This window comes from Pseudomonas sp. H1h, from assembly GCF_000633255.1.
Classification (GTDB): Bacteria; Pseudomonadota; Gammaproteobacteria; order Pseudomonadales; family Pseudomonadaceae; genus Aquipseudomonas.
In genome coordinates this window covers 1-56901 of record NZ_AYMJ01000028.1, presented here as the reverse complement: position 1 = coordinate 56901, position 56901 = coordinate 1, and the positions used below count along the sequence as shown (strand labels likewise).

At 60.3% G+C, this 56901-nt stretch carries 52 protein-coding genes (1 of these 52 only partly in view); 14 read left to right on the top strand and 38 right to left on the bottom strand.

What is annotated here, in order from left to right; genetic code table 11:
* Positions 1 to 41, top strand: partial view of a GNAT family N-acetyltransferase gene (locus U862_RS0122115; protein ID WP_025112412.1) — the 3' portion only. 457 nt of this gene lie to the left of the window's left edge; only the last 41 of its 498 coding nucleotides appear in the window; the start codon falls outside the window, past its left edge; the stop codon is at positions 39 to 41.
* A gap of 151 nt (positions 42 to 192) precedes the next feature.
* On the opposite strand, the gene metR is transcribed toward U862_RS0122115, so the two are convergent.
* The 3 genes from metR to U862_RS0122100 form a co-directional block, all read right to left on the bottom strand.
* Positions 193 to 1110 carry a transcriptional regulator MetR gene (metR, locus tag U862_RS0122110; RefSeq protein WP_025112411.1) on the bottom strand — a complete coding sequence of 306 codons (918 nt, stop codon included), beginning with the start codon at positions 1108 to 1110 and terminating at the stop codon, positions 193 to 195.
* A gap of 123 nt (positions 1111 to 1233) precedes the next feature.
* Positions 1234 to 6270, bottom strand: coding sequence for a dermonecrotic toxin domain-containing protein (locus tag U862_RS0122105; protein ID WP_371262585.1), 5037 nt, complete (start codon positions 6268 to 6270; stop codon positions 1234 to 1236).
* Between the two features lie 296 nt (positions 6271 to 6566).
* On the bottom strand, positions 6567 to 7487 hold the full coding sequence (locus U862_RS0122100) for a hypothetical protein (RefSeq protein WP_049828035.1): 921 nt from the start codon (positions 7485 to 7487) through the stop codon (positions 6567 to 6569).
* Positions 7488 to 7708: 221 nt separating this feature from the next.
* Between U862_RS0122100 and U862_RS0122095 the strand changes: the two genes are divergently transcribed.
* Both U862_RS0122095 and U862_RS0122090 read left to right on the top strand, forming a co-directional pair.
* Positions 7709 to 8728, top strand: a complete 1020-nt coding sequence (locus tag U862_RS0122095) for an alpha/beta fold hydrolase (protein WP_025112408.1) — start codon at positions 7709 to 7711, stop codon at positions 8726 to 8728.
* 1274 nt (positions 8729 to 10002) lie between these two features.
* Complete coding sequence (locus U862_RS0122090) at positions 10003 to 10668, top strand: DsbA family oxidoreductase (protein WP_025112407.1); 666 nt, start codon at positions 10003 to 10005, stop codon at positions 10666 to 10668.
* A gap of 10 nt (positions 10669 to 10678) precedes the next feature.
* Here U862_RS0122090 and U862_RS0122085 read toward each other — a convergent pair whose 3' ends face one another.
* Genes U862_RS0122085 through U862_RS0122060 form a run of 6 tightly spaced genes read right to left on the bottom strand, consistent with a single transcriptional unit; the run spans position 10679 to position 17979 of the window.
* Positions 10679 to 12070, bottom strand: a complete 1392-nt coding sequence (locus U862_RS0122085; protein WP_025112406.1) for a sigma-54 dependent transcriptional regulator — start codon at positions 12068 to 12070, stop codon at positions 10679 to 10681.
* On the bottom strand, positions 12060 to 13832 hold the full coding sequence (locus U862_RS0122080; RefSeq protein ID WP_025112405.1) for an ATP-binding protein: 1773 nt from the start codon (positions 13830 to 13832) through the stop codon (positions 12060 to 12062). Before U862_RS0122080 ends, U862_RS0122085 begins: the two co-directional genes overlap by 11 nt.
* Positions 13829 to 14956, bottom strand: a complete 1128-nt coding sequence (locus U862_RS0122075) for a GNAT family N-acetyltransferase (RefSeq protein WP_025112404.1) — start codon at positions 14954 to 14956, stop codon at positions 13829 to 13831. The genes U862_RS0122080 and U862_RS0122075 overlap by 4 nt, the downstream gene beginning before the upstream one ends.
* A 50-nt stretch (positions 14957 to 15006) precedes the next feature.
* Positions 15007 to 15885 (bottom strand): carboxylesterase, encoded by an 879-nt coding sequence (locus U862_RS0122070; RefSeq protein WP_025112403.1) that lies wholly within the window; start codon positions 15883 to 15885, stop codon positions 15007 to 15009.
* Positions 15882 to 17276, bottom strand: a complete 1395-nt coding sequence (locus tag U862_RS0122065) for an aspartate aminotransferase family protein (RefSeq protein ID WP_025112402.1) — start codon at positions 17274 to 17276, stop codon at positions 15882 to 15884. Before U862_RS0122065 ends, U862_RS0122070 begins: the two co-directional genes overlap by 4 nt.
* A complete protein-coding gene (locus U862_RS0122060; protein ID WP_025112401.1) occupies positions 17269 to 17979 on the bottom strand; it encodes an HAD-IB family phosphatase in 711 nt (236 codons plus the stop codon). The genes U862_RS0122065 and U862_RS0122060 overlap by 8 nt, the downstream gene beginning before the upstream one ends.
* Before the next feature lie 230 nt (positions 17980 to 18209).
* On the opposite strand from U862_RS0122060, the gene U862_RS0122055 reads away from it, so the two are divergent.
* Together U862_RS0122055 and U862_RS0122050 are read left to right on the top strand one after the other, a co-directional pair.
* On the top strand, positions 18210 to 18971 hold the full coding sequence (locus U862_RS0122055) for a MipA/OmpV family protein (protein ID WP_025112400.1): 762 nt from the start codon (positions 18210 to 18212) through the stop codon (positions 18969 to 18971).
* 72 nt (positions 18972 to 19043) lie between these two features.
* The gene (locus U862_RS0122050) at positions 19044 to 19910 is read left to right on the top strand and encodes a fatty acid desaturase (RefSeq protein ID WP_025112399.1); all 867 of its coding nucleotides are present in this window, start codon (positions 19044 to 19046) and stop codon (positions 19908 to 19910) included.
* 49 nt (positions 19911 to 19959) lie between these two features.
* Here the strand turns inward: U862_RS0122050 and U862_RS0122045 are convergent, their stop codons facing one another.
* The 14 genes from U862_RS0122045 to U862_RS0121980 all read right to left on the bottom strand — a co-directional run bounded on the left by U862_RS0122045 (position 19960) and on the right by U862_RS0121980 (position 34353).
* On the bottom strand, positions 19960 to 20382 hold the full coding sequence (locus U862_RS0122045; protein WP_049828034.1) for a transporter: 423 nt from the start codon (positions 20380 to 20382) through the stop codon (positions 19960 to 19962).
* The gene (locus U862_RS0122040) at positions 20375 to 20749 is read right to left on the bottom strand and encodes a transporter (RefSeq protein ID WP_025112397.1); all 375 of its coding nucleotides are present in this window, start codon (positions 20747 to 20749) and stop codon (positions 20375 to 20377) included. Before U862_RS0122040 ends, U862_RS0122045 begins: the two co-directional genes overlap by 8 nt.
* A complete protein-coding gene (locus tag U862_RS0122035) occupies positions 20746 to 21666 on the bottom strand; it encodes an arginase (protein ID WP_025112396.1) in 921 nt (306 codons plus the stop codon). The genes U862_RS0122040 and U862_RS0122035 overlap by 4 nt, the downstream gene beginning before the upstream one ends.
* A 109-nt stretch (positions 21667 to 21775) precedes the next feature.
* Positions 21776 to 22105, bottom strand: coding sequence for a GlpM family protein (locus tag U862_RS0122030; protein ID WP_177327362.1), 330 nt, complete (start codon positions 22103 to 22105; stop codon positions 21776 to 21778).
* 8 nt (positions 22106 to 22113) lie between these two features.
* Positions 22114 to 23442 (bottom strand): sigma-54 dependent transcriptional regulator, encoded by a 1329-nt coding sequence (locus tag U862_RS0122025; RefSeq protein WP_025112394.1) that lies wholly within the window; start codon positions 23440 to 23442, stop codon positions 22114 to 22116.
* Positions 23439 to 25340 carry a sensor histidine kinase gene (locus U862_RS0122020; RefSeq protein ID WP_025112393.1) on the bottom strand — a complete coding sequence of 634 codons (1902 nt, stop codon included), beginning with the start codon at positions 25338 to 25340 and terminating at the stop codon, positions 23439 to 23441. The genes U862_RS0122025 and U862_RS0122020 overlap by 4 nt, the downstream gene beginning before the upstream one ends.
* Before the next feature lie 163 nt (positions 25341 to 25503).
* On the bottom strand, positions 25504 to 26238 hold the full coding sequence (locus tag U862_RS0122015; protein WP_025112392.1) for an amino acid ABC transporter ATP-binding protein: 735 nt from the start codon (positions 26236 to 26238) through the stop codon (positions 25504 to 25506).
* The gene (locus tag U862_RS0122010) at positions 26235 to 26906 is read right to left on the bottom strand and encodes an amino acid ABC transporter permease (protein WP_003227756.1); all 672 of its coding nucleotides are present in this window, start codon (positions 26904 to 26906) and stop codon (positions 26235 to 26237) included. The genes U862_RS0122015 and U862_RS0122010 overlap by 4 nt, the downstream gene beginning before the upstream one ends.
* Positions 26906 to 27652 carry an amino acid ABC transporter permease gene (locus U862_RS0122005; protein WP_025112391.1) on the bottom strand — a complete coding sequence of 249 codons (747 nt, stop codon included), beginning with the start codon at positions 27650 to 27652 and terminating at the stop codon, positions 26906 to 26908. Before U862_RS0122005 ends, U862_RS0122010 begins: the two co-directional genes overlap by 1 nt.
* Positions 27653 to 27845: 193 nt before the next feature.
* Positions 27846 to 28772, bottom strand: a complete 927-nt coding sequence (locus tag U862_RS0122000) for a glutamate/aspartate ABC transporter substrate-binding protein (protein ID WP_025112390.1) — start codon at positions 28770 to 28772, stop codon at positions 27846 to 27848.
* Positions 28773 to 29211: 439 nt separating this feature from the next.
* Positions 29212 to 30747 (bottom strand): glycerol-3-phosphate dehydrogenase, encoded by a 1536-nt coding sequence (gene glpD, locus U862_RS0121995; RefSeq protein WP_025112389.1) that lies wholly within the window; start codon positions 30745 to 30747, stop codon positions 29212 to 29214.
* 322 nt (positions 30748 to 31069) lie between these two features.
* Positions 31070 to 31825 carry a DeoR/GlpR family transcriptional regulator gene (locus tag U862_RS0121990; protein ID WP_007916700.1) on the bottom strand — a complete coding sequence of 252 codons (756 nt, stop codon included), beginning with the start codon at positions 31823 to 31825 and terminating at the stop codon, positions 31070 to 31072.
* Positions 31826 to 31920: 95 nt separating this feature from the next.
* Positions 31921 to 33423: a glycerol kinase GlpK gene (glpK, locus tag U862_RS0121985; protein ID WP_025112388.1), complete on the bottom strand. Its 1503-nt coding sequence runs from the start codon at positions 33421 to 33423 to the stop codon at positions 31921 to 31923.
* 78 nt (positions 33424 to 33501) lie between these two features.
* Complete coding sequence (locus tag U862_RS0121980; RefSeq protein ID WP_025112387.1) at positions 33502 to 34353, bottom strand: MIP/aquaporin family protein; 852 nt, start codon at positions 34351 to 34353, stop codon at positions 33502 to 33504.
* Between the two features lie 362 nt (positions 34354 to 34715).
* On the opposite strand from U862_RS0121980, the gene ybaK reads away from it, so the two are divergent.
* Both ybaK and U862_RS0121970 read left to right on the top strand, forming a co-directional pair.
* A complete protein-coding gene (gene ybaK, locus U862_RS0121975; protein WP_025112386.1) occupies positions 34716 to 35186 on the top strand; it encodes a Cys-tRNA(Pro) deacylase in 471 nt (156 codons plus the stop codon).
* A gap of 95 nt (positions 35187 to 35281) precedes the next feature.
* A complete protein-coding gene (locus tag U862_RS0121970; RefSeq protein WP_025112385.1) occupies positions 35282 to 36064 on the top strand; it encodes a PhzF family phenazine biosynthesis protein in 783 nt (260 codons plus the stop codon).
* Between the two features lie 121 nt (positions 36065 to 36185).
* Here the strand turns inward: U862_RS0121970 and U862_RS0121965 are convergent, their stop codons facing one another.
* Positions 36186 to 37295 (bottom strand): ABC transporter ATP-binding protein, encoded by a 1110-nt coding sequence (locus U862_RS0121965; RefSeq protein WP_025112384.1) that lies wholly within the window; start codon positions 37293 to 37295, stop codon positions 36186 to 36188.
* Positions 37292 to 38212 carry an ornithine carbamoyltransferase gene (gene argF, locus U862_RS0121960; RefSeq protein WP_025112383.1) on the bottom strand — a complete coding sequence of 307 codons (921 nt, stop codon included), beginning with the start codon at positions 38210 to 38212 and terminating at the stop codon, positions 37292 to 37294. The genes U862_RS0121965 and argF overlap by 4 nt, the downstream gene beginning before the upstream one ends.
* A gap of 404 nt (positions 38213 to 38616) precedes the next feature.
* Between argF and U862_RS0121955 the strand changes: the two genes are divergently transcribed.
* The 3 genes from U862_RS0121955 to grxD all read left to right on the top strand — a co-directional run bounded on the left by U862_RS0121955 (position 38617) and on the right by grxD (position 41589).
* Complete coding sequence (locus U862_RS0121955) at positions 38617 to 38907, top strand: hypothetical protein (protein ID WP_025112382.1); 291 nt, start codon at positions 38617 to 38619, stop codon at positions 38905 to 38907.
* 137 nt (positions 38908 to 39044) lie between these two features.
* A complete protein-coding gene (locus U862_RS0121950) occupies positions 39045 to 41150 on the top strand; it encodes a molybdopterin oxidoreductase family protein (protein ID WP_025112381.1) in 2106 nt (701 codons plus the stop codon).
* A gap of 97 nt (positions 41151 to 41247) precedes the next feature.
* Entirely contained in the window at positions 41248 to 41589 is a 342-nt protein-coding gene (gene grxD, locus U862_RS0121945) for a Grx4 family monothiol glutaredoxin (RefSeq protein WP_025112380.1), read from the top strand.
* Between the two features lie 193 nt (positions 41590 to 41782).
* Here grxD and bfr read toward each other — a convergent pair whose 3' ends face one another.
* Together bfr and U862_RS0121935 are read right to left on the bottom strand one after the other, a co-directional pair.
* Entirely contained in the window at positions 41783 to 42259 is a 477-nt protein-coding gene (gene bfr, locus U862_RS0121940; protein WP_025112379.1) for a bacterioferritin, read from the bottom strand.
* Between the two features lie 201 nt (positions 42260 to 42460).
* Complete coding sequence (locus U862_RS0121935; RefSeq protein WP_003227725.1) at positions 42461 to 42679, bottom strand: bacterioferritin-associated ferredoxin; 219 nt, start codon at positions 42677 to 42679, stop codon at positions 42461 to 42463.
* Between the two features lie 313 nt (positions 42680 to 42992).
* On the opposite strand from U862_RS0121935, the gene U862_RS0121930 reads away from it, so the two are divergent.
* Entirely contained in the window at positions 42993 to 43595 is a 603-nt protein-coding gene (locus U862_RS0121930; RefSeq protein ID WP_003227723.1) for a peroxiredoxin, read from the top strand.
* Between the two features lie 74 nt (positions 43596 to 43669).
* Here U862_RS0121930 and rnt read toward each other — a convergent pair whose 3' ends face one another.
* Together rnt and pyrC are read right to left on the bottom strand one after the other, a co-directional pair.
* A complete protein-coding gene (gene rnt, locus U862_RS0121925; protein ID WP_025112378.1) occupies positions 43670 to 44347 on the bottom strand; it encodes a ribonuclease T in 678 nt (225 codons plus the stop codon).
* Complete coding sequence (pyrC, locus tag U862_RS0121920) at positions 44344 to 45390, bottom strand: dihydroorotase (protein ID WP_025112377.1); 1047 nt, start codon at positions 45388 to 45390, stop codon at positions 44344 to 44346. Before pyrC ends, rnt begins: the two co-directional genes overlap by 4 nt.
* Before the next feature lie 160 nt (positions 45391 to 45550).
* Between pyrC and U862_RS0121915 the strand changes: the two genes are divergently transcribed.
* Together U862_RS0121915 and U862_RS0121910 are read left to right on the top strand one after the other, a co-directional pair.
* Positions 45551 to 46459: an OmpA family protein gene (locus U862_RS0121915; protein ID WP_025112376.1), complete on the top strand. Its 909-nt coding sequence runs from the start codon at positions 45551 to 45553 to the stop codon at positions 46457 to 46459.
* Between the two features lie 129 nt (positions 46460 to 46588).
* A complete protein-coding gene (locus tag U862_RS0121910; protein WP_025112375.1) occupies positions 46589 to 47806 on the top strand; it encodes an argininosuccinate synthase in 1218 nt (405 codons plus the stop codon).
* Positions 47807 to 47961: 155 nt separating this feature from the next.
* On the opposite strand, the gene U862_RS0121905 is transcribed toward U862_RS0121910, so the two are convergent.
* Positions 47962 to 48546 (bottom strand): hypothetical protein, encoded by a 585-nt coding sequence (locus U862_RS0121905; protein WP_025112374.1) that lies wholly within the window; start codon positions 48544 to 48546, stop codon positions 47962 to 47964.
* Positions 48547 to 49046: 500 nt separating this feature from the next.
* Here U862_RS0121905 and U862_RS0121900 point away from each other — a divergent pair, with 500 nt between their 5' ends.
* Complete coding sequence (locus U862_RS0121900; protein WP_025112373.1) at positions 49047 to 49673, top strand: response regulator transcription factor; 627 nt, start codon at positions 49047 to 49049, stop codon at positions 49671 to 49673.
* 86 nt (positions 49674 to 49759) lie between these two features.
* On the opposite strand, the gene U862_RS0121895 is transcribed toward U862_RS0121900, so the two are convergent.
* The 8 genes from U862_RS0121895 to metG all read right to left on the bottom strand — a co-directional run bounded on the left by U862_RS0121895 (position 49760) and on the right by metG (position 56778).
* Positions 49760 to 49939: a PA3496 family putative envelope integrity protein gene (locus tag U862_RS0121895; protein WP_025112372.1), complete on the bottom strand. Its 180-nt coding sequence runs from the start codon at positions 49937 to 49939 to the stop codon at positions 49760 to 49762.
* A gap of 107 nt (positions 49940 to 50046) precedes the next feature.
* On the bottom strand, positions 50047 to 50685 hold the full coding sequence (gene nth, locus U862_RS0121890) for an endonuclease III (protein WP_003227707.1): 639 nt from the start codon (positions 50683 to 50685) through the stop codon (positions 50047 to 50049).
* A complete protein-coding gene (locus U862_RS0121885; protein WP_025112371.1) occupies positions 50682 to 51263 on the bottom strand; it encodes an Rnf-Nqr domain containing protein in 582 nt (193 codons plus the stop codon). The genes nth and U862_RS0121885 overlap by 4 nt, the downstream gene beginning before the upstream one ends.
* Positions 51260 to 51865 carry an RnfABCDGE type electron transport complex subunit G gene (locus tag U862_RS0121880; protein ID WP_025112370.1) on the bottom strand — a complete coding sequence of 202 codons (606 nt, stop codon included), beginning with the start codon at positions 51863 to 51865 and terminating at the stop codon, positions 51260 to 51262. The genes U862_RS0121885 and U862_RS0121880 overlap by 4 nt, the downstream gene beginning before the upstream one ends.
* On the bottom strand, positions 51862 to 52845 hold the full coding sequence (locus tag U862_RS0121875; protein WP_025112369.1) for an RnfABCDGE type electron transport complex subunit D: 984 nt from the start codon (positions 52843 to 52845) through the stop codon (positions 51862 to 51864). The genes U862_RS0121880 and U862_RS0121875 overlap by 4 nt, the downstream gene beginning before the upstream one ends.
* Positions 52832 to 54046 carry an electron transport complex subunit RsxB gene (gene rsxB, locus U862_RS0121870; RefSeq protein WP_025112368.1) on the bottom strand — a complete coding sequence of 405 codons (1215 nt, stop codon included), beginning with the start codon at positions 54044 to 54046 and terminating at the stop codon, positions 52832 to 52834. The genes U862_RS0121875 and rsxB overlap by 14 nt, the downstream gene beginning before the upstream one ends.
* Positions 54043 to 54612 carry an electron transport complex protein RnfA gene (locus tag U862_RS0121865; protein ID WP_025112367.1) on the bottom strand — a complete coding sequence of 190 codons (570 nt, stop codon included), beginning with the start codon at positions 54610 to 54612 and terminating at the stop codon, positions 54043 to 54045. Before U862_RS0121865 ends, rsxB begins: the two co-directional genes overlap by 4 nt.
* A gap of 114 nt (positions 54613 to 54726) precedes the next feature.
* On the bottom strand, positions 54727 to 56778 hold the full coding sequence (metG, locus tag U862_RS0121860) for a methionine--tRNA ligase (protein ID WP_025112366.1): 2052 nt from the start codon (positions 56776 to 56778) through the stop codon (positions 54727 to 54729).
* Positions 56779 to 56901: the final 123 nt, after the last annotated feature.

The following is a 56901-nucleotide window of genomic DNA, read 5'->3' as shown; positions in this document are numbered from 1 at the left end:
AAGACTACTTCGACAAGATTCACATGTGGCGCCAACTTTGATTTCACACTGACCCCCTGTGGGAGTGGGCTTGCTCGCGAATGCGGTGTGTCAGATAGCTCATTTTTGCCTGACTTGACGCTTTCGCGAGCAAGCCCGCTCCCACAGGTGAAGGTGGCGTTGCTGCAGGCTGCGATCTTTTGCTTTGCAGCGTCAGCGTACGGCGCTGACCCCATCCAGCGTCGAGAACGACGTGTCCTTGGCCGTCAGCAGGAAATCGCGCATGTACGGCGCATCCAGCATGTCGGCGCGGATCGCTGCGTACAGCGTGGCAAACAGACCCTTCTCGCCCAGTCGTTTGGCCTTCACATAGCCGCGCGAGCTGTATTCGTGCAGCGCCCAGTGCGGCATGCCGCAGACGCCACGGCCGCTGGCGACCAGTTGCATCATCATCACCGACAGTTCCGAGGTGCGAACCTGCGCCGGTTCGATGTCGGCCGGCTCCAGGAAGCGGGTGAAAATGTCCAGCCGGTCGCGTTCCACCGGATAGGTGATCAGGGTTTCAGTCAGCAGGTCCTCGGGGACGATATAGGGTTTGCTCGCCAGCGGGTGCTGGTTGGCGACTGCGAGCATCGCTTCGTAGGTGAACAGCGGCACGTAGGTGATGCCGGCAATTTCCAAGGGGTCGGACGTCACGACCAGGTCCAGGTCGCCACGGGCCAGGGCTGGCAGCGGGGCGAAGGCGAAACCCGAGGCCAGGTCGAGCTCGACTTCCGGCCAGGCGTCGCGGAACTGGTCGATGGTCGGCATCAGCCACTGAAAACAGCTGTGGCACTCGATCGCCATGTGCAGGCGTCCGGCGGTGCCTCCGGCCAGTCGGCTGATGTCGCGTTCAGCGGCGCGCAGCAGCGGCAGGGTCGCGTCCGCCAGTTGCAGCAGGCGCAGGCCGGCACTGGTGAAGCGCACCGGTTTGGTCTTGCGCACAAACAGCGGCATGCCCATGCGCTCCTCCAGTTCCTTGAACTGGTGGGACAACGCCGATTGGGTCAGGTGCAGGCGGTCGGCGGCGTCGACCAGGCTGTCGGCTTCGCGCAGGGCATGCAGGGTTTTCAGATGACGGATTTCAAGCACCGCATGGCTCCATGAAGAAAATTTGTGATCGAGGCGAAGGCGGTGAGTTTGTCTCATGTTGGCGGGACTGTCGACCGCTGAAGGTGTGGCGGGGCACCTCGCGTGCCCCACCGTTTTTCTGTCTTAGAGGTTGGCGAAATGCTGGATGCCCAGCGGTTTTCCGATATCACCACGCCAGATCGCCTCGACCTGAGCGCCGCTGGCGGCTTGGGCCTGCTGCCATTGCAGGCCTAGATTGCGCTGCGCTGGAAGTTTCAGATGAGCTTTGACGAAGTCATGGAACGGGACGGTGTCCGAGGTGTAGTGAAAGTGTGCGTACCACAGCGTGTTTGGCGGGGTGGCGGTGAGGTCGCGCACCTCATATTCCTGGAGAAAGTCCTTGCGTCCGTCAGTGCGTTTGCCAAGCGGCCGAAGCGAACCTTCCTTGCGGATATCCACCACTTGCTCTTGCAGCAGATAGTCCAGATAGCCTTCACCGGGCGTCTTGCTGCGCAGTGACTGCTCGATGCGCAAGGTGCGTCCCGCTCGCCGCATATCGCGCGCCTTGTCGCGCAATTGCTGCACCACCGGCTCGGCCGGCGACAGCCGCTCGATAGCTTGCGCGCGGGTGCTCAACTCCGTGGCTTCGCTGCCAAGCATGTGCTCCAGATCTACCGGCAGCATGTTCTGGCGGGCGTATCCCTGCACCTTGTTGCTGTAGGCCGTGACAGCGGTGAGCCGTTGCCTGGCTTCGACCAGCAACGGGCGAACATCGGTGGGTAGCGACGGTGTGGAAGGGGGCGATTGCACTTGCAGATGAAACTTGCCGCTGGAGCGCGGTAGCCAGGTTTCGCGAAAACCATCGAGGCCTTCCACGGTGAAGCGTCTCTGGCGAGTGCCGGCATCGATTGTCTCTGTGCCGATCAGCAACTGGTTGTCCTCGGTTTCGAACAGTTGCCTGCCGCCAGGCTCTTTCGGCTTGATGGGTGGACGTTGTCTGATCGCATGGCGTGCCTGTTCTTCGACCTTGGTCAAACCATCGAGAAACAGGCCGATTTGCTCCTGATCCAGATGCTGCGCATAGCCAAGCGTCCAGGCGTTGAGCTGGCGCCGGAAACCGGCATAGATCTCAAGGCAATCTTCGATCACCCGATTGCGCTGGGCCAGACTGGCGTGAACCTCGGACAGGTGATGCAGGGTCAACAGCGCACGCCCGACCTTGACCCGCGCGCCTTTCATCTGGGTATGGAAATACACCCAGGACAGATCAGCGACAGCGTCGTAACGGGTAATGATTTCCAGCAGGTGCGCGGTTCTGAGGTAATCGTGCGTGCTTTGGCCGAGGTCACGGTTGATGGCGGTCATGTCTTTTGCCATTTTGGCTTTCTGGGCGCGGATGGTGATGCGGTTATTCCACAGGTTGGCCTGCTCGGTGAGCACATGCAGGTGATCGAACTCGCTGAGGAATTCCTTGCGTATCAGCTTGCGCCGAGCCATCAGCTGGATATGGGTGGCGATGTCGTCAAACCGTGTGGCGTCGGATTCGGCGACCAGATCGTCGATCCGGTTCAGGTGGTCGAGCAAGCGGTCGCGGGCGACGCTGATGCGCTGAATGGCGCGGTCTACCACGATCCAGGCGCAGCGACTCCGGATGTCCTCGATTTGCAGACGTTTGCGGCCGTGGCTCAGGGGCAGAAGTTCGGTCAGGTTCTGGTACTGGGCGATGGCAATGTCGAGGTCATTGACGCACGCCGCGTCGACCGCTGCCTGCAAGGGCTTGCGCTCGGTGAAAGCGAGTTTCTGGTAGTGCTCCAGCAACTGATTGGTGGCGCGGGTCTGGGTATCGAGGCGCCGGATGTAGGCGTCGGCGGTATTGCTCAGGGTCAATTGTCTGCGCAGTTGCCGATCAGTCCACCAGCGCGGCAACCACTGGCGGATCGGGGCAGGCCAGAGCGGGTCCATGCCGTCGGCCAGATGCCCGAGTACGGCGCCACCGCCTGCACCGCCGCCCTCCATCACGGTGCCGAACACCGCGTAGTGAGTGTTCCACTGGCCGCTTTCGTCGAGGGCGATCGGCTGTTTGTAGCCGCGAATCCACGTGCCGTAGAGTCTCCAACCGCGTGGCGCATCGCTGAGCTGGACACGATAGATACGGCCCTGACGGACGATGAAGTCGCCATCGGCATGGCGGTAGACGTTGCGGTACACGCCGTGGGTGGCAGGGCGCAGGCCGGCCAGGGAAATTTCGTATTCATACTCGTAGCCCTTGAAGCGCTCGAGTGACTGTCGAGCCCATTGCCAGGAGGTCGGCAGTGCGGCTGTTTTACCCAGTGCTGCACGTTGCCGACTACGGGTTGCCAGACGTGCGGCTGCGGGGACCGAGACCGTCCCCGGAAGCACGTCCATTGCTGCATCGATCAGTGACAGCAGCACCGCCTCCACCTCGGCCAGACCCTGGCCGATCTCACCTCGCAAGAATGCCGCCACGGCCAGGTTGGCGCTGTTCCAGGCGTCATACAGGGCCGCTGCTGTGCCGATGAACGGCAGCATGCCGATGGCCATTTTCAGGTAATTGAACAGCGCGCCGGACTTCAAGGCGCAGCGCTCCAGATACAACGCATCGTTGGAACGCGAACTGTTGCGATGGGCTTCCAGCAACCGGCCCATGTGCACGTTCAGCAGATGGTCAGCCAGCGATGTCGTTGCGGGCCACGCCGCCCCGACGCCGATCAGGGCATCGAAGTTGCGCAGTTGCGCCTGGTCGATCCGGCTGACGTGACTGGCAAAGTCGCCGTTCAGGGCGCGTCCGGCCAGATAGTTGACCATTTTGCTGTCCACGCAACGCTTGAACAGATCCAGACGCGCCTGTTCCAGTGTTTCGTACTGGCGCAGGAAAATGGCGTCGCTGCTGTCCGGCAGATACAGCAGGGTCAGGCCGGCGGTCTGTTCGACAATGAACGTCACGCCGGTGAGCGTGCTCGGTCCCTGATGCAGGGTGTCTTCACCGCCGACCGTCAGGTGAGCCGGCAGCAGCGCGATGCGCTGGTCATCGACCGCATAAGCCTCAGGTGTTGCCGCGTCGATAGCGATCTTCAGCACGTCATGGCCGGCCGTGTCGATGTGCCCTTGCAGCCAGGCGAACTCGCCTTGCAACTTGAGCATCAGGCGCCACGGCTCGCTCAAGCATTCGCGGCGCCAGGCCTGCTGGAACGCAGGTTCTGCCGGCGTGCCGAAAAACGTCTGGCGAATCAGCATTTCGTAACGTCCGGCCAGATCCAGTTCCGTCACCAGTTTGCGCAAGTAGATCGGGTTGAGCCCGGCCTCGACGTTCCGCCGATCGGCGTCGTCCCCGGCGCTGACCTTGACCTGCATGAACGACAGGCGCCACCACATGTCCTGATCGATGTTGTCCTGGGCCAGTTGTTCGAGGCTGATGTCGCTGCGCCTGGCACTGGCCGTCAGGATATTGCGTTGCGGTGTGCCGGATGCTGCACCCTCGATCACGGTTTTTTGCCAGACCGTTGAGTCGGGCAGATCAAGGCTCACGGTCACACGTGTGCCCAGCGAGAAGTCTGTGCGCAATCGGGCATCGAGGCGTTTTTCGGCGAAGGCCTGGCGCGGTGGAAGTTCGCGTTCGAGCAAGGCATGGGCGCCGCGCATGGCGACGAGGTAGCGGCTGATCAGCGCTTTGATCCGTGTACGGTGCGCGTCGTCCACGTTGTTGAACCATGCGGGCAGGTTGCCGGCCAGCGCGGCGCTGTGGTCTTGCTCCTGGCGCTCGGCAAATGCCCGTTCACGGGCCTGCGCGAGCGGTAGCGTGAGGCGCGGCAAGTGTTGTTCGCGCAGCTTTTCGATTTCGCTGTTGCGCTCGCGGGCATGCGTGGGCAGCGGGTTGTCGTGCAGGATCTGCGCGGCTTGTTGTTCGCACTGATAGAGCTGTTGATCAAGCGACCAGGCGAGCGGGTCGCCATTGAGTGGCGTCAGGTGCAGGGCCAGTTCGCGATCGTTGGGCGAACGCTTGAACAGGTTCTGCTCCAGCGCCAGACGCGAATCGAAGTGCTGCAGTCCGCCGAACTGACCCGGCCAGTAGAGCAGCAGGCTTTCGGTCGAGCCTGGCTGCAGCGCCAAAGGCGCGGCGATGACCAGCACGCCATGCAGGTCTTCGATGTGGGTAAGGTCCTGGTCTGCCGCCGACAACGACACCCGTGCGACCACCCCGTCGGCCAACTGAGGGTTGCGCTCGGGCGCATCCAGCAACGCGATGACTCGCCGGTGCTCCTCGACGGTCAGGTGATTGAGTAGCCGTTGCAGTTCGACCTCGATGCGCAGCCCCGCGATTCGAGCCTGCAGCAGGGCGTGGTAATGCACATTTGTGACATGGCGCAGTTCGAGCATTTTCAGCGGGTCGCGGCTGTCGAGCAGTGCCGAGGCTGCATCATGACCGGCTTGGCGGGCTTCGCTCAGCGCGTCGAACTGCTGCGCCAGTTGCTGGCGTTGCGCGCTGTTTGGCTCGCTGTCACCCATCCAGCGGTCGAGCGCGTGCTGTTCAAGCGCCAGCGTTTGCCGACGCAGATCCAGGGGAATGTCGGCAACCAGCAAGCCGAATGGCGCGACCTCATTGACGGTTTGTCCGGCACTCTGCGGCAGAGTGGGCGCGACAGGGAAAAATGTGTCGAGCACGGTCCAGTTGGCGCCGGTGATTGCCGACGTGGACATCAATGGTTCAACTCCCCGGTTGAGCGGATCGTCGCCGAATTCGATGAAGTCCAGCGAGGTGGTGCGTAGCGGATTTGGGTGCTGGTCAATCAGCCAGCGTTCAAGATCGGTCTGCTGCTCGAAGCGGATCAGTGGTTGTGGGTGTGCGGGCAGATACAGCAGCTGCACCGTTTCCTCCAGCTGGATCATCAACGTGCCGTACAAGCGCAGACGGCTGTTATCGACACGATTGAGTACCGGTTGTGCGACCCGCAGGCCCTGCGCGATTTTGTTCGAGGGTGTGAGAAGTTGCGCCAGCCTGTGTCGTTGTGCGGTGTCGAGCTTGCCGTCGGCCCCCGCCAATTGAATCGCGGCCTCGAAATGCAGGTGATAGAGGCTCAGGGCATGCTCGCGACGCGACAACGCAGTGCCGGGTGCGCGGGCACCCCACCAAGCGCTTTCGGGCTGCTGGGGGTGATGGGCCATGAGTTCCAGCCATTGCTGGTGACAGTCGTCCAAGCGAGCCGTCGCCAATAGGTGAAGATTTTGATCGACGTTTGGCTGTAGCCGTTGATCAAGGCCGAAATCGACCGTTACAAGGGGCAGTGCGTGGGACATGCGACAACGCTCCAAAAGGCATGCAGGCCGGAAATCCCGGGCATACATGCCATTAGAAGCGAGCCGTCACAGCGCCTTGCGGTACATAGTTATCGCTTGATCGCGCATTCGTTTCGGTGGGTGTCCACCTCAAGTCATGGGCGATCAGCAATGACCTCGGGTGATCAAGGCAAGTGGGACTCAGCGACGTCCTGATCTTGTTGTCGGAATTCAAACCGCGCCTTCTGAGTAGAGGTCGGCATCGTCAGTTTTATGATCGGGACGATTTTGCCTTTTGATTCGTTGTAGAAGTCGCGTTGGTTATGTTTCGCCACGTCCAGCCCGTTATCTACATAGAAGAACGCTTCGATGGGCAGTTGTGCCGGGATCCCCGTCCGCCAGGTTTCGATGATGAGTTCGCTGAAATCATTGAACGCCGGCAGCCCGACGGGCTTCAGTGCGATCGCGCGAATGGCTTGATAAAACGAGTCGGCGGCGAGTTCATTCATTTGGTCGCGCACATCGAAGCTGCACTGATAGCGGAAATAATCGACGGTTGGGGTGAAGCTGTGGCGGACCCACTGTTCGGCCGTGGTGATGTTCTGGGACTGGCAGCGTCTACTGACGACGGGGTAAACATCGGATGCACCACAGCCCGGTTTATCCCGGCCCCATGTCGCGCCGTCGATGGGAAACACACACAGCACCATGGTTTGCAAAGTACCCACCGGGCGTTTCAATACCGGGTAAATGATGTAGCCGTTGTTCCGGTCCCAGGGCATTTTTTTGAAACTGGCGTCTGCGCGGAAAAAAGAGAACGACATTCCGCCCAGCTCGATGGCGCCGGGACTCGGGTCCCAGACATGGAAACCGTTCGGGGTATCGGTGGCGCGTAACATCAGGCCGGAGCAGAGAAAGGCTGGCTGGCTGGGGGCGCCGTTACACATTCTGATGGTTTCGTCATAGCGCTTTTGCAGTTCGGCAGCGACCTCGACCCCGAGGCCGCCCCCGCCCGCCGAGCGCGTCTGCACTGCCTGAGTGACCTCCATCCGAGGGGTGCTGCAAGCAGAGAGCAGCAGTGCGAGTGCAACTATCCAGATTCTCATCAACTTTCCTCCAGGACTGATTGTGGTGTCCTGGTCTCAGTGCAACGAAAAGCCGGCGTGCGCACTACTGACAGAAATGACAGTTGCGACGGACGGTTGCGGCTGACGGAAAATGACCGCTCGGCAATCTTCATTAAACTGTCACGCAACTGTGGCAGCGCGCTTGAACAAACTTCATCAGACTCGCGCTCTACTGGGGTTCTGCGTTTCGGTGTTTTTCCATGCGTTTATTTTTTCTGTTGGCCGCGCTGCTGTTCGGCCTGCCGTCGATGGCGGCTTCGCGTTGCGACGTCAATGTACCGACCGAACGGGTCGATCTGGCGCAGGTGAGCCTGGCGTACCAGAGCATCGGCCGTGCTTCGGATCCGGCACTGTTGCTGGTCATGGGGCTGGGCGGGCAGTTGATCCACTGGCCGGACGAAGTGGTGGTTGCGTTGTGTCAGCAGGGTTTCCGGGTGATCCGTTACGACAACCGTGACGTTGGCCTGTCGACCTGGCGCCAGGCGCCGGCCGAGGCCAACCTGACCTTTGAAGTGCTGCGCTACAAGCTCGGCCTGCCCGTGTCGGCGCCGTATTCGCTGACCGACATGGCCGATGACGCGCTGGGCCTGATGGACGCGCTGCACGTCGAGCAGTTCCACGTGCTGGGCGCGAGCATGGGCGGGATGATCGCCCAGCACCTTGCAGCAATGGCACCGCAACGGGTGGAGAGCCTGACGCTGATCATGACCAGTTCCGGCGCCGAAGGCTTGCCGGCACCGAGTGCGGCGCTGGTGCAACTGCTGGCGCGACGCGGTGCGCCGAATCGCGAGGTGGCGCTGGAGCAGCAGGCTGATCTATTGGCAGCACTCGGCAGTCCGGCGGTCATTGATGACCGACAGGCGTTGCTGCATCAGGCAGCGGCGGCCTATGACCGGGCGTTCAACCCTGAAGGTGTGAAGCGCCAGATCATGGCGATCCTCGCCGAGCCGAGTCGGGTGGCGTTGCTCAATCAGTTGCGGGTGCCGACCCTGGTGGTGCACGGCACGGCCGATCCGTTGCTGCCGGTGATGCACGGCGTGCATCTGGCGGCGCATATTCGCGGCAGTCAGTTGAAACTGATTCCGGGCCTGGCTCATCGTTTTCAGGAGGCGTTCAAGGCGCCATTGCTGGCGGCGGTGTTGCCGTATCTGCAGCAGCACCGTGAAGACACCTCGCACTGGGCGCAGATCGAACCGGTGGCAAGCGGTAACTTGCTGTAGGCGAGGTTTTGGCGGTGTTGGTTCGGGCCTCTTCGCGAGCAAGCCCGCTCCCACAAGGGCACCGCATTCCAATGTGGGAGCGGGCTTGCTCGCGAAGGGGGCATGACTGTCAGCGCAATACCAGGCATGTGAATCGCGCAGACGTTTCCGTTCGATTTCCCTTCCAGCCGTAACCTGCTGTAGGCGAGGTCTTGGCGGTGTTGATTCGGGCCTCTTCGCGAGCAAGCCCGCTCCCACAGGGGCACCGCATTCCAATGTGGGAGCGGGCTTGCTCGCGAAGGGGCCATCACTGTCAGCGCAATACCGGGCAGGTGCATCGCGCAGACGTTTCCGCCCGATTTCCGTCCGAGCGGTAGCCTGCAGTAGGCGAGGTTTTGGCGGTGTTGGTTCGGGCCTCTTCGCGAGCAAGCCCGCTCCCACAAGGGCACCGCATTCCAATGTGGGAGCGGGCTTGCTCGCGAAGGGGGCATGACTGTCAGCGCAATACCAGGCAGGTGTATCGCGCAGACGTTTCCGTTCGATTTCCCTTCCAGCCGTAACCTGCTGTAGGCGAGGTTTTGGCGGTGTTGATTCGGGCCTCTTCGCGAGCAAGCCCGCTCCCACAAGGGCACCGCATTTCAATGTGGGAGCGGGCTTGCTCGCGAAGGGGGCATGACTGTCAGCGCAATACCAGGCAGGTGTATCGCGCAGACGTTTGCGTTCGATTTCCCTTCCAGCCGTAACCTGCTGTAGGCGAGGTTTTGGCGGTGTTGGTTCGGGCCTCTTCGCGAGCAAGCCCGCTCCCACAAGGGCACCGCATTCCAATGTGGGAGCGAACTTGCTCGCGAAGGGGCCATCACTGTCAGCGCAATACCAGGCAGGTGTATCGCGCAGATCTTTCCGCCCGATTTCCCTTCCAGCCGTAACCTGCTGTAGGCGTGGTTTTGGCGGTGTTGGTTCGGGCCACTTCGCGAGCAAGCCCGCTCCCACAAGGGCACCGCATTCCAATGTGGGAGCGGGCTTGCTCGCGAAGGGGGCATGACTGTCAGCGCAATACCAGGCAGGTGTATCGCGCAGACGTTTCCGTTCGATTTCCCTTCCAGCCGTAACCTGCTGTAGGCGTGGTTTTGGCGGTGTTGATTCGGGCCTCTTCGCGAGCAAGCCCGCTCCCACAGGGGCACCGCATTCCAATGTGTGAGCGGGCTTGCTCGCGAAGGGGGCATGACTGTCAGTGCAATGCCGGGCAGGTGTATCGTGCAGACTTTTCCGCACGTTTTCTGTCTGCGAGGTGTGTGATGAGTTCCGCTCTGAAAATCGATTTTGTCAGCGACGTGTCCTGCCCCTGGTGCGTTGTCGGTTTGTACGGTCTGCTGCAGGCGCTGGAGATCCTGCGCGATGAAGTGCAGGCCGAGATTCATTTCCAGCCGTTCGAACTGAACCCGAAGATGGGCCCCGAGGGGCAGAACATCACCGAGCACATTCAGCAGAAATATGGCTCGACCGCCGAGCAGTCGCAGAAGAACCGCGAAGCCATCCGTGCCCGTGGCGCCGACGTCGGTTTCGCTTTTCGCACCGACGGCAACAGCCGCATCTACAACACCTTCGATGCACACCGCCTGCTGCACTGGGCCGGGCTTGAAGGTTTGCAGTTGCCGTTGAAGGAGGCGCTGTTCAAGGCCTATTTCGCCGATGGCGGCAATCCGTCTGATCACGCACAACTCACGCAGATTGCCGAAAGCATCGGTCTGGATCGGCAGCGCGCGGCGGCGATACTGGCCTCCGACGAGTTTGCCGATGAGGTGCGCGAAGAAGAGCAACTATGGCTGCAACGCGGCGTGAGTTCGGTGCCGACCGTGGTGTTCAACGGTCAGTACGCCGTAACGGGTGGGCAGCCGGTGGACACCTTTGTCGGGGCGATCCGGCAGATCATGAGTGAAGCCCGGGGCGGCACCGTCAGCTAAAGCCCCAGCCTCAACGCACGATCTTGTCGACGTGGATCCCGAGCTTCTTCAGGCGATACCAGAAGCTGCGCTCGGAGATCCCGATCAACTGCGCAGCGGCGGCCTGGACGCCGTTGCTCTGTTGCAGGGCCGCGAGAATATAGGCTTTCTCGACTTCGGCCAGCGCCGCGTCCAGATCCGCCGGCACACCGTTGATTTCGCTCAGCGGGCCACTGCTGTCGGAGGCTTGCGCGGCGAACAGGTACGCCGGCAGGTCCTGCTCTTCGATGATGTTGGCGGACGCAACGATGGTCGCCCGTTCCACGCAGTTCTGCAGTTCACGAATGTTGCCCGGCCATGAATAGCGGGTCATGGCCTGCAAGGCTTGCGCGCTGAAACCGCTGATGCGCTTGCCGGCGGCGGCGCCCAGCGTGAGGGCGAAATGCCGGGCCAGCGGCGCGATGTCCTCGACCCGTTCGCGCAGCGCCGGCAGGGGAATGGGAAAGACGTTGAGGCGGTAGTAGAGGTCCTCGCGAAACTCCTTGTTGGCCACCGCTTGCAGCAGGTCTTTATTGGTGGCGGCAATCACCCGCACATCGACTTTGCGTTCCTTGGTATCGCCCACCGGCTCGATCACCCGTTCCTGCAGGGCACGGAGGATTTTCGCCTGCAGCGCCAGCGGCATTTCGCCGATCTCATCAAGAAACAGCGTGCCTTTGTCGGCCTGCTGAAAACGCCCGATGCGATCAGCCACGGCGCCGGTGAACGCGCCTTTGCGGTGGCCGAACATCTCGCTTTCGAGCAGCCCCTCGGGAATCGCCGCGCAGTTCACTGCAACGAACGGTTTGTCGGCGCGATTGCCATGTTTGTGGATGGCCCGGGCGACCATTTCCTTGCCGGTGCCGCTTTCGCCGCTGAGCAGCACGGTCGCAGTGCTCTCACGCACCGAGTCCACCGCCTGCAGCACGCTGCGGAAACTCGGGCTGTCGCCGATCAGGCTGTCGATCTGCTGATGTTCGTCGAGTTCGGCGCGCATGCGCTGGTTGTCTTTGAGGATGTCGCGAAACTGCAGGGCCTTGCTGACGGTGATGTCCAGTTCGTCGATGTCGAACGGCTTGGCGATGTAATCGAACGCGCCGTTGCGCATCGATTCCACGGCATTTTTAACCGTGCTGTAGGCGGTCATGACAATCACCGGCATCTGTGGATAGCGGGTTTTCACTTCCGCCAGCAACTGCGGGCCCCCCATGCCGGGCATGCGCCAGTCGCTGATGAGCAGGTCGATGTCTTCGCTCTCCAGCACCTTGAGCGCATGCAGGCCATTGCCGGCGGTGAACACGCTGATGCCGTTCTGACCGAGGGCCGAGGCCAGCAGGTCACAGAGTTTCGGTTCGTCGTCCACCACCAGAATGTTATGCGTCATCGTCGGTCTCGTCGAAATCCTCGCCATTGGCCGGAATGTACAGGCTGAAGGTGGCGCCGGCATCTTTTTCGCTGACGCACTCGACGCGCCCGTTGTGGTTTTCCATGACCGAAAACACTTTCGCCAGCCCCAGGCCGGTGCCCGAGGCCTTGGTGGTGACGAACGGGGTGAAGATCCGTTCGAGCATGTCGGCCTCAATCCCCTGGCCGGTGTCCGCAACGCTGATGATGGTGTATTTGGCATCGCCGGCGATGCTCAGGGTCAGGCGCCCGCCGTCGGGCATCGCGTCGATGGCGTTGACGATCAGGTTCAGGCCGGCCTGTTTCAGCTGCTTGGCGTCGGCGTAGAGCGTGGCGCCGGGTGCCTGATCGTCGATGTGCAGGTCGATGTTGTGGCTAGCCAGTTCCGGCTCGCAGAACCCGGCCAGTTCATCCACCAGTGCACGGGCTGACTGGGTGGCACGGATCGGCGCGCTGGGTTTGGCGAAGTCGAGGAACTCGGTGATCAGGTCGTTGATGCGGCTGACTTCCTTGACCACGTATTCGAGATGACGCTTGTCGGTTTCCGGCAGGTCAGCACGTCGATGCAGCAGTTGCGTGGCGGTCTTGATGATGCCCAGCGGGTTGCGGATTTCATGGGCCAGGCCCATGGCGACTTCACCCAGTGCATGCAGGCGATCGCGGCGGCGCAGTTGCGACTCCAGATGCTGCAACTCTTCCAGACGCTCGCTCATGTGGTTGAAAGTGCTGCTCAGTTCTGCCAGTTCGTCGCCGCCATTCACGCGCAGGCGCTGATGGTAATCGCCTGCGATCACTGCTTGTACGCCTCTGGCCAGCCCACGCAACGGTTTGGTCAGACGCTGCGAAACCAGCCAGCCGACCGCCAGTGACGCCGCCGAGCTGAGCAGGAAAATCAGGATGAACAGGTTGCTCTGATTAACCAGGCCGACGAGGCTGGTGTGGCGCAGCAGACCGCTGAAGATCACCCCTTGCAGCTGGCCGTTTTCGTTGAAGATCGGGCGGTAGATACCGCTGTAGTTATTGGTGAATTGTTCGAACGGGCCTTTGGTTTCGCGCAGGGTCTGCTCGATTTTCTTCGGCACTTGCGAGGGGTGATCCTGGAAGCGCTGGGTCGAGAAAATCTCCGAAAAGTCATCGCCCTTGGCCAGGTACAGACGCAGATCCAGCGAGTGCACATCGGCCACGCTGGTCAGAAAACTGTTGTCCAGATAAGTGCCGATGATCAGCTTGTAGTCGACCCCGCCCTGGTCGGTTTCGAAGGTTGAAATCACCGTGCCGGTGGCCACGCCGGCGACTTGCAGGGTCTGCAGTACGGCCTTGGGCGCGGTGCTGATCTGACTGACGATGTTGTCGTCGGCGGTACTGAACACCACTTTGTTATCGCTGTTGCGGATCAGCGTCACCACATCGATGCCCATGGAGTCGGCGATGTCGGCGGTCAGTTTGTCGTGCCTGGCGGACTGGCGATCGGTGGGCGGGCGAGTGTGGCGCATGAACAACTTCGCGGCGCGGGCGTTTTCGCGCAGGATTTCACTGATTTCGTCCTCGACGATCTTCGAGGATTCCTGCAGCCAGATACGCACGTTGCTGTCGAAGATCTGCGACAGCGTGGTGGCCGCCAGCTCCGCGGCGATCATGGTCGGAATCACGCTCACCAGCCAGAACGCGAGCACCAGTTTGCGTTGCAGGCTCCAGCCTGAGAGGGCGAAAGGTCGGGGCGTGGCGCGTCGGTCATTGATCATTGGATTTCGCTTATTGCAGCAGCCATGGCAGGGTCGGAGCGATCCGGTCGAACAAACATTTTCACCAGTCTCAACAGTCGGTCGACCAATGGATTGCGGTGGCGGAAGAACACCGTGTTACCGACAAACGAGCAACCCAGGCGCAGCTTACTGGCATAGCCGGCCTGTCCGCATGCGTAGATCGCCAGTTTGTGTTCAATACAGTAGTCGACATTGAACAGCCAGCTACGGGTATACAGGTTGTACTGGCGTGTACGGGCCAGATCGTGGGCAAAGAACTTGTCGACCATCCGACGCCCGTCGAGCAGCACCAGATTGAACGCCACCAGTTCGTCACCGACCCAGTAGAGCACGCACGCTGCCCGCTCATCGAGGTGATTGAGCACTTCGCGAAAGTACGCCGCTGGCAGGCATTCGAAGGCCAGGTCACTGCGTGCGAGGGTGGCTTCGTAGAGTTCCATCATCCGTGGCAGCAAGTCGTGCACCGAACGTCGCCATTCGATGCGCGGGCCGTGGTTGCGCAAGGTTCGGCGCAGGTCCTTGCGCGTTGATTTACCCAGGCTGCCCAGGTACGCATCCACCGAGGCGAAACTGATCGGCAACTCGGCGCCGGGCAGGCCCGGCATGCTTTGCAAACCGGCCTGGCGGCACACCTTGAGCCACTGGGGATCGCGATGCGAGGCATCCTTGACCGCGAACAGGCCGATGCCGAGCTGATCGGCGTCCTGTTTCGCCAGCGCCAGCAATTGCGCGAGGAACGAGGGGCGCTGAGCCTGATCAACGTGCGATGCCGTACCCACATGGCATTGCTCGGCCACGGGCGAGCCGAGGGCATACAGGCGAATGTCGAACAGCCCGGGCAGGCGCCGACGCAGCCATTGGCTGACGCGTTTGCCCGTGCCCTGCAGCGTGGTGTCCAGCGAGTAGGCGGTGGTGAACGCCACGGCCGCCGCGATCAGCCGGCCGTCTTCGTGCAGGGTCAGATACCGCCAGTGAAAACCGTCAATCCCCGCCCGTTCGACCGCGCGGTAGTAATCCCAGTCTTCCAGCTCATCGGCGAAGCAGTCATTCCAGTCAGAGCGATCGATTGCTTCGATGGTTGAAAAGGCTTGAGCGGTGATCACGTCGGTTCCTTGTGTCGGCGAGTCGCATTGATACGGACGGCGGCGACTGCTCAAGCCAGTTGCCGGGTTTCCAGCGGCGAGACTCCGGGATCAGCGAGCGGCGGCATCACGCCACGCTGGATGAAATCGGCGCTCAATTCCACGACACGGCGGTACTGCAAATCCACGGTGATCATGTGATAGCAGTCATCGAGCAACACTTTGGTCACCGGTCCGCCGAGTTTGCGTTCGACGTAATCGGCATTCCAGCGGCTGGTGATGTCGTCCTCGATGGAATGCAGCACCAGCGCCGGCGTGGTGATCGACGGCATGCTTTTTTTCACCACGGCGTTGAGCCGGTGCAGTTCGCGTACCGTGACGCCTTCCATGGTGAGCAATCCGGCCTGGCTGCTTTGGCCCTCCTTCATCTGGCGTTCGACGATGGCGCGCAGGCGCTCGTTCTTGATGCCATAAGGCGGTTTTTCCTCGAAGCTGCACAAGTGCACGCCGAACGGGATTTTCATCAGCAACGGGGTAAGGAATGCCAGTTTGTTGATGCTCCAGCCGTCGTAACGCAGGGTCGTCGAGTACAGCAGCAAGCCCTCGATCTGCCCCGGGTGTTCGGCCGCCAGGTACATCGACAGCACCGCGCCCATGGACAAACCACCGACGTAGACCTTGCGGTGCTTGCGGCGCACGCCAACGAAGGTGTTGCGCGCGCTTTCGTACCAGTCGCGCCAGCCAGTGGCCTGCAGGTCGGCATTGCCGCCGCAGTGCCCCGCCAGGGTCGGCACGTAGACCGTGTGCCCGGCTTTCGCCAGGCCCACGGCCACCCGACGCAGTTCCGTCGGGGTGCCGGTGAGGCCGTGGATCAACAACACCGCGACCTCGCCACTGCCGAGAACGAAACCGGCGTTGCCTTCGCCCATGTCGATCTCAGAGTCGATCATCGTTTCATCGCCCGATGCAGAAGGCGATCGAGCAGGGCCAGGCCCAGATCGATTTCCGGGTAGCTGATTTCCAGCGACGGCGCGAGGGTGATGACGTTCTTGTAGTAGCCGCCCACATCGAGGATCAGGCCCAGACGGCGGCCGTCGATTTCGATGTCGCCCTTCATGCCTTCCTCGACCATGAAGTCGAGCGTGGCCTTGTCCGGAGTGAAACCGTCTTCGGTGCAGATCTCGCAGCGCAGCGCCAGGCCCAGACCGTCGACATCGCCAATGATCGGGTAGCGTTTTTTCAGGTCCTGCAGGCCGTCGAGGAAGTATTTGCCCTTGGCCATGACCATTGCGCCGTAATCGACTTCGCTGGTCATCTTGAACATTTCCAGGCCCACCGCCGTGCCCAACGGGTTGGAGGCGAAAGTGGAGTGGGTCGAGCCTGGCGGGAACACTTTCGGGTTGATCAGCTCTTCGCGGGCCCAGATGCCGCCCAGCGGGTTGAGGCCGTTGGTCAGCGCTTTGCCGAAGACGATCACGTCGGGTTTGACGTCGAAGTGCTCGATCGACCACAGCTTGCCGGTGCGATAGAAACCCATCTGGATTTCATCAACGACCATCAGGATGCCGTGCTGGTCGAGCACGTGCTTGAGTTCGCTGTAGAAGTTCATCGGGGGAATCACGTAGCCGCCGGTGCCCTGGATCGGCTCGACGTAGAAGGCTGCGTATTCGCTCTGGCCGACTTTCGGGTCCCAGACGCCGTTGTATTCGGTCTCGAACAACCGTGCGAATTGCTGCACGCAGTGGCTGCCGTACTCTTCTTTGGTCATGCCTTTCGGGCCGCGGAAGTGATACGGGAACGGGATGAACTGCGCACGCTCGCCGAAGTGGCCGTAGCGGCGGCGATAGCGGTAGCTGGAGGTGATCGACGAAGCACCGAGGGTGCGCCCGTGGTAGCCGCCTTCAAAGGCGAACATCAGGCTCTTGCCGTTGGTGGCGTTGCGCACGACTTTCAGCGAGTCCTCGATCGACTGCGAGCCGCCGACGTTGAAGTGCACGCGGCCGTCGAGACCGAACTTGTTCTTGGCATCGACCGCGATCATTTCCGACAGCTCGATCTTGCCCTTGTGCAGGTACTGGCTGGCAATCTGCGGCAGGGTGTCGATCTGTTGTTTCAGCGCGTTGTTCAGGCGCGGGTTGGCGTAACCGAAGTTGACTGCCGAGTACCACATCTGCAGATCGAGGTAGGCCTGATCTTCGGTGTCCCAGACGTAGGAGCCCTCGCAGCGGCTGAAGATGCGCGGCGGTTCGATGTAGTGAACGGTGTCGCCGTAGGAGCAGTATTTGGCTTCTTTTTCCAGAAGGACCTGGTCTTCGGCTGTCGCAATGCGGATATCAGACATGGTGCAGGGTTTCCTGTGCTTCAGAAGTGGATTCGGTGCTGAAAGAAACGGCGTTGGCAGCCGGGGCCAGAGGCAGGCGGGCCAGCAGTTGGGGCAGTTCGGCGAAGCTGTCGAAGCGCGCGTAGGCAATGCCGTTGCGCTCGCAGTGCTCGGCCAGGCGATCCTTGGCGAATACGAAGTCGGCGGTGGAGGCCACGCACATGTCGGATTGGCCGTCACCGATCACCAGCACGCGTTTGCTGCTGGGGGTGGACTTGCATTTGCAGTTGCCGGACGCGGCGCGGCAGGCGTCGCTGGCATAAGGGAAGTCGATGCGCCACTTGTCGTGGTCGATCTGCCGCAGGCGGTTGGCGAGGATCGGCAGCAGGGTCACGTAGTTGCGCGCGAGGATCCGTGCGATGCCTTGCTCGATGCCGTCGCTGACCACTTCCAGCGAAGCGCCGAGGCCGATCACGTGGTCGACGAAATCAGGGAAGTCGGGATCGATCTCGATGCTGTCGAAAAATTCGAGCAATTGCGCAGGCGTGGCCTTGATCAGCGCCAACTGACGGCTTAGGCATTCACGGGACCCGATCCTGCCCTCCAGCCATTCGTTTTCGATGGCTTCCCAGCTCGGGTCAGCGAAGCGTTCAAGGATGCTGTCGATCACATCGGTACGGGTGATGGTCCCGTCGAAATCACACACGATATGCCAGTCAATCATCTGCAGTACCTGTAGGGTCGAGGCAGTTGTCAGGGTGCGCGGTCTGCGCCTGGCAAGGGTGGGAGCAGGGACTGTGCCAATTGGCCAAAGCCCCGTGCTGGCGGGGGCGATGCGCGGTTTTCGTAAAGTGGAGCTACAATTTTTGTAGCTTGCTACAAACAACATGAGTGCTTGCGCCAAGGGCTCTATCCGGGGATTGATGCGCGCAAGTTCAGAAAAGGAATGACCTCATGCAGAGGAAGACACTGGCGTTATTGAGCGCACTGGCCTGCTTTTCCGGGGCCGCACTGGCGGATGGCATTACAGGTGAAGCAGGAATCGGGGTGGGATATCAACCCCATGATCCGACCGGCAGCCGTTATGAAACCCGGCCGATCCCGTATCTGGATCTGGACTGGGGCGATGTCAGCCTCGGGACTGACGATGGCCTGACCTGGAGTGCCTTGAAAACCAATGGTTTCAGTGCCGGGCCGTATCTGAATTACTTGTCCGGGCGCACCGCCAACGGCGAGTTGCGCGGCCTGCGTGATGTGCCCGACATGGCCGAGGCTGGCGGCTTCGTGCAATACGCTCCGGCCGATTTCTGGCGCGTATTCGCCTTCGTTGGCCAGGCCGTCGGCGGTGGCAGCGGGCAGGGCGGCGTGTTTGGCAAAGTGGGCGGTGAAATTGGCTATCCACTGGGCGGCGGGGTGATCGGCAGCAGCAACCTGACCGCGCATTTTGCCGATGCGCAGGGCACCCAGACCTTCTTTGGTGTCAGTGATCGCGAGGCGCAGGCCTCGGGCATCCGCGCGTACAACGCCGGCGGCGGTTTGCAGAACGTGGCGCTGACCCAGAGCTTCGAATTTCCCCTGGCGCCACACTGGTCGCTGGTCACCAGCGCGAGCTGGATTCACCTGACCCGTTCGGCGGCGGACAGCAGCATCGTCAAAGCGGTGGGCGATACCAATCAGGGCGAAGTGCAGGCGGCCATCGCCTACAAGTTCGACTGATTACGCGCGCGGGCGAATTGGTCTGCGGTTTGCAGACAGCCATGTCGAATCCATTCCTTCAGGATGTTCTTCATGGCTCGCCCTGCTTACCGTCTGCTGGCTCATTCGTTGTGGGATTTGATCCCCATCACTTTGGGCCTGGCCCATTTCGCTTTCGTCCTGTGGCTGGTTGCGGCCTTTCACGACCTGTCCTGGTGGGCGTTTGTGCCGCTGGCGCTGGGCTATGCGATCAGCCTGTCGTGGAGCATCAACAGCATTTCCCACAACCAGATCCACAACGCCTATTTCACTGCGGGGTGGATGAACCGGGCGTTCGACCTGCTGTTGTCGCTGACCATCGGTTTTTCGCAAACCCTCTATCGCGATATCCACAACCGGCACCATCGGGGCAACTCGGATCGGCCGGGGGCGGATGGCAAGACCATTGATCCGCTGTCGATTTATCTGCGCGGCAAGAACGGTCAGCCGGAGAATCCCTGGTCTTACACCTTTCTGAGTTTTTTTCGCGACGATCCCAAACCGATCTACGCCCAAATGCGCCGCAAACGCCCGAAGGATGCGCGCTGGGTTCAGGTCGAAATCTATATGACGGTGGCGTTTTATCTGCTGCTGGCGGTGTACGACTGGCAAGCGGTGCTGGTGCTGCTGCCGTTCTGGTATCTGGGCCAGGCGCTGTCGTCGCTCAATGGCTATTACGAGCATTTTGGCGGCAACCCGGACTTGCCGATCGCCTGGGGCGTGAGTGCCTACAGTCCGTTGTATAACCTGTTGTGGATGAACAACGGCTATCACGCCGAGCACCACTATCGGCCGAAAATGCACTGGACGCAGGTCAAGGCTTATCACCGGCAGATTGCGCGGCAGCAGCAGGAGGCGGGAGTGAAAGATATTGCGCTGGCGCACGGGTTGGGTTTTCTGCTGGATCACCGCAAGGATTGATCCCGCCGGTAAACCGCTCTCGCCGGGAGCGGTTTACCGGTCATTGCGTTTAGTGCTCTTCGCCTTCGGCAAGCAGGGCAATCCCACCCATGATCACTGCCACGCCAACCCAGTGCAGCAGGCTGATCTGCTCGCCCAGCCCCAGCCACGACCCCAGCAGCACACCGACAAATACCAGCGAGCTCAAGGGGAACGCCAGTGACAGGCTGCTGCGTCGCAGGATCAGCATCCAGACGAAAAACGCGCCGATGTAGCAGGCAATCGCCACCCACACGCCGGGCGTCATGATGATGCCTTGCAGCCATTGCAAGGTGAAGTCGACCTGGCCCAACTGATCGCCGCCGACCTTGCTTGCGATCTGCCCGCCACTTTCCAGAATAATCAGCAGCGCCCAAAGCACAACGGTGCCCAGGCGCCCGTGCAGCCAATGCATCGCGTCGTTCCTTTGCAGTTCCAGGCGAACTTCAGACATGGCCGGCACACACGAGCATGACGCCCGCCGTAATCACCAGAGTGCCCATCCAGCGCCGCCGGCTGACGGTTTCACCGAGCACCAGTTTGCCTGCCAGCACCACACCGCAATAAGCCAGTGCCGCTGCCGGAAACAGCAGGCTCAGCGGTGCCCGCGACAGGGCTGCGAGCCAGACGAAAAACTCCACAGCGTAAGCACCGATCCCGGCCCACAGCAGCGGCGCGTTGAACACCTGACCCCAGAAAAGCTGAAGGCGAAAACCACCTTCCAGCTCCGGTATCCGGTCCAGGCCCAGTTTGAAACAGAGCTGGCCAACCACGTCCAGAACGATGGACAGGGCGACCAGCACAATCACGGTGAACGTCATGGAAACAGCTCCTCGAACAGCTCGATCAAGGCTTGATTGGTCGCCGAATTGCGCAGGATATCGGCGTCGCTCCAGCGCTCGGCCGGTGGCTGGTCGGTCTTCGCCTCCCAGCGTTTGAGCAGGTTGCTGAAGGCCGGTCGGGCGTACTCGCCGCAGATGTCGATGCCGATGATGCGCTTGCTCGCCGCCAGCGCGCGCAGGGCCTGGAGCATATGGCTCAGGCGCATGCCGCCCTGATCCCAATTGGTCGCGGCGTCTTCGCTGGCGAGCACGTCTTTGTCGATGGTGATCCACACCGCATCGGTCGGCAGGCTGGCAATCATGTTGTCGAGGAACCGGGGCCAGTCTACTTGCGACAGGTTGTGCCAGTGCAGCATGTTTTCCTGCTGTGCATGCCCGGCGCCGTCACCGATGCGTCCCCAGACTTTGGAGGGCGCGTGCTGCCACGGAAACAGCTGCAGAACCCCACGTCTGAGGGCCGCGAGGTTAGCGCCCTTCAACTGCGGGTTTTGCAGGTCATCGCTGCAGGGGCCCAGGGTCACGATGCGGCGGATGTTCGGCAGTTTCAGCGCCTGATTGACCCATGAACCGCAATGCCGGCGCGGCGCGAAACGCACCCAGTCGGGGTGGTTGTCGAAGTGGATCAGGCTGACCGGCTCGGGCAGGTCGGTGAGAAACGCCGGGGTCAGGTGATGATAATCACCGGAGCCGACGAAGAAGATTTCCGGCGTCGGGCCGCTGTGCCGCGGCCGTTGCTGCAAGCGTTCGGCAAAACGCCGCCAGGTGCGTTCGCTGGACCAGAGCCTGAGTTTCGGGCCGAGGTCGAGCAGGTCCAGGCGTTTGGCACGGCCACTGTCGAGCAGTCGCGCAATGGGCGCCTGGGCAGTCAGGCTGTGGTCGAGATCTAAAATGTTCAAGGTCGCTATTCACCCTTGGCAGACCCTGCCAGACACCGGCCTCATCGATCATGAGCGCCAGCCGGGCAGGGCTTTGGGGGTAAATGCAAGGGACGGGCCAGCCGCTGCTTCAGGCGTGCAGGCGTACCCAGACCGAGACCAGCACGGTTGCCGCGATCAACCAAGCGACAACCGCCACCGCGAGTGAGGCCTCCAGCCGCATCCGGTCAACCATCACGTACAGCGTCGCCAGATAGATGAAGTACGGAATGATCGACCACATGCCAAACACGATGGTCGCCTTCAGATCGTCGATCGAGCGGCTCTTGCCGACGATGTAGTGGGCGATCAGGGCAAAGGTCGGAAACAGCGGCACCAGCCCGGCGATGTAATAGTTTCGGGTTTTCGACAGCGCGGCGAGAATCACCACCACTGCCGCGCCAAGGGCGGCTTTGAGAATCAGATCCATCAGTGGCTCAACCCGTACTTTTTCACTTTGTCGAACAGCGTGGTCTTGGCCATGCCCAGTTCCAGGCTGGCCTGAGTCAGGTTGCCGCCGCTGCGCTGCAGGGCGTCGTTGAGCAGATTGCGCTCGAACGCTTCCACCGCTTCGGCGAACGCCAGGCCCTGGCCGCCACTGCTGGCGCCGGATTTCTTGAACGCTGGCAGGCCAAGGGCGAAGCGCTCGGCGACGTTGCGCAGTTCACGCACGTTGCCCGGCCAATCGTGGCTCATCAGGTTCGACAGGGTCTGGTTGTCCAGATCCGGCAACACCCGGTCGAAACGCAGCGCCGACTGCTGGGTAAAGTGTTCGAACAGCTGCAGGATGTCTTCGCGACGCTCGCGCAGTGGCGGTAATTCCAGGGTTACCACGTTGAGGCGGTAGTACAAGTCGCTACGGAACTCACCGGCCTTGCTCGCCTCGTCGAGGTCGGACTTGGTCGCTGCAATCACTCGGCAATCCACCGCCACGCTCTGGTTCGAACCGAGGCGTTCGAGGGTGCGTTCCTGCAAGACGCGCAGCAATTTGATCTGCAACGGCAGCGGCATGCTTTCCACTTCGTCGAGGAACAGCGTGCCGCCGTCGGCGTGTTCGATCTTGCCGATGCGCCGCTTGCCAGCGCCAGTGAAGGCGTTGGCCTCGTGGCCGAAGATCTCGCTTTCGAAGAGGTTTTCCGGCAGGCCGCCGCAGTTCAGCGCGACGAACTGCTTGGTGTGGCGGCGGCTGAAGTCGTGCAGGCAACGCGCGACCAGTTCCTTGCCGGTGCCGGTTTCGCCTTCGATCAGCACGTTGGCCGAGGTGTCGGCGACGTTGGCAATCAGCTCGCGCAGGTTCTGCATCGCTGGCGAACGGCCGATGATGCGGCCCTCAAGAGAATCGCGTTCGGCCAGTTGTCGCCGCAGCGAGGAGACTTCCCGGGCGAGGCTGCGCTGCTCCAGCGCACGCCGGGCCACGTCCACCAGACGCTCAGGCGAGAAGGGTTTTTCCATGAAGTCGTACGCGCCTTTCTGCATCGCGCCGACGGCCATGGAGATGTCGCCGTGGCCGGTGATCAACACCACCGGCAGGCTGCGGTCGCGTTGCTTGAGGCGGGTCAGCAGTTCCAGGCCATCGATGCCGGGCAGACGGATGTCGCTGATGACAATGCCGGCGAAGTTGTCGCCGACCCGCTCCAGCGCTTCTTCGGCACTGCCGACGCCGATGCAGGGGATGTCTTCCAGGGTCAGTGCCTGCTGACAGCCGAGCAGCACATGGGGGTCGTCTTCGACGATCAGCACACTAAGGTCGTGGTTCATATTGGCTCGGCAGGAATAGGGCTTACCAACGGTAAACTGAGGACGAAGGTGGTGCCACCGCTGGCCGGGTGTTCTACACCCAGGTGGCCGCCGGTGGCGGCAGCGAGGCTGGCGGAGAGGGTCAGGCCGAGGCCCAGACCCTGTTCGCCGGGTTTGGTGGTGAAGAACGGTTCGAACAGGTGCTTGCGCGCTTCGGCATCGACGCCGTGGCCGTTGTCACGCACTCGCAGGCGATATTTGCCGTTGAACTCTTCACCTTCCAGCCACAACTGCGGCGAGGGTTGCGCCTGCATGGCGTCGAGGGCGTTGCCGATCAGGTTGACCAGAATCTGCTCGAGGCGAGTCTGGTCGATCTGCACCTGCACGTCGATGAACTGCCGATGCAACTGCAGCGCCATGCTGTCCACCCGCGCCCCGAGCAATTGCAGCGCCGCCTCCACCGCTTTGCCGAGACTGGCCTGGCCCTTGTCGTCACCGCGCCGGGCGAACGAGCGCAGGCTGGCGGTGATCCGGCCCATGCGGTCGATCAGGTCGTTGATGGTCTTGAGGTTGGTGCTGGCGATGTCGAGCTGACCGCGTTCGAGGAAACGAATGGTGTTGCCCGACAGCGTGCGCATCGCCGCCAGCGGCTGGTTCAATTCATGGGCAATGCTGGTCGACATCTGGCCGATGGCCGCGAGTTTGCCGGCCTGCACCAGTTCATCCTGGGCGCGGCGCAGGGTTTCCTCGGCCTGGCGCCGCTCGCGAATCTGACTCTTGAGGCGTTCGTTGCTGGCGCGCAGGTCGGTGGTGCGTTCGGTAATCCGACGCTCCAGTTGATTGTTGGCTTCCTGCAGGGCTTCGCGGGCGGCGAGGCGGGTGGCGATGACCTTGCGCCGCTCGTTCCAGGCGATCAGCAGGAACGCCACCAGGGCGAAGGCGACCGACACCAGAATGCCTTGGTTGATCGCCTCGCGTCGCAAGTCCTGCAACGGCGTGAGCAGGGTGAAATTCCACGGTGTGTCACTCAGCGGCCGAGTCTGCGCCAGATAGCTGATGCTGTCGTCGTCGGTGCTCAGTTCGCTGTTGGCGGGGAAGGTCAGTTTCTCCACGCCTTCGGCCAGGGTCTCGCGAGCCAGCGGTTGCAGTTCGTTGAGCGGGAACCAGTAGTACTGCAGGCTGCGGGCGAGTTTTTCCTTGGTCTCGTCGCTCAGCGGTACGACGGATTTGAGGCGCCGCGCCGGATCACTGGAAAGAATGATGATGCCGTTCTCGTCGCTGACGAAGGCTTCCAGGCGCGCCCGTTGCCAGCGTTCCTCCAGCGCTTCGAGACGCACCTTGACCACGGCGACGCCGATGATCTTGCCGTGTTCTTCCAGGCCATGGGCCAGGTAGTAACCGGGTTCGCCGCTGGTGCTGCCGATCCCGTAGAAACGCCCGGGTTCGCCGCGCACGGCTTTCTGGAAATAGGCGCGAAAGGACAGGTCTTCACCCAGATAACTGTCGACGTCGCGCCAGTTGCTGGTGGCCATCACGCGGCCGGTGGTGTCCATCACGTAGATCGCCCGACTGCGGCTGCGCCGGTTCAGGCCTTCGAGGTAAGCGTTGACCGTTTGCCGGTGTTCCGGGGTCGGGTCGGCCAGCAGTTGCGGGACACTGGTTTCCAGTTCCAGCAGGCTGGGCAGGTAGGTGTATTTGCTGATCTCGCTTTCGACCGTGCGCGCATGCAGTTCCAGCTGGCGCTGGCCGCTTTCGCTGAGGCTGCGGATGCCGAAGTGTTCACTGGTCCAGAAGCCGGCGTAACCCAGTCCGATCATCAGCACGATGATCAGTGGCGGCAGGAACAGATGGCGAATCAGACGGGGCTTCACGGCAAGTGATGGCGGCGCTGCGCGATAGAGATTGGGGTCGCATTTCATCACAGTTGCCTTGGGTCAACCACAACACAAATCTCAGGATCATCATTGATCCAATGCGGGAACGGGCTTGCTCGCGATAGCGCTGGATCAGTCAACGCAGTTGAAAGTGCCGGCTTCTTCGCGAGCAAGCCCGCTCCCACAGTTGGGGAGCAGTGTGTTGCTTTTAGTGCTGCAGGATTTTCTCGAGGAAATGCTGCGCACGTTCGGAGCGGGCGCTGATGTCGCCGAAGAACTCCTCTTTCGGGCAGTCTTCGATGATCTTGCCGGCGTCCATGAAGATCACGCGGTCGGCCACTTTGCGCGCAAAGCCCATTTCGTGGGTCACGCACATCATGGTCATGCCTTCGTGGGCCAGTTGCACCATCACGTCGAGCACTTCGTTGACCATTTCCGGGTCCAGCGCCGAGGTCGGCTCGTCGAACAGCATGACGATCGGGTCCATGGCCAGTGCGCGGGCAATCGCCACACGCTGTTGCTGGCCACCGGACAGTTGCCCCGGATGCTTGTGGGCGTGCGCCGACAAACCTACGCGCTCGAGCAGTTGCAGGCCTTTCCTGGTCGCCTCTTCCTTGCTGCGGCCGAGTACCTTGATCTGCGCGATGGTCAGGTTTTCGGTGATGGTCAGGTGCGGGAACAGCTCGAAATGCTGGAACACCATGCCCACGCGCGAGCGCAGTTTCGGCAGGTTGGTCTTGGAATCGGCAATCGAGGTGCCGTCGACGACGATGTCGCCCTTCTGGAACGGCTCCAGCGCGTTGACGCACTTGATCAGGGTCGACTTGCCCGAACCCGACGGGCCGCAGACCACGATCACCTCGCCTTTCTTGACCTCGGTGCTGCAATCAGTCAGCACCTGGAAGTCCCCATACCACTTGTTGATGTTTTTGATAGAGATCATACGGCGAACCTTTTTTGCAGACGCTTGACCAGCAGCGAGGCGGAAAAGCTGATGATGAAGTAGACGACACCGGCGAAGATCAGGAACTCGTTGGAACGACCGATGATGTCGCCACTGGAGCGGGCGGAGTTGAGGAAGTCCACCAGGCCCACGGTGTAGACCAGCGAGGTGTCCTGGAACAGGATGATTGACTGTTGCAGCAGCAACGGGGTCATCTTGCGGAACGCCTGGGGCAGGATGATCAGACGCATGGTCTGGCCGTAGGTCATGCCCATCGCTTGCGCCGCGGCCATCTGGCCTTTGGGGATCGACTGCACGCCGGCCCGGACGATTTCGCAGAAGTACGCGGCTTCGAACATCATGAAGGCCACGACGCAGGAGGTGAACGCACCGATCGGAGTGTCTTCTCCGGTGATCCAGCGCAGCACGAACGGTACCGCCAGGTAGAACCAGGTGATCACCAGCAGCAGCGGGATCGAACGGAAGTAGTTCACATAGGCGCCGGCCACGCGCGACAGCAGTTTGCTGGACGACAGGCGCATCAGGGCGAGGATGGTCCCCAGCACGATGCCGCCGACCACGCCCATGACCATCAACTGCAAGGTCATGACCATGCCGTTCCACAGGCCCGGGATCGCGGGGATGATGCCGCTGAAATCGAAGTCCATTATTTACCCCCCACGGAGATCAGGCCGGGCACCGCGACTTTCTTCTCGACCAGGCGCATCAGCAACATCAGGCTCATGTTCAGGGTGAAGTAGATCAGCGTGGCCAGGGTGAAGGCTTCAAACAGGTTGGCCGAGAATTCGGCGGTCTGTTTGGTTTGCGCCAGCAGTTCCATCAGGCCGATCAAGGACGCCACGGAGGAGTTCTTGAACACGTTGAGGAATTCGGAGGTGAGCGGCGGAATGATGATGCGGTAGGCCTGGGGCAGCAGCACGTTCCAGTAGATCTGTGGCAGCTTGAAGCCCATGGCGCGGGCAGCGGATTCCTGGCCACGCGGCAGCGCCTGAATGCCGGTGCGCACCTGCTCGCAGACACGGGCGGCGGTGAACAGGCCCAGGCACACGACAACGCTCAGGTAGGCCGAGGTGGTCGGGTTGAGGTCCTGCTTGTACCAGTCCTGCAAGTTCTGCGGCAGCAGGTCGGGCACCAGGAAGTACCAGATGAACAGCTGAACCAGCAGCGGCACGTTGCGAAACAGTTCGACGTAGCAGGTCGCGATGCCTGATACGAGGCGGTTCGGCACGGTGCGCATGACCCCCAGAATGGAGCCCAGCAGCAAGGCGATAATCCATGCCACGATGGCAATGGCAATGGTCCAGCCCAAACCGGTGACGTACCAGTCGAGATACGTCTCGCTGCCAACGCCGGTGGACTTGAAGAACACGCCCCAGTCCCAGTTGTAATTCATTAGGGTCTCCCCTCGAAATCGATCGATGTACAAGCACCCGCTTGGGGAAGATCCTTTCCCGTCCGACGTTGAACGTCGGGCACACGCGATCGGCTCGAAAACCGCCAGGTCGAGTGTTCCACAGTAAAGCCAGCAGGTAGTAACAGACGCCTGAGGGAAGGTCGCTCCCTCAGGCGATAAGGTTAGTCAGGAATCAGATTTTTACGTCAGGCGCCGGCTTGTCGCTCGGGTTGGCGATCAGATCCTTGACCTTGTCACTCATCGGGAATTTGAGGTTCAGGCCTTTTGGCGGGATCGCGCTTTCGAACCACTTGCTGTAGATCTTGTTGATCTCGCCAGACTTGTACAGGCTGACGATGGCGTCATCGACAGCTTTCTTGAAAGCCGGATCGTCTTTACGAACCATGCACGCGTAGGCTTCGAAGGATTGCGGCGTACCGGTGATGACCCAGTCGTCCGGCTGCTTGGCCTTGGCTTCTTCACCGGCCAGCAGGGCGTCGTCCATCATGAAGGCTACGGCGCGGCCGCTTTCCAGCATGTTGAAGGATTCGCCGTGGTCTTTGGCGGAGATGATGTTCATGCCCATCTGCTTGTCGGCGTTCATCGCTTTGATGATGCGCTCGGACGTGGTGCCGGCGGTGGTCACGACGTTTTTGCCTTTCAGATCGGCAAAGTCAGCGTAGGACGGCTTGCCATCCTTGTCTTTCTTGACCAGCAGACGGGTGCCGATTTCGAAGATGTTGACGGTGAAGTCGACTTGCTGGGCGCGTTCGGCGTTGTTGGTGGTGGAGCCGCACTCGATATCCGCGGTGCCGTTCTGGATCAGCGGGATACGGGTTTGCGAGGTCACCAGGTTGTATTTGACCTGCAGGTCTGGCTTGTTCAGGTCTTTTTTCAGGGCTTCAACGATGGCCACTTGAATGTCGTGGGAGTAGCCCACGGGTTTACCGGAAGCATCCGCGATGTAGGAAAACGGGATGGAGCTGTCACGGTGAGCGAGCGTGATGGTGCCCGAATCGTTGATTTTCTTCAGGGTGCCGGTGAGTTCGGCGGCGAAAACTGGTGTGCTGATCAGAGCGGCAGCAATGGCTGCGCCCAGGATATGGGGAACGATGCGCATCAAATTTTCCTCGAATTGTTTTTTTTATGGAGCCAGTTCGTCGGCCCTTTTGTGCTTCGAATGCCTGACGGCTCCTGAAGTGTTGGCACGGCAGGCATTCGTCGGAGAGTGTAGAGCATGAGTCGTGCCAGACCAGTTGCTACCAGCTAATCGCTTGATTTTTAAGGTGATTAAAGTTTTGTGTCGGTGTTTTTGGCTGAAACTGATCCGGTTATCCGAATTGACCGGAAGGTCGCGTTCGGAAAACCGAACGCAGTTCAGTGATAACCGATGCCCTGCGGGAATGAGCCTGCTCGCGATCGCGGTGGGTCAGTCAAATGGATGGTGTCTGATGTATTGCAATCGCGAGCAGGCTCACGCCTGCAGGGGAGGGAGTACGACCTATAAAAAAGCCCCTGAATCGTGAGATTCAGGGGCTTCTTATCAATCGGCCAGTGGATCAGGCCGCTTCAATCTTGCGGTTCTGCTCGACCTTGCCCAGGTACGCTGCCAGCTTCTCTTGCTCAGCCGGGGTGGTGAACAGGCCCAGTTTGCTGCGACGCCACAGAATGTCGTGCGCAGTGGTCGCCCATTCTTCGCTGCACAGGTAGTCGACTTCACGGGTGTAGAGCCCGCCGCCGAGGTGTTCGCCCATGTCGGCCAGGGTTTCCACACCTTCGAGCATGCGCCAGGTGCGGCTGCCGTAGGTGGTGGCCCAGCGGCGGGCGATCTCGGTTGGCACGAAGTCGAACTTGTCGCGGATCTGCGCGCTCAAGGCTTGCGGGGTGGTCATGTCTTCACCGCCGGGCAGGGCGGCGGTGGCGGTCCAGCTCGGACGCATCTGAGTGAAGTACGGCATCAACTGGGCCATCGCCGATTCGGCGAGCTTGCGGTAGGTGGTCAGCTTGCCGCCGAACACCGACAACAGCGGCGCTTCTTCCGCGCTGCCGGACAGGGCCAAGGTGTAGTCGCGGGTCACGGCTGACGGATTGTCGGATTCGTCGTTGCACAGCGGGCGCACGCCGGAGTAGCTGTGCTGGATGTCGTCTCGGCTGATCTGCTTCTTGAAGTGGGCATTGACCACTTTGAGCAGGTAGTCGGTTTCGCCGTCGGTGATCGCCACTTTGGCCGGATCGCCAGTGTATTCGCGGTCGGTGGTGCCAATCAGGGTGAAGTGGTTCAGGTACGGAATGGTGAAGACGATGCGCTGATCTTCGTTTTGCAGGATGTGCGCGTGATCACCTTCGTACAGTTTTGGCACGATGATGTGGCTGCCCTGAATCAGACGAATGCCGTATGGCGATTCCATCTTCAGGTCGTCACGGATGAACTTGGCGACCCATGGGCCGGCGGCGTTCACCAGCGCTTTGGCGGTGATCGAAAACAGGCTGCCGTCGGCGCGCTCCAGGTTCAGGTGCCACAGGCCTTTGGCACGGCGGGCGCTGACGCAACGGGTCTGGGTGTGGACATGGGCGCCTTTTTCCCGGGCGGCCATGGCGTTCAGCACCACGAGGCGGGCGTCATCGACCCAGCAATCGGAGTATTCGAAACCCTTGGTGATTTCACTTTTCAGCGCGCTGTCAGCGCCGAACTTCAGGCTTTTCGAACCCGGCAGTTTTTCGCGCTTGCCGAGGTTGTCATAAAGGAACAGGCCGGCGCGGATCATCCATGCCGGACGCAGGTGCGGACGGTGCGGCAGCACGAAGCGCATCGGCTTGACGATGTGCGGCGCCTTGGCCAGCAGTACTTCGCGCTCGGCCAGTGCTTCACGCACCAGACGGAATTCGTAGTGTTCGAGGTAGCGCAGGCCACCGTGGATCAGCTTGCTGCTGGCCGACGAGGTGTGGCTGGCCAGGTCGTCCTTTTCGCAAAGGAACACCGAAAGACCGCGACCGGCGGCATCCGCTGCGATCCCCACTCCATTGATCCCGCCGCCAATCACGGCAACATCGTAGATCTCGGCGATAGGGGGCGTACGCAAGGTAGATGTGGACATCGGCTGGCCTCGGGCTCTTTTGATTTTCTGTCTTGGAAATCGAACATAAATGTTCATTTGCGAAAATGGTAGCCCATAAAGACGCGCACAGCCAGTCGACTTCGATTGAAAAAACTCATCGAAGGACGGCTAAAAGAAAATTTTCGAACATGAGAGGCGCGCGAGAGCGCTAGAGATGTGCTGTTTGTAAGTACCTCTTCGCGAGCAAGCCCGCTCCCACGGGGATTTGAGCCAGCCACAAGATTTGTCAGCCCCTCTCATCCCACTGTGGGAGCGGGCTTGCTCGCGAAGAGGCCCTTGCAAACAGTGAAGCGTAAAAGGGTTAAACCACTTCCAGGCGAATCTTGTGCTGGCTCAGCAGCTGCGCCAGTGCCGGCACCGGCTGCTGATCGGTCACCAGGCAATCGATCAGGCTGATCGGGCCAAGGCGAATCATCGCATTACGCCCGAACTTGCTGGAGTCGGCCGCCAGGATCACCTGCCGTGCATTGGCAATGATCGCTTGAGAGACGCGCACTTCCTGATAATCGAAGTCGAGCAGGCTGCCGTCTTCGTCGATGCCGCTGATGCCCACCAGCGCAAAATCCACCTTGAACTGATTGATGAAGTCCACGCTCGCCTGGCCGACCACACCGCCGTCACGGCGCACGTTACCGCCGGTCAGCAGCACATCGAAATCATCCTTGGCACTGAGCATCGACGCCACGTGCAGGTTGTTGGTGATGATTTTCAGATGGTTGTGGTTGAGCAGGGCGCGGGCAATCGATTCGGTGGTGGTGCCGATGTTGATGAACAGCGAGGCGTGATCGGGGATTTGTGCCGCGATGGCTTCACCGATGCGTTGTTTTTCATCGCGCATCTGATCGGCGCGCATCGCATAGGCGGTGTTTTCGACGCTGGAATCGTACGCGGCGCCGCCATGGTAGCGACGCAGCAGATTGGCTTCCGCGAGCTGATTGATGTCACGGCGGATGGTTTGCGGGGTAACAACGAACAGCGTGGCCATTTCCTCGATGCTCACATAGCCGCGTTCGCGGACCAGCTCGAGGATTTGCTGCTGACGGGGAGGCAGATTCATGGGGCTTCCTTTGGGCTGCCGTGCAAAATTTGCCCATGATGCCGCAGGAATCCGCTCCCTACCAGTTAGATGCCTGTCTGGATCTGAAGGTTGGCTTATTCAGCGTCTTCGCGCGCCCAGTCACGGGTACGGCTGACGGCTTTTTTCCAGCCTTTGTACAGTTTCTCTTTCTCGACTTCGTCCAGGCTCGGCTCGAACTCGCGCTCGATCACTGCCTTGCCGCGCAGTTCTTCCAGGCTGCCCCAGAAGCCGCACGCCAGACCGGCCAGATACGCTGCACCGAGTGCCGTGGTTTCGCGCATTTGCGGGCGTTCAACTTGAGTGCCGAGGATGTCGGCCTGGAACTGCATGAGGAAGTTGTTCGCCACCGCACCACCGTCCACACGCAGGGCCTTGAGGCGTTCGCCAGAGTCCTGTTGCATCGCGTCGAGGACGTCACGGGTCTGGTAGGCGATCGATTCCAGCGCGGCGCGGATGATGTGATCAACGCGCACGCCGCGGGTCAGGCCGAACAGCGCGCCACGGGCATACGGGTCCCAGTAAGGAGCGCCCAGACCGGTGAAGGCCGGCACCAGGTACACGCCGTTGCTGTCCTTCACTTTATTGGCGAAGTATTCGGTGTCGTGGGCGTCGTTGATGATCTTCAGTTCATCACGCAGCCACTGCACGGTCGAACCGCCGTTGAACACCGCGCCTTCCAGCGCGTAGGCCACTTCGCCACGCGGGCCGCAAGCGATGGTGGTGAGCATGCCGTGCTGGGATTTAACCGCTTTGTCGCCGGTGTTCATCAGCAGGAAGCAGCCGGTGCCGTAGGTGTTTTTTGCCTGGCCCGGCTCGACGCACATCTGGCCGAACAGCGCGGCTTGCTGGTCACCGGCAATACCGCCGATGGCGATGCCGCTCTTGGTGCGGCCGTAGATTTCCGAAGAGGCTTTGACTTGCGGAAGCATCTCGCGCGGGATGTCGAGGATTTCCAGCATCTTCGAATCCCATTCCAGCGAATGGATGTTGAAGAGCATGGTGCGCGAGGCGTTGGTGTAGTCGGTGACGTGCACTTTGCCGCCGGTGAATTTCCAGATCAACCAGCTGTCGACGGTGCCGAACAGCAGTTCGCCGTTGCGCGCACGCTCGCGGCTGCCTTCGACGTTGTCGAGGATCCACTTCAGCTTGGTGCCGGAGAAGTACGGGTCGGTGACCAGACCGGTGTTGTCGCGGATGTATTCTTCGTGGCCGTCACGCTTGAGCTGCTGGCAGATCTCGGTGCTGCGACGGCACTGCCAGACGATGGCGTTGTACACCGGACGGCCGGTGGTCTTGTCCCAGACCACGGTGGTTTCACGCTGGTTGGTGATGCCGATGGCGGCCACCTGGTCGTGATGCAGACCGGCCTGGGCCAGCGCTTCAACCATCACCGCGCTCTGGGTGGCGAAAATTTCCATCGGGTCGTGTTCGACCCAACCGGCTTGCGGATAGTGCTGAGCGAATTCGCGCTGGGCGGTGCAGACCACGTTCGCGTCGCGGTCGAAAATGATCGCGCGGGAGCTGGTCGTACCCTGATCGAGGGCAATGATGTAGTTCTTATTCTGAATGTCGGTCATGTCGATTGCCTTGGACGAAATAAGGGAGAGTGGGCCGTGGCGCGGGTTCGAAATGGGCAGGAACCCGCGCCGACTGTTTCAAGAAGTTCTTGGTTTGCCGTCAATGGCCGGTTCTGCATCCTTTGTAGCAGGTGTGGCGCCGGTCAGGTGACGGGCGATGAGCCCGCGATACCCGGCAGCGCCGAGGCAGGCACCGACAATCGGTGCAAAAATCGGAATCAGGAAGTACGGAATATCACGGCCGCCAGTGAAGGAAATTTCACCCCAGCCGGCGAAGAAAGTCATCAGTTTCGGACCGAAGTCACGCGCCGGGTTCATCGCAAAACCGGTCAGCGGGCCCATCGAGCTGCCGATCACCGCGATCAGCAAGCCGATCAGCAGCGGTGCCATCGGGCCTTTCGGCAGGCCGTTGTTGTCGTCGGTCAAGGCCATGATCACGCCCATCAGGATCGCGGTGATGATCATCTCGACCAGGAACGCCTGGGCGGTGGACAGCACTGGATTGGGGAACGTCGAGAACACCGAGGCCAGCTCAAGGCTGGCGGCTGATCCGCGAATCATGTGATGGGTTTGTTCGTAATCGAAGAACAGGTTGCTGTACAGCGTGTAAACCAACAGCGCGCCGCAGAAGGCGCCGGCGATCTGCGACAGGATGTAGAACGGCAGTTTGCGCTTTTCGAAGTCAGCGAAAATGCTCAGGGCAATGCTCACGGCAGGGTTCAGATGCGCGCCGGAAACCCCGGCGGTCAAGTAGATCGCCATGCTCACGCCGACGCCCCAGATGATGCTGATTTCCCACAGGCCAAAGCTGGCGCCCGCGACTTTGAGCGCGGCGACACAGCCGGTGCCAAAAAAGATCAGAAGTGCAGTACCCAGAAATTCGGCCAGGCATTGGCCGCGGAGCGATGGTTGCTGTAAAGCAGTTGTCATTGAAAGCCTCGATTTTTGTTGTTGTCTGACGCGTTTGCCGACAAGGCAGAGCGCGATTTTCCCCGAGGCAGGATCCCCATCCTGTTCCCGGTTTACTGCTGGGTGCTGCGATGATGATAATTCTTACATTATTCAGATTCGAAAAAATATAGACAAGAAACAAACCTGTCAAAGGTCGAAAGTGAACCATCGGTCACAATTAAACTATCAGTCGCCTGAATGATCTCGCGGATGACTGCGGCGGTAGCCCTGCGCTGTGGCTGCGAAGCCCGGGAATCGGGGCTTGTGGTAGAGCCTTTTACGGTGTGATGGCCTAGAATCCGGCACAGGTTTTTTCTGTTGATGCCGAGCCTGGAGCTGCCATGACCCCTGCGTTGGACTTGTTGAAAAAAGTTCGTGCCGAACATCGCGTGCACAGTTACGAACATGACCCCAAGGCTGCGTCCTATGGGCTGGAGGCCGCGGAAAAACTGGCATTGGAGCCTGCGCAGGTGTTCAAGACGCTGCTGGCCGCCAGTGAGAAAGGTGAATTGCTGGTGGCCGTCGTGCCGGTCGTCGGAAGTCTCGACCTCAAGGGCCTGGCACAGGCGGCAGGGGTGAAGAAAGTCGAGATGGCCGACCCCGCCGCTGCACAGCGTTCCACGGGTTATCTGTTGGGCGGCATCAGCCCGCTGGGACAGAAGAAACGCCTGCGCACCTTCATCGATAACTCGGCTCAGGGTTTTGCGACTATTTATGTCAGTGCCGGCCGGCGTGGGCTGGAAGTCGAACTCGCGCCAGCCGTGCTGGCCGAACACACTCAGGCCAGGTTCGCCGACATCGGTCGCGCCTAGTGCTCATTGCTGTATGAAGAAAATTGACCGGTTCTGTCACTGGCGCCGATCTGGTCCGGGCTGCATGCTCTGCCGACTGACTTAGGGAGAAGGTTATGCAGCTCGAGTTTTATCAGGTGGACGCGTTCAGTGACCAGCCGTTCAGTGGCAACCCGGCCATGGTCTATCGCCTCGATGCATGGCTCGCGGATGAGTTGATGCAGAAGATCGCCGCCGAACACAATCTGGCGGAAACCGCTTTCGTGGTCCGCGAAGGGGCGGTGTGGCATATCCGCTGGTTCACCCCGACCACCGAAGTGCCGTTGTGCGGGCATGCGACGCTGGCCAGCGCCTATGTGTTGTTCGAGGTCCATAAGGAGCAAGCCGAGCGTCTGGACTTCATCTGCAAGTCCGGGCCGTTGAGCGTCAGTCGCGAGGGAGATCGCCTGTGGCTGGACTTCCCGTCGATCGTGCCTTCGGAAATCGGCGTGACGCTGGATGTCGAGCGCGCGCTGGGGGTCGAGGCGGTGGATGTGCTCGGTTCCAATGAGTTGTTCGTGGTGCTGGAGTCGGAGCAGGCAGTGCTCGACTGCAAGCCGGACATGGTCGCGCTGGCCAAACTGCCTTGGCTCGGCGCGATCGTGACGGCGCGCGGTAATCAGCATGATTTCGTCTCGCGCTACTTCGCTCCGGCGATCGGCATCAATGAAGACCCGGTGACCGGCTCGACGCATTGCAGCCTGATTCCGTACTGGTCCAAACGCCTGGGCAAGTCGAGCCTGACCGCATGCCAGCGTTCGGCGCGGGGCGGGGAGTTGTTTTGTCGGCTGGAGGGTGAGCGGGTGAAGATTGGCGGGAATGCGACGCTGGTGGCCAGCGGTACATTATTCCTGGGATGAACCCGAAACAAATGTGGGAGCGGGCTTGCTCGCGAATGCGGTGTATCAGCCACCATCATCAGTTGACTGACGCACCGCATTCGCGAGCAAGCCCGCTCCCACAGTTTTGATCCGGGACGGATCAGAGGGCGGCGCTGTAGCGGCGGACGCCGTTTTCCGCAGCCGGGATCTGTGCCGCGGTACTGCCGCTGGCCTGGAACAGGACGAGGTGTTCGGCGGCAACACGTATTCCGACATCCGCACCCACCTGATGATCCGCATGGCTCGGAAAAATCGATTCCAGCTGCGCGCCCGTCGGCAGTTGCAGGCGGTACAGGGTCGAGGCGCCGAGGAAGGTCTTGCCGACGATCCGTGCTTTGAGTGCACTGTCGGGCGCATAAACGATGTCATCCGGACGCAGCAACACATCCACCGCACCGCCTACTGGCCAGGTGTAAGCCCGGTTGCCGCGCAGTTCGCCCAGTTCAGTCTGCACCGATTCCGGGCTGCCGAGCTGGCCGCGAATGAAGTAGCCCTGGCCGATGAAGCTCGCCACGAACGGTGTCGCCGGCTCGTGGTAGAGGTTGTAAGGCGTATCCCACTGCTCCAGCCGGCCTTCCTTGAACACGCCGACGTGATCGCTTACGGCGAAGGCTTCTTCCTGGTCGTGGGTGACCAGAATCGCACTGGTGCCACGGGCCTTGAGGATGTCGCGCACTTCGTGGCTGAGCTTGCGCCGCAGCTCGCCGTCGAGATTGGAGAACGGCTCGTCGAGCAGCAGCAGTTGCGGTTCCGGCGCCAGGGCGCGGGCGAGGGCGACACGCTGTTGCTGGCCGCCGGACAGCTCGTGGGGGAAGCGCTTGCCGAGGTTTTTCAGGTTGACCAGTTCCAGCAGCTCTTCGGTAACGCGCTCCTTGTTCGGGTGCTTGCGGATACCGAAGGCGATGTTGTCCGCGACGCTCAGGTGCGGGAACAGCGCGTAGTCCTGGAACACCATGCCGATCCGGCGTTTCTCCGGGGCCAGGGTGAAACCGGCGCTGGAAATGGTCTCGCCACCCAGCTGGATTTCCCCTTCGTGCACCGGTTCAAAACCGGCAATGGCGCGCAGGGTGGTGGTCTTGCCGCAGCCAGACGAACCGAGCAGGCAGCCGATGTCGCCGGCGTTGAGGTGCAGATTGAGGTTCTGCACCACGCGTTGATCTTGATAGCCGCAAGCGAGGTTGCGCAGGTTCAGCAGTAATTCATGGCTCATGCGTGGTGATATGCCGGTTCGACGAGGAACTCGAGCAGGGCCTTCTGTGCGTGGAGACGGTTTTCTGCCTGATCCCAGGCGACGGAGCGCGGGTCATCAAGCAGGTCGAGGCTGATTTCTTCGCCGCGGTGGGCAGGCAGGCAATGCATGAACAGCACATCCTCCGCCGCGAGATCGAGCAGGGCGCGGTTCACCTGGAACGGTGCGAACAGCTTCAGGCGCTTGGCGGTTTCTTCTTCCTGGCCCATCGAGGTCCAGACGTCGGTGCTCACCAGATGTGCGCCGCGCACGGCGTCCTTTGGATCGCGGACGATGGTCACGCGATCGCCGGCCTTGGCCACGAATTCAGGGTTCGGCTCGTAGCCTTCGGGGCAGGCAACGCGCAACTGGAAGTCGAACTGGATCGCCGCTTCTATATAGCTGTTGCACATGTTGTTGCCGTCGCCGATCCAGGCCACCGTCTTGCCCTGGATCGAGCCACGGTGCTCAAGGAACGTCTGCATGTCGGCCAGCAACTGGCACGGGTGCAGGTCATCGGACAGGCCGTTGATCACTGGCACGCGCGAGTTGGCGGCAAATTCGGTCAGGGTGCTGTGGGCAAAGGTACGGATCATCACCGCATCGAGCATGCTCGACATGACGATGGCGCAGTCGCCGATCGGCTCGCCACGGCCCAGCTGGGTGTCACGCGGCGACAGGAAGATCGCCTGACCACCGAGCTGGATCATGCCGGCCTCGAAAGAGATCCGGGTACGGGTCGAGGATTTCTCGAAGATCATCCCCAGGACGCGGTTTTTCAGAGGCTCGAACAGTACGCCGCGGTTACGCAGGTCCTTGAGCTCAACGCCTCGACGGATCACGCTGACCAGCTCTTCGGGCGTGCAATCCATCAGGGAGAGAAAGTGCCTTGCGCTCATCATTGACTACCTTTTTGCTACAAACCGCAGATGCTCAAAGCCTTGTTTAAGTGAACAACGGGCGAGACCTGCGGCGTAAGCCGCACGGGGCGACGAAATAGGGGAAGGCGCGATATTGACACTAAATGTCGCGTTTTTCCAATAGGCTACGGTTTTTGCGGGATTCGGAGGGCGAACCGCCGTGGGCAGTCACGCGTTTGAAGCCGGGTTCAGGACAGCAGCGAGCCCCTTTGTACACTGGCCCCGGCGGGCTTGGCAATCCGGCGTGGCGGGGATGATGTCACTCGGGTCGGTTCAAGACTGCGCGGTAGCGGTTTCGCTTGGTCGGATGCTCAAGCTGAAACATTTGCTAAAGCAAAGTGCTGAGTTATAAATAAGTTTCGAGCGACGCAGGAAGCCTCCGCATGGAATCGAAAGAAAAACTGTTAATGGAATTGCTGGGCCACACGGCTCGCTCACTGACTCATCTCACCGCGTCGGTCACGTCGATGTCCTTCGAGCTGTTGCGCAGCGACGACGAAGTGGTCAAGACCGCTGGCCGTCACATGATCGATCGCATGGCGACCATCAGTGCCGGGCTCGACGAGCACTGGCGGCTGATCGGTGAACTCACCGGCGTCCACGTCGCTCACGAGCAGATTGAAACCATTCAGGAAATCCAGCTGCAGGCGCCGCCCCAACTGCCATCCAACTGATCCTGACGGGCTATCGGCTCGCCTGATAGCCGTCGATTCACAAGACGAACGTCGCTGGCGTCGCTTGCGCACTCGGGCCATAGTTTTGTTCCCGCAGGCTTCACCGTTGCCTGCCCAGAACAAGACAGAGACTGGCCATGACCAAGACTCTCCATCACCGTGCCTGCCACCTGTGCGAAGCCATCTGCGGTCTGACCATCGAGACCACAGAAACCGAAGGCCACGTCGCGATCACCTCGATCAAGGGCGATACCCTCGATACTTTCAGTCGCGGTCATATCTGCCCGAAGGCCGTGGCCCTGCAAGACATCCAGAATGATCCGGACCGCTTGCGCCAGCCGATGCGCCGGGTTGGCAGCCAATGGCTGCCGATCGAGTGGGACGAGGCCTTTGCGCTGGTGGCCGAGCGCCTGGCGGCGATTCAGGAGCGTCACGGGCAGAACGCGGTGGCGGTCTATCAGGGCAATCCGAGCGTGCACAACTACGGACTGATGACCCACAGCAACTACTTTCTCGGCCTGTTGAAAACCCGTAATCGCTTCTCCGCGACCTCGGTCGATCAACTGCCCCATCACCTGAGCAGTTACCTGATGTACGGGCACGGCTTGCTGCTGCCGATCCCGGACATCGATCACACCGATTACATGCTAATCCTGGGCGGCAACCCGCTGGCCTCCAACGGCAGCATCATGACCGTGCCCGATGTCGAGAAACGCCTGAAAGCGATTCAGGCTCGCGGCGGCAAAGTTGTGGTGGTCGATCCGCGTCGCAGCGAAACCGCCGCCATGGCCGATCAACACCTGTTCGTGCGCCCTGGCGGCGACGCGGCGCTGCTGTTCGGGGTGCTCAATACACTGTTCGGCGAAGGGCTGACGCGTGACAGTCATCTGCCGGTCGAAGGCCTTGATGAGGTGCGCGCGGCGGTGGCGACGTTCACCGCTGAGGCCATGAGTCCGCTGTGCGCCGTGCCGGCGGAGCAGATCCGCCAACTGGCGCGGGATTTCGCCGCCGCGCCGAGTGCGGTGTGTTACGGACGCATGGGGGTTTCGACCCAGGCATTCGGGACCTTGTGTCACTGGGTGGTGCAATTGATCAATCTGGTCACCGGCAACCTCGACCGGGTCGGCGGCGCGCTCTGCACTGAACCGGCGGTGGACCTGGTGGCATCGACCTCGGGCGGGCATTTCAACAAGTGGCAGAGCCGGGTCTCCGGGCGGCCCGAGTACGGCGGCGAACTGCCGGTGTCGGCGCTGGCCGAAGAAATGCTCACCGACGGCGAGGGGCAAATTCGTGCGCTGATCACCGTGGCTGGCAATCCGGTGCTGTCGACACCGAACGGGCGGCAACTGGAGCAGGCGCTGGACGGGTTGGAGTTCATGGTCAGCATCGACCTGTACATCAATGAGACCACGCGCTACGCCGACCTGATCCTGCCGTCGACCTCGGCGCTGGAGAACGATCACTATGACACCACGTTCAACCTGTTCGCGGTGCGCAACGTCAGTCGCTTCAATCGGGCGATCCTCGCCAAGCCAGAAGGTGCATTGCACGACTGGGAGATCTTTGTCGGTCTGGCCAAGGCCTTTGCCGAAAAGACCGGCAAGGAACTCAAGCCGACGCTGCCGCCGGCGAAGATGATCGACATGGGCCTGCGCATGGGGCTGTATGGCGATGCCTCGACGCACCAGCTGTCGCTGGCGACGCTGTTTGATCATCCGCATGGCATAGATCTGGGCGCGTTGAAGCCAAATCTGGCACCGCGTCTGAAAACGCCGAATCAGCGCGTGCAGGCCGCTCCGCCAGAGATCCTCGCTGACCTCGCACGCTTCGCCGCCTTACAGGCGCCTGCCGCCGACGAGCTGCTGATGATTGGCCGTCGCCACGTGCGCAGCAACAACTCGTGGATGCACAACTATCACCGTCTGGTGAAGGGCAAGCCGCGCCACCAACTGCTGATGCACCCGGATGATCTGGCCAGCCGTGGGCTCAACGATGGTCAGTTGGTGCGCGTCAGTTCTCGGGTCGGACAGATCGAAGTGGAAGTACTTGGCAGTCTCGACATGATGAAGGGCGTGGTCAGCCTGCCGCACGGCTGGGGTCATGCAAGGCCGGGCGTGCAGATGGCGATTGCCAGCGGCCAGCCGGGCTCGAGTGCCAATGACCTGACCGATGAATGTCAGCTCGATGAATTGTCGGGCAACGCGGCGCTTAATGGCGTGCCAGTGACGGTGGCGGCGGCCTGAACGTGACTGTCGGGGAGACCGAGCATGGCGCTCGGGATTCCGTTACAATGCGTCACCGTGCCGACCCATGAGTCGGAAAGTTCAGCCGAGGTGCTCCATGGATATCATCGAAACGATTAAAGAGCAGATTGCCAACAACACCATTCTGCTTTACATGAAAGGCTCGCCGAATGCCCCACAGTGTGGCTTCTCCGCGAAAGCTGCGCAGGCTGTGATGGGCTGTGGCGAGAAGTTCGCCTACGTCGACATCCTGCAGAACCCGGAAATCCGCGCCAACCTGCCGAAGTACGCCAACTGGCCGACTTTCCCGCAGCTGTGGGTGGGTGGCGAGCTGGTCGGCGGCAGCGACATCATGACTGAAATGTTCGCTAACGGTGAGCTGCAAAGTACCATCAAGGCGGCTGTTGAAGCGGCTGCAGCGAACAAGTCCGAATCCTGATTGGGCTTTTGCGGGAGCTAGCCTGCACGCGAATGCTTTCTGAAGGTAACAATGTTGCCGGCTGACATGACGCTATCGCCAGCAGACTGACACCCACAGGGATTTCAGCATTGACTGAAATCCCGGCAATAAAAAGCCCCGCCTCTCGAAAGAGGGCGGGGCTTTTTAGTGTCTCGAGTTTAGCGCTCGCTAATTACTCGTCTTCGCCCATCTGCGATTGCAGATAGTTCTCAAGACCGACTTTATCGATCAGGCCCAGTTGGGTTTCCAGCCAGTCGATATGTTCTTCTTCGGATTCAAGAATATCTTCAAGCAGTTCGCGGCTGCCAAAGTCGCCTACCGATTCGCAATGCGCGATGGCGGCTTTCAGGTCGGTGTGGCCGGTCTTCTCGATCCGCAGGTCGCACTCCAGCATTTCCTTGGTGTGCTCGCCGATGTGCAGCTTGCCCAGGTCCTGCACGTTCGGCAGACCTTCGAGGAACAGGATGCGCTTGATCAGCTTGTCCGCGTGCTTCATCTCGTCGATGGACTCGTGGTACTCGTGCTTGCCCAGCTTGTTCAGGCCCCAATCTTCATACATGCGTGCATGCAGGAAGTACTGATTGATCGCGACCAGCTCATTGGCAAGGATCTTGTTGAGATGCTGGATGACTGTAATGTCGCCTTTCATGATGGGAGTCCTGCCCTGTAATAGCTGTATATAAGGCGGAGTTTGAGCTTGGTATTTATAAGTGTCAAACCTAAGTTATTGAATAATAAATGAAATTAAATCTGAATAAGAATGTTTGTGTTCCGCGTCTAGCGCCTAACCGTTTGATTTGCGGGCATAAAAAAACCGGACATATGTCCGGTTCTTTGAAATGAGGGGTATTCAAGCAGCCGTAAATTCTACAGGGTAGGGGATCGCAGCCTGAGCGGTTTGCAGTTTGGTCAGGGTTTCGCGCACCACTTCCTTGGCAAGGCAGGCACATTTGCCGCATTGGCTGGCGACGCCGGTGGCCTGGCGGACTTCTTTGTAGCTGCAGCAACCTTCATAGATCGCTTCGCGGATCTGTCCGTCGGTGACGCCAGTGCAGAGGCAAACATACATAAGTGAGAACCGTCGCTGGTTGTGACTCAATTGCGATGGATCTTAATGTTAACGAGAATGATTGTCAAAGTGCTTTCTGAACGCTTCAGCTGATTGACAGCCGTGACCGACGAACGGCGATTGCTGGCTTTTTGCCTGGCCCCGCAAATGCAGCACCGTTATCCGCTTTGGGTAAAAAACCGTTAAGGACAGGCCAAAAACGCAGTGTATGATGGTCGGCCCTTGCGAAGAGGGTTCGTGTCACAGGGCTGTCGCCTGAGGGTGGCAGGCTGGCCCGGACCCTGAACTTCAAGTTATTCACCAGGAGATATCCATGAGCGTACTCGTAGGCAAACAAGCCCCTGACTTCACCGTCCCGGCCGTACTCGGCAATGGCGAGATCGTTGACAGCTTCACTCTGTCCTCGGCCATCAAAGGCAAATACGGTCTGGTGTTCTTCTACCCACTGGACTTCACCTTCGTCTGCCCGTCCGAGCTGATCGCTCTGGACAACCGCATGGCCGACTTCAAGGCACGCAACGTAGAAGTGATCGCCGTTTCGATCGACTCGCACTTCACCCACAACGCCTGGCGCAACACCCCGGTCAACAATGGCGGCATCGGCCAGGTGAAATACACCATGGCTGCCGACATGAAGCACGACATTGCCAAGGCTTACGACGTTGAGTCCGAAGGCGGCGTGGCTTTCCGTGGCGCGTTCCTGATCGACGACAAAGGCGTTGTCCGTTCGCAGATCATCAACGACCTGCCGCTGGGCCGTAACATGGAAGAGCTGATCCGTCTGGTCGACGCTCTGCAATTCCACGAAGAGCACGGCGAAGTCTGCCCTGCCAACTGGAAGAAAGGCGACAAAGGCATGAACGCTTCGCCAGAAGGCGTTGCGGCGTACCTGACCGAGAACGCTGCGGCCCTGTAAGGCGCAACGTCGAGGTACAAAAAAACCGGCCCAAGTGGCCGGTTTTTTCATGAGCGGGAAATGCCCGACGAGGATCAGTCGTCGAAGTCTTCCCAGCCGCCCATTTGTTTCCAGCGGTTGACGATGCCGCAGAACAGCTCGGCCGTCTTCTCGGTGTCGTAACGCGCCGAGTGCGCTTCACGGCCATCGAAGTCGATGTCGGCGGCCTGACAGGCCTTGGCCAGCACCGTTTGACCGTACGCCAGGCCAGCCAGTGTCGCGGTGTCGAAGCTGGAGAATGGATGAAACGGGTTGCGCTTCATGTCCAGTCGGGCCACGGCGGCATTCAGGAAGCTAAGGTCGAAGCTGCTGTTGTGGCCGACGAGGATCGCCCGTTTGCAGCCGTTGGCTTTCAGTGCCTTGCGAATACCACGGAAGATGTCGGTCAGTGCGGTTTCTTCGCTGACCGCCATGCGCAGCGGATGATCAAGCTTGATCCCGGTGAATTCCAGCGCTGCTGCTTCGATGTTGGCGCCTTCAAACGGCTCAACGCGGAAGAAATAGGTGTGGTCCGGGTAAACGAAACCCTTTTCATCCATGGCGATGGTGGTCGCGGCAATCTCCAGCAGAGCGTCGGTGGCCGAATTGAAGCCCCCGGTCTCTACGTCAACGACAACTGGCAGGTAACCGCGAAAACGCGCTGCCATTGGATGACGGGAACCGCCGCCGCCACCTTGACCGTCCAGTTCGTCGTCGAAATGGTCTTCACTCACGCGTGTTCCTCCAGCAGGCGCCAGCGCAGTTTTTCACCGGCGCGCAGCGGGATAACGTTCAGCTCGCCGAATGGCAGGCTGGTCGGGGCGGTCCATTCTTCACGGACCAGGGTGATGCGATCGGTATTGGTCGGCAGGCCGTAGAAGCGCGGGCCGTTGAGGCTGGCGAACGCTTCGAGCTTGTCCAGCGCGTTACGCTGTTCGAAGGCTTCGGCGTACATCTCGATAGCGGCGTAGGCGGTGTAGCAGCCGGCGCAACCGCAGGCGGCTTCCTTGGCGTGCTGGGCATGCGGCGCCGAGTCGGTGCCGAGGAAGAACTTCGCGCTGCCGCTGGTGGCGGCGTCGAGCAGGGCTTCCTGATGCGTATTACGCTTGAGGATCGGCAGGCAATAAAAGTGCGGCCGAATCCCGCCCACCAGCATGTGGTTGCGGTTGTACAGCAGGTGGTGCGCGGTGATGGTCGCGCCAACGTTGGCCGAAGCCTCGTTGACGAACTGCACGGCGTCGCCGGTGGTGATGTGTTCGAACACCACTTTGAGCGTTGGGAAACGCTCGACCACACGGCGCATGTGTTCATCGATGAAAATCTTTTCGCGATCGAAGACGTCGACATCGCCACGGGTGACTTCACCGTGGATCAGCAGCGGCATGCCGACTTCGGCCATGGCTTCCAGCGCCGGGAAGATCTTGTCGATGCTGGTCACCCCGGAATCGGAGTTGGTGGTGGCGCCGGCCGGGTACAGTTTGGCGGCGTGCACGAAACCGCTGGCCTTGGCCTCACGAATTTCTTCGGGCTGGGTGCGGTCGGTGAGGTACAGCACCATCAGCGGTTCGAAGCGACTGCCGGCCGGGCGGGCAGCGAGAATCCGCTGGCGATAGCCGTCGGCTTCGGCGGCGTTGCGCACCGGTGGTACCAGGTTGGGCATGATGATGGCGCGGCCAAAGGTGCGCGCAACATCGGCAACGGTATTGGTCAACACGGCACCATCGCGAAGATGAATGTGCCAGTCGTCGGGACGCAGCAGGGTCAGGCGGTCGGACATGAGGGGATTCCAGGCGGGTCAAACTGAGGGGAATGCTACCGGAAAAGACTCTTGCAGGCACTCGCTATCAAGTTTTGCGGGAACCTTCCGATATCCCGTAGGTATGCCGTAAACATAGTGTGAATCGGTCTTTGTGTTACAGAAGCCAATGGAGCCTCCCGTGCGCCAGCGATATTTAGCCTTGCTCAGTGTGTTTGCCAGCCTTCCCGCGATGGCGCTCACCTACCAGACTCGTCTGGAGAACATTGAGTGGACGGTCGAGGGCGACAAGTTCGAGTGCCGCCTGACCCAGCCGATCACCGATTTCGGCTCGGGCCAGTTCGTGCGCAAGGCCGGTGAGCAGGCGATTTTTCGCCTGAATGCCTACAACGCCATGCTCGGCGGCGGTTCGGCGACCTTGCTCGCGGCCGCCGCGCCTTGGCAGCCGGGGCGCAACGACATCTATCTGGGCAGTGTCAGGATCGGCACCGGCAACGTGCTGTTCAACAGTTCGCAATCTCAGGCCGGTGGCTTGATCAGCGGCTTGCTCGACGGTCGCAGCCCGGTGGTGCGCCGTGCTTCCGGCGATGGCCGGGTGTCTGAAGTACGCCTGCTGCCTGTCAAGTTCAGCAAGGCTTTCAACGACTACCAGATGTGTGTGGCGAAATTGCTGCCGCAGAATTTCGATCAGGTCAAACAATCGCAGATCGGCTTCCCCGGTGAAGGCACCGACCTGGATGCCGATGCCAAGGCCAGGCTGCAAGTGATGCTCGAATACATGAAGGCTGATCCGACGGTCAATCACATTGAACTCGACGGCCACTCCGACAACAGCGGCAACCGTCTGACCAACCGTGAACTGTCTCGCCGTCGCGCGCTGGCGGTGGTCGATTTCTTCAAGGCCAACGGCATCGCCGAATCGCAGATCACCGTGCGTTTCCACGGCGAGCAATACCCGCTGGTTCCGAACACCAATGCGGCCAACCGGGCGAAGAATCGCCGGGTCAGCGTGAAGCTCGCGCGGGTGGCGCCGACCGCCGCTCCAGCGCCGCAAGCCAGTACGCCAGGCAATGCTGCGGCAACTTCCTGACCTGCCGGTCATCGTCGCGCTCTCGACAGATTCTGTCGCTTTGTCGTCTTAAGCTGTCGCGCCTCTGTAAATTATCGCATTTGAGCGGTAGACTCCTCGGCTTTCCGTAGAACCCCGTGGAGTGATGGCATGGCGGACGTAAACAAGGTCGTTCTGGCGTATTCCGGCGGCCTGGACACTTCGGTGATCCTCAAGTGGCTGCAGGATACTTATAACTGTGAAGTGGTGACCTTCACCGCTGACCTGGGTCAGGGCGAAGAGGTCGAGCCGGCTCGCGCCAAGGCTCAGGCCATGGGCGTCAAAGAAATCTACATCGATGACCTGCGCGAAGAGTTCGTGCGCGATTTCGTGTTCCCGATGTTCCGCGCCAACACCGTTTACGAAGGCGAGTACCTGCTGGGTACTTCCATCGCACGTCCGCTGATCGCCAAACGCCTGATCGAAATCGCCAACGAAACCGGTGCTGACGCCATTTCACATGGTGCTACCGGCAAGGGCAACGACCAGGTGCGTTTCGAACTGGGCGCCTACGCACTTAAGCCAGGCGTGAAAGTGATTGCTCCATGGCGTGAGTGGGACCTGCTGTCCCGCGAGAAGCTGATGGACTACGCCGAGAAGCACGCGATCCCGATCGAGCGTCACGGCAAGAAAAAATCCCCGTACTCGATGGATGCCAACCTGCTGCACATCTCCTATGAAGGCGGCGTGCTGGAAGACACCTGGACCGAGCACGAAGAAGACATGTGGCGCTGGACCGTCTCGCCAGAGAACGCTCCTGACAAGCCGCAGTATCTGGAACTGACTTACCGTAACGGCGACATCGTTGCGCTGGACGGCGTTGAAATGACCCCGGCCACCGTACTGGCGACTCTGAACCAGATCGGTGGTGCTCACGGTATCGGTCGTCTCGACATCGTCGAAAACCGTTATGTGGGCATGAAGTCCCGTGGCTGCTACGAAACCCCGGGCGGCACCATCATGCTGCGTGCACACCGCGCCATCGAATCGATCACCCTGGACCGCGAAGTCGCTCACCTCAAAGACGAGTTGATGCCCAAGTACGCCAGCCTGATCTACACCGGCTACTGGTGGAGCCCGGAGCGTCTGATGCTGCAACAGATGATCGACGCTTCGCAGGTCAACGTGAACGGTGTAGTTCGCCTGAAGCTTTACAAGGGCAATGTGATCGTGACCGGCCGCAAGTCCGACGATTCGCTGTTCGATGCCAACATCGCGACCTTCGAAGAAGACGGCGGTGCTTACAACCAGGCCGACGCGGCGGGCTTTATCAAGCTTAACGCGCTGCGCATGCGCATTGCTGCCAACAAGGGCCGCAAGTTGTTCTAAGCCTCGCAGGCCTGTAAGGAAATGGCGGCTGGTCCCAGTGACACAGCCGCCATTTTTTTGTTCTGTACTTGCCTGACCTTCTTCCACTCGCGCTTGTGGCTACGTTCAATCTCGCCATTTTCTTGATTGTCCACATCTGTCCTCGACTCGGGACATCACGCCTCCCCCAGAATCACAGTGCTCAGCGTATTCACGTTGTGAGCAATAATGATCGCTCCTCCCGTGCCTTTCTTCGATTGTTTGAGGAGACTGAGCGTGATTTGCCTGAACAGAATGTCAGATGCCGGATCAGTCAGAAGTAACACAGCCTCGGCCGATTGTTTGTCGGGACGCGGAAAGTGTTCGGCCATATTTTTGAACGCCTGTGCGCTGCTCATCGGGCGAATGTCTATGGTACGCAACGTGCCGATCCGCTTGGGCAGCCGGATGCTGTGCTCAATCCATGGCGGGTCTGGCGAATACGCGCTGCTCCTGATGCTCTTCAACTCGTCGACAATCTTCAAGAAACTGTCGTCCTTGTTGAAGTCCGAAGGCGCATACAGTGATCGGTAGTTGAAGTTGAGAGTCACGAAGAACAGCAGCAGCAGGTAAAACGGAAAGCTGATTAAAAACCAGACATAGATTTCCCGCTCATTACTGCCAAGAAAGGGCAGAGAGATGGCAGCCGATGATTCGGAAATAAATGCAAATATCACAATTACAGTCATGGGGTTGGTGATTTTCTTTTTGATTTTTATCATGGTGTTTGCTCATTAAGTGTATTTTCCATTGTGGTTGTTGACTGGGGTATAGGAAGTTTAAAGTTCTACGGATGACGGTCTTTTTTATATTAAAAAAAGTCAGTTGGGTAGAAGTGTCTTGTTTCAGGTGTTTATTGGGTGAGGTGCACGGTTCTTTTTATTGTCTACCTGACAGGATATTGTCTGGCGCTAATCTGAATCAGCCATGAGGAATCGCAGCTACAATGCAATTTTCGGCCTCCTTTGATGAGCAGTCGGCCCGAGCGAATTGTGCGGGCAGGTTCGTCAGATCGTAGTATTTTTCACATCAAAATACCGCGCCGAGAAACACCAACGCCATGTCGATAACTCTGGTGTTGGTTTTTTTGTAGGAATAGTCTTTATTTGTTGTAGGGAATGTCTTTGGCGGGGCGTGTAATGAAACTCTCTTGTGCCATGTCGCAAGTGACTGGGCTATTGTGCCGGTTCTAAAAATTCGAACAGCGAAACTGGACTTGCCCATGAATAAAGTGTTGATCGTGGATGATCACCCCGTCATTCGTCTTGCTGTGCGTATGCTGATGGAACGTCATGGCTACGAAGTTATTGCAGAAACAGATAATGGTGTGGATGCGTTACAACTCGCACGCGACCAGATGCCGGATATTGTCATTCTGGATATTGGAATACCGAAACTTGATGGGCTGGAAGTTATTGCGCGCCTGAACTCGACGGCGATGCCATTGAAAGTTCTGGTGCTGACTTCACAGGCACCGGGGCATTTTTCGATGCGCTGCATGCAGTCGGGGGCGGCGGGATATGTCTGTAAACAACAGGATCTGACAGAGTTGCTCAGTGCGATCAAAGCCGTTCTGTCCGGTTACAGCTACTTTCCAAACCAGGCCCTGCATACCGTGCGTACCAGTCTGGGGAATGCCAGTGAGTCCGATATGGTGGATCGTCTTTCGGGGCGCGAAATGATGGTCTTGCAACAATTGGCGCGTGGCAAGACCAACAAGGAAATTGCCGATGGCATGTTTCTCAGCAACAAGACAGTCAGTACCTACAAGACCCGCCTGTTATTGAAGCTCAATGCCCGGTCGCTGGTGGACCTGATCGAGCTGGCACAGCGCAACGGGCTTGTCTGATGGTCCTGACGGCCGAAGGATCATGGGACGCCGGTGACAGGCTCTTCAGACAGTAAAAAGCCTCCGGTTCGGGAGGCTTTCAAGTGTCAGAGATCAAAATCGTAATCGGCCAAATGCTTTTGCAGTCGGCGCTCCTCAAGCAGGTTATCGATGGTGCGGCGTTTGCTCAGGTTGGTCTTGGCGACTTCGACCACCGGTTCGGCGTCGTCGGTTTCCGCAGCGGTGAAATCCTCATCTACATCCAGTTGTTCTTTGCTGTCAGTCATAAGGTGAACTCCAGGCTAAGACTGCCTTTGGCGCTCCTTATATCGATATTCCTGCTGCGGGTAAAAAAGATTTTTTCAATCGACGAATCAATAATTCCAATAGCCACTCAATCGTCCGAGGTTTTGTGTTTGTACTCACACAAATCTTCGATCCGACAGCTGCCACAGCGCGGCTTGCGGGCGAGGCACACGTAGCGACCGTGCAGAATCAACCAGTGGTGAGAATCCAGCAGGTAGTCTTTTGGGACAAACTTCATCAACTTCTTTTCCACCTCGACCACATTTTTACCCGGGGCGATGCCGGTGCGGTTGCTCACGCGAAAAATGTGCGTGTCGACCGCCATGGTCAACTGGCGGAACGCGGTATTGAGCACCACGTTGGCGGTCTTGCGGCCCACGCCGGGCAGGGCCTCGAGCTCTTCACGGGTTTGCGGGACCTCACCATTGTGCAACTCGACCAGCATGCGGCAGGTCTCGATCACGTTCTTGGCTTTGCTGTTGTAGAGGCCGATGGTCTTGATGTATTCGGACAGCCCTTCGACGCCCAGGGCATGGATCGCTGCCGGGGTATTGGCAACCGGGAACAGTTTGGCCGTGGCCTTGTTGACGCCGACGTCTGTCGACTGCGCCGACAAAATCACCGCAATCAGCAATTCGAAGGGCGAGGAGTAGGCCAGTTCGGTTTTCGGCTCGGGATTGTCTTCATGCAGTCGACGAAAAATCTCGAGGCGTTTTGCGGCATTCATGGGTGATGTGTTTCCTTGGAGAGAGCGTTCGAGCGAGTCCATGCCTGGCGGGCAGCCAGCAGCAGTCCCAGCAGTATGAGAGCGCCGGGGACCAGTGTGACCAGGTGCAACCCTTCGTTGAACAGGATCAGACCTTGCCAGTGTTCTGACAGACCACGACCGAGATGGCCCTGACCGAACAGCTCACGCAAGACCGCCAGCATCAGTAGCAGTCCACTCGACAGGCCAAAAAACGTCAGGCGCTCGGCCAGTGCCTGACGAAAGAATCCATTGTATTCCAGCACCACGCATTGCAAGGCGATCAGCCCGGCGTAGATCCCGAGTGTCTGGTGCCACTGCAACCCCCAGCGCTGCGCGAGAATATTGGCGCAACTGGTCAGGGTGGCGGCCAGCAGCAAGCTGGCCAGCAACGCAGCGCTGTCAGACAGTCGAGAACGCAGTGGAGCGATACACACCGCGTAAACCGTCACGACAACGCTCGACATCAACAGCGTCACCAGCGCGCCAGCCAGCGTGGTGCTGGTGCCCAACAACAGCGCCAGCACCAAGGCGTTGCTCAGATTCGTCGGCCGGTTCATGGTGTGATCCCCAGCAAGGTTGACCGGTGCTCATCAAAGTAGCGCAGGGCGTCATGGATGGCATCGACGGTGGCACGGGAAGTGATGGTTGCGCCCGCCAGTTGGTCGAACTGTCCCTGATCCTTTTTCAATGCCCAGCCCGCATCTTCGGGTGCACTGCGAGATTTCCCGGAAAAACCGGCCAGCCAGTTGTTCGGCCAGTCGCCGATGTGCCCGCCGAGCGCTGGCGTTTCGTTTTGCCGCAGGGCTTTCACGCCCAGCAGTCTGCCGTTGGCATCAATGGCGATCAGCAATTCGATGGTGCCGGCATACCCCTCGGTCTGTGTGCGCAACAACACCGCCACCGGCAGCCCGGCTTTGCTGGCGCGGTAACCACCCAGTAGCGTGCTGCGGCGCAACGTCGTGTCAACCAACGCCAGCGGTTGCTCCAGCGGCTGATTGTCGTAGGCATCAGTGGCGAGCACATCCAGCAGCTTGCGACTGTCGAGCAGGCTTTGTTCGAGGGCAATCTGCGGCGCACTGGCGCGTTGCAACCCATAGACCAGGCCGAGACCGGCAGCGGCTATCAGCACCAGTGTGATGACAGAGGCCGCGCGGTTCATGAGTTCACCTGTGCCTGGCGGGAAGCGGCAAAACGTTCCAGTGCCGGTACACAGAGGTTCATCAGCAACACGGCAAACGCAACGCCGTCCGGGTAGCCGCCCCAGGTGCGAATCAGATAGGTCAACAAGCCGGCACCGACGCCGAACAGCAGTCGGGCCAGCGGGCTTTTTGCCCCGGACACCGGTTCGGTAATGATGAAGAACGCGCCGAGCATGGTCGCGCCACTCAGTTGATGAAACAGCGGCGAGCCATGGGAGTCTGAGCCCGAGCCGTTCCAGAAGAGCAGGCTGACGACAAACAGGCTGGCCAGCATGCCGACTGGCGCCTGCCAGCCAATCACCCGACGTTGCAACAGCAACAGCCCACCGGCGAGAAACGCCAGATTGACCCACTCCACGCCGAGCCCGCCGAAACGCCCGAATGCCGGGTTGGTGGCGAACAGCTCATCCATGGTCAGGCTTTTATTGATGCGCAGGCTGTCCAGCGCCGTGGCCTGAACCCAGGCGTCCGGCGCCTGACCTGCGTTGAACACCTGATCAAACGCTGCCAGCAGATTCATCCCGTGCGCCGGCCAGTGCGTCATCGGTTGCGGGAACAGCACCATCACCAGCACAAAACCAAGCATGGCCGGATTGAACGGATTTTTGCCGATGCCGCCGTACAAGTGCTTGCCGAACAGCAGTCCCGAAGCGATCGCGATAACGGTCAACCACCACGGGCAATAAGGCGGCAGGGCAGCCGCCAGAAGGGTGGCACTGACCAGCGCGCTACCGTCGCTCAGCGTTGGTTGCAGCGGTTGTCGGCGCAGGCGGGTGACGCCTGCCTCGACGAGTAACGCGGTGCTCACCACCAGCATCAGATTGATCAACACGCCCCAGCCGTAGAGCCAGAACAACGCCAACATCCCCGGCAGCGTGGCGAGCAGCACCCATTTCATCGCCTGTTGCAGGCGCTCATCCGGTGCTTCACGGGGCAACATGGTCATGTACCTGACGCTCGGCGTCTTGCAGGCGAGCGCGGGCCTTGTCGAGGGCTTCGCTCGGCGTGTCGGCACGGCGTTCGAGTTTGCTCAGGTCGGCGCGGGCGTAGGCCAGTTCGGTTTTCAACTGGCGGAGCTGGCTGTCGATCGGACGTTTTTCTACACGCACGAGCTCAGGCGCCGGCTGTTCACTGGATGCTTCGGCAGTGTGCAGGGCTTGCTCGGCGTCACGCAGGGCCTGTTCCAGCGTGGCGATCTGCTCCGCTGGCGCCTCGGCGGTCTGGGCTTTTTTCAGTTCGGCGCGACGCATGGCCAACTGGATTTTTGCTCGTTTCAGGTCCGCGTCTTTCGCCGGGGCTGTGGCCGTAGCCGCTGGAGCGCTGGGGGTGCTGCTTTCAAGTTTCGCCAGCGCCTGCTCGGCGGCTTCGAACTGCTGTTGCAACACGATCAGTTGCGACTGCTGCTCGAAAGTCGGTGGATGGCCGAAAGCTTTCAGCGATTTGTGCAATTGTGCGCGGCTCATGGCGACGTCGATCTTGGCTTTTTTCAGTGCCGCGTCGGCGGTCGCGGCTTTCTGCGCGCGGACGCGTTCCAAGGCTGCCTGCACCGGATCGAGGGTGGCCACAGCCGGTTGCGCCGCCCGTTGCGCCCGGGCTTCGCGCTCAGCCTGTTTCTGTTGTTCTTCGCGTTGCAGGCGGGCGTTGCGTCGTTCAAAGCGCTGGCGCGCGTGGTCACGTTTGGCGGTACGTGCGCGCTGTTCTTCAAGGCTGGACGCCAGACCGCCGACCACCGGCAAGGTGCCGAGCGGCAACGGATGCATCTCGATGCAATCCACCGGGCAAGGCGCCACGCACAGGTCGCAACCGGTGCATTCGTCGATCAGCACGGTGTGCATCAGTTTCGCGGCACCGACGATGGCGTCGATCGGGCAAGCCTGAATGCACTTGGTGCAGCCGATGCACTCGGCCTCGCGGATGTACGCCACTTGGGGCGGTGCCGAACCTCGGCTGATGTCCAGTTCCAGCACCGGCACATTCAGCAGCTCAGCCAGGGCGGTAATGGTTTCGTCGCCGCCCGGTGGGCATTTGTTGATCGGTTCGCCATCGACGATGCCTTGCGCATAGGGCTTGCACCCGGGGTGGCCGCATTTGCCGCACTGGGTCTGCGGCAGGAGGGCATCGATGAGTTGAATCAGACTCATGTTTTGATCAGTCCACTGAATCCGAGAAAAGTCACTGCGATCAGTCCGGCGCCGATCAGGTCGATCGGCAAGCCGCGAAAGGGCAGGGGAATGTCGTTGTCGGCCGTGCGCTCGCGCAAGTCGTTGAACAGGCTCAGTACCAGCCAGAAGCCCAGTCCGGCGCCGATGCTCAGTGCTGTTGCCTGCAGCAGGCCCCGATCATTTTGCGCATTGATCAAGGCCAGGCCCAGCACGCCGGCATTGCCCAGCAGCAGCGGCCACAGTCCGTCGAACGGCCAGTCGGGCAGCGCATGCGTCAGCAGTTTCAGGATCGGCGCGATCAGCAACACGCTGAGCGGCAAGAACACAAACAGGTGCAGCGCCTGCAGTTGCAACGGCACCAGCAGCCAGTGCCAGATCAAATAACCGATGACACCCGTCACCAGCATCAGGCATGTCGTCGCCAGCCCCAGCGCATGCACCTGACGCCGGCTGCCGGCCAGCAACGGATCGACGCCCAGCGGCCAGTGCAACACGAAATTGTTGAGCAGGGCGGCACTGATCAGCGTAAGCACAAGTTCAGTCATGGTTCTGCCAGCGAAACGGGCGAGTGTCTCTTAAGGTTAGGCATTATCCGGCCAGATATGAAAAATCCCACAGGCCTGCGGAACATGCCTGTGGGATCGTTTTACCGCTGGGCCTTACTTGATGCGTTGACCCGGCTTGGCGCCGCTGTCAGGGCTCAGCAGGTAGATTTCTTCACCGCCGGGACCTGCTGCCATCACCATGCCTTCGGAGATGCCGAACTTCATTTTCCGGGGCTTGAGGTTGGCGATCATCATGGTCAGGCGACCGTCGAGTTTCGACGGGTCCGGGTACGCGCTCTTGATCCCGGAGAACACGTTGCGTTGCTCGTCACCGATGTCCAGCGTCAGGCGCAGCAGCTTGTCGGCGCCTTCCACGTGCTCGGCCTTGACGATCAGGGCGACACGCAGGTCGATGGCGGCAAAAGCGTCGAAGTCGATTTCCGGCGACAGCGGATCCTTGGCCAGTTCGCCGTTGCCCGCAGGTGCGGCAGCGCCGGTGTCGGTCTGGCTGGCGGTCAGGTCTTCTTTCGAGGCGTCGGTCATGGCTTGTACTTTTACCGGGTCGATGCGGGTCATCAACGGTTTGAATTCGTTCAACTGATGGTTGGCCAGCAGCGTGGTGTGGTCGTTCCAGGTCAGCGGGGCGACGTTGAGGAACGCCTCGGCATCGGCGGCCAGCAATGGCAGTACCGGTTTGAGGAAGATCACCAGTTGGCGGAACAGGTTGATGCCGGTGGCACAGATCGCCTGGACTTCATCCTGCTTGCCTTCCTGCTTGTTCAACGACCACGGGGCCTTGTCGGCGATCCACGCGTTGGCGCGGTCGGCCAGGGCCATGGTTTCACGCATGGCGCGGGCGAAGTCACGGGCTTCATAGGCGTCGGCGATGCTTGGCGCCGCGGCCAGGAACGCTTCGGTCAGCTCTGGCGCGGCGTTGTTGTCCACCAGCAGGCCGGCGTTACCCTTCTGGATGAAACCGGCGCAACGGCTGGCGATGTTGACCACTTTGCCGACCAGGTCGGAGTTGACCTTCTGCACGAAGTCTTCGAGGTTCAGGTCGAGGTCATCGACGCCACGGCCCAGTTTGGCCGCGTAGTAGTAGCGCAGGTATTCCGGCGACAGGTGATCCAGGTAGGTACGCGCCTTGATGAAGGTGCCGCGGGATTTGGACATCTTCTGGCCATTGACCGTCAGGTAGCCGTGCACGTTGATCCCGGTCGGCTTGCGGAAGCCGGCGCCTTCGAGCATGGCTGGCCAGAACAAGGCATGGAAGTTGACGATGTCCTTGCCGATGAAGTGGTACAGCTCGGCAGTGGAGTCCTTGCCCCAGAACGCGTCGAAGTCCAGCTCCGGCGTGCGGTTGCAAAGGTTCTTGAAGCTCGCCATGTAGCCGATCGGCGCGTCCAGCCAGACGTAGAAATATTTGCCTGGCTCGTCCGGGATCTCGAAACCGAAATACGGCGCATCGCGGGAGATGTCCCACTGTTGCAGGCCGGCGTCCAGCCACTCGGCGATCTTGTTGGCAACGGCGTCCTGCAGGGTGCCGCTGCGGGTCCAGGTCTGCAGCATCTGCTGGAAGTCTGGCAGTTTGAAGAAGAAGTGCTGGGAATCCTTGAGCACCGGGGTGGCGCCGGAAATGGCCGACTTCGGATCCTTAAGATCGGTCGGCGCATAGGTTGCGCCGCATTTTTCGCAGTTATCGCCGTACTGGTCTTCGGTGCCGCATTTCGGGCAGGTGCCCTTGATGAAGCGGTCGGCCAGGAACATTTTCTTTTCCGGGTCGAAATACTGGGTGATCGAGCGTTGGGCGATGTGCCCGGCGTCACGCAGCTTCAGGTAGATCTGGCTCGACAGCTCACGGTTTTCTTCGGCGTGAGTGGAGTGGAAGTTGTCGAAGTCGACCAGGAACTCGGCAAAGTCGGCGCTGTGTTCAGCCTGCACGTTGGCGATCAGTTGTTCCGGGGTAATGCCTTCCTTTTCCGCACGCAGCATGATCGCCGAACCGTGGGCGTCGTCGGCGCAGACATAGATGCACTGGTTGCCACGATGCTTCTGGAAGCGCACCCACATATCGGTCTGGATGTATTCCAGCATATGGCCAAGGTGAATCGAACCGTTGGCGTAGGGCAGGGCGCTGGTGACGAGGATCTTGCGTGGTTCGGACATGTGGGGCTTCGCTACTTGATGAAACGGAGGTCGGCCACTATAAAGCGCTGGCGCATATTTTTCACCCTGTGCGCCTGTTTCATTGGATGAGCAGACAGAAAACATCGCCGCCTTCGGCAGCGC

Excerpts from the sequence above, each read along its gene's own strand:
- U862_RS0122100 (WP_049828035.1), bottom strand. The coding sequence starts at position 7,487 with ATGAGAATCTGGATAGTTGCACTCGCACTGCTGCTCTCTGCTTGCAGC.
- U862_RS0122005 (WP_025112391.1), bottom strand. The coding sequence starts at position 27,652 with ATGAATTACAACTGGGACTGGGGCGTGTTCTTCAAGTCCACCGGCGTT.
- U862_RS0122085 (WP_025112406.1), bottom strand. The coding sequence starts at position 12,070 with ATGACGCATAACATTCTGGTGGTGGACGACGAACCGAAACTCTGTGAC.
- U862_RS0121885 (WP_025112371.1), bottom strand. The coding sequence starts at position 51,263 with ATGAACCGGCCGACGAATCTGAGCAACGCCTTGGTGCTGGCGCTGTTG.
- U862_RS0122090 (WP_025112407.1), top strand. The coding sequence starts at position 10,003 with ATGAGTTCCGCTCTGAAAATCGATTTTGTCAGCGACGTGTCCTGCCCC.
- glpK (WP_025112388.1), bottom strand. The coding sequence starts at position 33,423 with ATGACCGACATTCAGAATAAGAACTACATCATTGCCCTCGATCAGGGT.
- U862_RS0121895 (WP_025112372.1), bottom strand. The coding sequence starts at position 49,939 with ATGACTGACAGCAAAGAACAACTGGATGTAGATGAGGATTTCACCGCT.
- U862_RS0122095 (WP_025112408.1), top strand. The coding sequence starts at position 7,709 with ATGCGTTTATTTTTTCTGTTGGCCGCGCTGCTGTTCGGCCTGCCGTCG.
- U862_RS0121955 (WP_025112382.1), top strand. The coding sequence starts at position 38,617 with ATGGAATCGAAAGAAAAACTGTTAATGGAATTGCTGGGCCACACGGCT.
- rsxB (WP_025112368.1), bottom strand. The coding sequence starts at position 54,046 with ATGAGTCTGATTCAACTCATCGATGCCCTCCTGCCGCAGACCCAGTGC.
- U862_RS0121965 (WP_025112384.1), bottom strand. The coding sequence starts at position 37,295 with ATGAGCCATGAATTACTGCTGAACCTGCGCAACCTCGCTTGCGGCTAT.
- U862_RS0122080 (WP_025112405.1), bottom strand. The coding sequence starts at position 13,832 with ATGATCAATGACCGACGCGCCACGCCCCGACCTTTCGCCCTCTCAGGC.
- U862_RS0121900 (WP_025112373.1), top strand. The coding sequence starts at position 49,047 with ATGAATAAAGTGTTGATCGTGGATGATCACCCCGTCATTCGTCTTGCT.
- U862_RS0121865 (WP_025112367.1), bottom strand. The coding sequence starts at position 54,612 with ATGACTGAACTTGTGCTTACGCTGATCAGTGCCGCCCTGCTCAACAAT.
- U862_RS0122015 (WP_025112392.1), bottom strand. The coding sequence starts at position 26,238 with ATGATCTCTATCAAAAACATCAACAAGTGGTATGGGGACTTCCAGGTG.
- U862_RS0122010 (WP_003227756.1), bottom strand. The coding sequence starts at position 26,906 with ATGGACTTCGATTTCAGCGGCATCATCCCCGCGATCCCGGGCCTGTGG.
- grxD (WP_025112380.1), top strand. The coding sequence starts at position 41,248 with ATGGATATCATCGAAACGATTAAAGAGCAGATTGCCAACAACACCATT.
- U862_RS0121930 (WP_003227723.1), top strand. The coding sequence starts at position 42,993 with ATGAGCGTACTCGTAGGCAAACAAGCCCCTGACTTCACCGTCCCGGCC.
- U862_RS0121880 (WP_025112370.1), bottom strand. The coding sequence starts at position 51,865 with ATGAACCGCGCGGCCTCTGTCATCACACTGGTGCTGATAGCCGCTGCC.
- metG (WP_025112366.1), bottom strand. The coding sequence starts at position 56,778 with ATGTCCGAACCACGCAAGATCCTCGTCACCAGCGCCCTGCCCTACGCC.
- U862_RS0122020 (WP_025112393.1), bottom strand. The coding sequence starts at position 25,340 with ATGAAATGCGACCCCAATCTCTATCGCGCAGCGCCGCCATCACTTGCC.
- U862_RS0122105 (WP_371262585.1), bottom strand. The coding sequence starts at position 6,270 with ATGGCCCATCACCCCCAGCAGCCCGAAAGCGCTTGGTGGGGTGCCCGC.
- U862_RS0122025 (WP_025112394.1), bottom strand. The coding sequence starts at position 23,442 with ATGAACCACGACCTTAGTGTGCTGATCGTCGAAGACGACCCCCATGTG.
- nth (WP_003227707.1), bottom strand. The coding sequence starts at position 50,685 with ATGAATGCCGCAAAACGCCTCGAGATTTTTCGTCGACTGCATGAAGAC.
- U862_RS0122065 (WP_025112402.1), bottom strand. The coding sequence starts at position 17,276 with ATGTCTGATATCCGCATTGCGACAGCCGAAGACCAGGTCCTTCTGGAA.
- pyrC (WP_025112377.1), bottom strand. The coding sequence starts at position 45,390 with ATGTCCGACCGCCTGACCCTGCTGCGTCCCGACGACTGGCACATTCAT.
- U862_RS0122055 (WP_025112400.1), top strand. The coding sequence starts at position 18,210 with ATGCAGAGGAAGACACTGGCGTTATTGAGCGCACTGGCCTGCTTTTCC.
- U862_RS0121905 (WP_025112374.1), bottom strand. The coding sequence starts at position 48,546 with ATGATAAAAATCAAAAAGAAAATCACCAACCCCATGACTGTAATTGTG.
- U862_RS0121875 (WP_025112369.1), bottom strand. The coding sequence starts at position 52,845 with ATGTTGCCCCGTGAAGCACCGGATGAGCGCCTGCAACAGGCGATGAAA.
- U862_RS0121935 (WP_003227725.1), bottom strand. The coding sequence starts at position 42,679 with ATGTATGTTTGCCTCTGCACTGGCGTCACCGACGGACAGATCCGCGAA.
- U862_RS0122070 (WP_025112403.1), bottom strand. The coding sequence starts at position 15,885 with ATGATCGACTCTGAGATCGACATGGGCGAAGGCAACGCCGGTTTCGTT.
- U862_RS0121950 (WP_025112381.1), top strand. The coding sequence starts at position 39,045 with ATGACCAAGACTCTCCATCACCGTGCCTGCCACCTGTGCGAAGCCATC.
- U862_RS0121990 (WP_007916700.1), bottom strand. The coding sequence starts at position 31,825 with ATGAATCTGCCTCCCCGTCAGCAGCAAATCCTCGAGCTGGTCCGCGAA.
- U862_RS0121970 (WP_025112385.1), top strand. The coding sequence starts at position 35,282 with ATGCAGCTCGAGTTTTATCAGGTGGACGCGTTCAGTGACCAGCCGTTC.
- U862_RS0121980 (WP_025112387.1), bottom strand. The coding sequence starts at position 34,353 with ATGACAACTGCTTTACAGCAACCATCGCTCCGCGGCCAATGCCTGGCC.
- U862_RS0122045 (WP_049828034.1), bottom strand. The coding sequence starts at position 20,382 with ATGTCTGAAGTTCGCCTGGAACTGCAAAGGAACGACGCGATGCATTGG.
- bfr (WP_025112379.1), bottom strand. The coding sequence starts at position 42,259 with ATGAAAGGCGACATTACAGTCATCCAGCATCTCAACAAGATCCTTGCC.
- argF (WP_025112383.1), bottom strand. The coding sequence starts at position 38,212 with ATGAGCGCAAGGCACTTTCTCTCCCTGATGGATTGCACGCCCGAAGAG.
- U862_RS0122040 (WP_025112397.1), bottom strand. The coding sequence starts at position 20,749 with ATGACGTTCACCGTGATTGTGCTGGTCGCCCTGTCCATCGTTCTGGAC.
- ybaK (WP_025112386.1), top strand. The coding sequence starts at position 34,716 with ATGACCCCTGCGTTGGACTTGTTGAAAAAAGTTCGTGCCGAACATCGC.
- glpD (WP_025112389.1), bottom strand. The coding sequence starts at position 30,747 with ATGTCCACATCTACCTTGCGTACGCCCCCTATCGCCGAGATCTACGAT.
- U862_RS0122000 (WP_025112390.1), bottom strand. The coding sequence starts at position 28,772 with ATGCGCATCGTTCCCCATATCCTGGGCGCAGCCATTGCTGCCGCTCTG.
- U862_RS0122060 (WP_025112401.1), bottom strand. The coding sequence starts at position 17,979 with ATGATTGACTGGCATATCGTGTGTGATTTCGACGGGACCATCACCCGT.
- U862_RS0121910 (WP_025112375.1), top strand. The coding sequence starts at position 46,589 with ATGGCGGACGTAAACAAGGTCGTTCTGGCGTATTCCGGCGGCCTGGAC.
- U862_RS0122050 (WP_025112399.1), top strand. The coding sequence starts at position 19,044 with ATGGCTCGCCCTGCTTACCGTCTGCTGGCTCATTCGTTGTGGGATTTG.